The organism is Brevibacterium salitolerans (assembly GCF_039531405.1).
Classification (GTDB): domain Bacteria; phylum Actinomycetota; class Actinomycetes; order Actinomycetales; family Brevibacteriaceae; genus Brevibacterium; species Brevibacterium salitolerans.
Genome location: NZ_BAAAPZ010000004.1, coordinates 129,904 through 187,574, shown reverse-complemented (window position 1 = coordinate 187,574; position 57,671 = coordinate 129,904). Strand labels below are relative to the sequence as shown.

Sequence of the window (57,671 nt, the reverse complement as noted above, 5' to 3'; positions counted from 1 at the left end):
GCCGAGGCCTCGACCGTGGCCGCATCGAAGTGCAGGTACTCCGCCCGCATGAGCATGGGCACCAGCAACTCCAGCTGCCTGCCGATGAGCGGGTTGCCGGAGAGTTCGACCACTGCGTCATGGAACTCCGCATCCGCGCGGATCGCCGCCTCGGCATCGGTGGTGCCGAGGCGGCGATCCGGTTCTGCGCCGCCTCGTCCAGTTTCCGCCGCCCCCTGGGCCGCGGCGCGGAGGTCTCCGTTCGCCGTGCGCAGGCGCATGAGCGAGGCCGCCTCGCTGCCGAGCTCCTGTGCCGCCAGCCGTGCGGCCAGTGCGTGCAGCTCTGCCGCGATGGTGCGTGCATGCGCGAGCGCAACGGGGTCCTCGGGCGCCACCAGCGTGACCTTGCCGGGCTGCGCCTGCACCAGCCCGGCCTCCGCGAGCCGCAGCAGTGCCTCGCGCACGGGTGTGCGGGAGACGCCCAGCCACTCGCCCAGCTCACCGTCGCGCAGCCGCTCCCCCGGCAGCAGCTGGCCGCGGACGATCGCATCGCGGATCGCGGTGTACACGTTGTCCCGCAGCAGAGTGCGGGCAGTGGGTGCGTGACCGGCGGGAACGGGCATGCGGCAAGCCTCCGAGACAGGGGTGGGTGGGCGTGGGCGGGCAGGTGTGGATTCGGCAGATGCTCAGGGGAGCGGCGGTCAGGGCCAGTTCGGGGCCATGGAGCGGGACGGTCTGGACATGCGGACGAATCGTGTGTGATTCTATGATCTGCACCACGCAATATACTGCATATCAATGTGAGCCGGTCGTGTTCGGACGCCGGCCCGCTCCCCGGCGTCCGCGCCGCACGACGAGAGGCATGCCCATGGCGACTGCAGATCTGCCCCGCTACCCGCTCACCTTCGGCCCCAGCCCCATCCACGAACTGCCGCGTCTGGCCGCGCACGTGGGCGGCGAGAACGGCCCGCGCATCTTCGCCAAGCGTGAGGACGTGAACTCCGGTCTGGCATTCGGTGGGAACAAGACCCGCAAGCTCGAGTACATCGTCCCGGACATCCTGGAATCCGGGGCGGACACGCTCGTCTCGATCGGCGGCTACCAGTCCAACCACACCCGCCAGATCGCTGCGGTCGCGGCGCACCTGGGCCTCAAGGCGCGTCTGGTGCAGGAGCGCTGGGTCGACTGGAACGACCCGGTCAACGACAAGGTCGGCAACATCGAGCTCTCCCGGATCATGGGTGCGGACGTGCGTCTCGACTCGGCAGGCTTCGACATCGGCATCCGCGACTCCTGGAAGCAGGCGCTCGAGGACGTCGAGGCCTCCGGCGGCAAGCCCTATCCGATCCCCGCCGGTGCCTCCGAACACCCGCTGGGCGGGGTGGGCTTCGCCAACTGGGCGCACGAGGTCGTCGCACAGGAGGAGGAGATGGGCGTCTTCTTCGACACCGTCATCGTCTGCGTCGTCACCGGCTCCACCCAGGCCGGGATGATCGCGGGCTTCGCGGAGATCGAGGACGCGGGAGGCCGCACGCGCCGCGTGATCGGCATCGACGCCTCCGCGACGCTGGAGAAGACCGTCGACCAGGTGACCCGGATCGCCAACACCACGGCGGACAAGATCGGCCTGGGGCGGGAGATCCGCCCGGACGAGGTCGTCATCCGCTCCGGCTGGGAGGGCCCGGCCTACGGCATCCCGGACGAGTCCACCGTGGAGGCCATCCGCACCACGGGCGAGCAGGAGGGCGTCATCCTCGACCCCGTCTACGAGGGCAAGTCGATGGCCGGCCTCCTCGGCCTCATCCGCTCCGGTGAGCTCACGAGCGAGAACACCGTCCTCTATGCGCACCTGGGCGGTCAGCTCGCCCTCAACGCCTACAGCGCGATCTTCGAGGACTGAGCGGGCATGACGCAGTTCGAGGACGCACCCGCGGTGCGGGACGCAGGCGAGGCCGCACGCCCGGAGCACGACGCACACGAGGAGCACGTCCAGTTCGAGACGAGCACGCAGCTGGACCCGCCCAGCGCCAACGACCGGCCGCTGCGGGCCTCTGCGGATGCAGAGGTGCTGGACGAGATCGCCCAGCGGGTCCTGTGGCTCGCCACCTCGATCATCGACGCCGCCAATCGCGGCCGGGAGAACCCGGACGGCGTGAAGGTGGGCGGGCACCAGTCGTCCTCGGCCTCGATGGCCGGCATCATGACCGCGCTGTGGCTCACCCGGCTGCGCGCCGAGGACCGGGTCTCCGTCAAGCCGCACGCCTCCCCGGTGCTGCACGCGCTCAACTACCTGCTGGGCGATCTGGGCGAGGAGTACCTCACCCGTCTGCGCGCCCAGGGCGGTCTGCAGCCCTACCCCTCACGCACCAAGGACCCGGACACCGTCGACTTCTCCACGGGCTCCGTGGGGATCGGCGCGACCGCTCCGGTGTGGGCCGCGCTCTCGCACCGCTACCTCTCCGACCGGTTCCCGGAGACCACGCCGCCCGCCGGCCGCTTCTACTCGCTGCTGGGCGATGCGGAGCTGGACGAGGGCGCGGTGTGGGAGGCGATCATCGACCCCGAGGTGCGAGGTCTGGGCGAGGTCGTGTGGATCGTCGACCTCAATCGGCAGTCGCTGGACCGGGTCATCCCGGACGTGCAGATCCAGCGCCTCCAGGGCATGTTCGCCGCCGCGGACTGGCAGGTCCTCACGCTCACGTGGGGGCGGCGGCTCTCCGCGCTCTTCGCCGCCGAGGGCGGTGCGGTGTTCGAGCGTCGCATGCGCGAGATGCCCAACGAGGAGTACCAGCGCCTCCTGCGCTCCCACCCGGATGAGGTGCGCGAGCGCCTGCTCGCCGGCATGGGCGCGGAGGATCGTGAGGCGCTCGCCGCCCTGCTGGAGCCCTACACTCCGGTGGAGCTCGCGGAGCTCGTCCGCGACCTCGCCGGTCACGACCTCTCCTGCCTCGTGGACGCGTTCGGCCGGATCGACGACACCCGCCCCACCGTCGTCTTCGCCTACACGATCAAGGGCCGCGGGCTCGCGACGGAGGGCCACCCCGGCAACCACGCCGCCCAGCTCACAGGCGAGCAGATGGAGGATCTGGCCCGGGCCTCGGGCATGGAGGTCTCCGATCCGTGGCAGCGGTTCGCCCCGGACACGCCGGCCGGCAGAGCGCTCGCCGAGGCCGCGGCACGGCTGCGACGTGAGCCGATCCCGCAGGAGTCCGGCCCGCGGATCCCGGCGGAGCTGGGCTACTCGCCCAAGGCCACGACCTCCACGCAGGCCGCGCTGGGCCGCTTCCTCTCCGATCTGCACCGCGCGCAGCCGGAGGTCGCCGCGCACGTGGTGACCCTGAGCCCGGACGTGGCGACCTCGACCAATCTGGGCGGGTGGATCAACAAGACCGGCGTGTGGTCGATCGCCGGCCGCGCGGACTGGTTCGCGGACGACCGCGAGCGGGTCATGCGGTGGCGGGAGACGGAGAAGGGCCAGCACATCGAGCTGGGCATCGCCGAGGTCAACCTCGTCTCCCTCGCCGGCGAGCTGGGCTCCACCGGCTCGCGCTGGGGACGGACGCTGCTGCCCATCGCCGCGCTCTACGACCCCTTCATCAACCGCGCGCTGGAGCCGTGGACGTTCAGCCTCTACGCCGGGGGCCGCTCGATCGTGATCGGCACGCCCTCGGGGGTGACGCTGGCGCCCGAGGGCGGGGCGCACCAGTCGTTCAACACGCCCTCCGTCACCCTGGAGATCCCCGGGCTCACCAGCTGGGAGCCCGCGTTCGCGCAGGATCTGGAGTGGGCCATGCTGGATGCGATGCGCCGGCTGGGTCTGCCCGAGGCCGAGGGAGGCGAGGCCGCGTACTTCCGGCTCTCGACCCGGCCCGTGGATCAGGCGCTGGCCCGGGTGCCGAACGACCCCGTGCTGCGTGAGCGGCGCCGGGAGCAGGTGCTGGCCGGCGGCTACCGGCTCAGCGCGCACCCCGCCGCCGAGGACGTCGTCACCCTCGTGGGAGCCGGTGCGATCATGACGGAGGTGCTGGCCGCCGCCGAGCGGCTGGAAGCACTGGGCGTGCGTGCCGGAGTGGTGTGCGTGACGAGCCCGGCGCGGCTGTTCCGCTCGCTGCAGGCACGTTCGCAGGTGGGCGAGTCCCGCCGCAGCGCGATCGTCGACCAGCTCTTCCCCGCCGCCAGCCCGGCACCGCTCGTCACGGTCATGGACGGGCACCCGCACACGCTCGCGTTCCTCGCCGGTGTGCGCGGGGACCGGACGCGGAACCTGGGCGTCACGCAGTTCGGCCAGGCCTCCGGGGTGAGCGAGGCGTACCGCATCCACGGCATCGACACGGACTCGATCGTCCGCGCGGGGCTGGACCTCACCGGCCGGTGAGGGGATCCGGCGCTGAGTCGCCCTGCCCGTTCGCCGGGCGCTCCACTTCGTCGCCGAGGCAGAGCGTCACTCCTTCCGGGCGAAGGCGAGTTCCACCGTGGGGCTCTCCCGCAGTGTGCGCGCGAGCCTGCGCTCGAGCGGGAAGAGCGCCCGGCCGGCCAGCTCACCGGTGAACTCGGTGAGCGTCGCGGCCCGCAGCGCGCCTCCCCAGAGCTTCCGCCACAGCCAGGGAGAGTCCACCTGCGCGTTCATGAGCACCATGTGGGGCGAGCGATGCTCCAGGCGGAGGCCGGCCTCGGCGAGCGCCCCTTCGATCCACTCCAGGCTCCGGTTCGTCTGGTGCGCGCGGCGCTCATGGGCGGCACCCGGCTCGGTCGTGTCGCCGGACCCGCCTGGGGTGCCCGCGGCCTCGGCCCCGTTCTGCCCGCCGGAGGAGACCCCGCTGCCAGCCGTCCTGTGCACGAAGTTCTCCGTGAGGACGAAGGTCCCGCCGGGCTTCAGCAGTGTCGCGATGTTGCGCAGCGCGGCACGGTAGGCGGCGTCATCCGTGATGTGGAAGAGCACGTCCATGCAGGACACGACGTCGAAGGACCCCGGCTCGAACGGACCCGTGCCGCGCGTGATGTCGAGCTGTTCGAAGCGGTGCCCGGGGAAGTGCTCGCGGAGATTGCGCACGGCGGAGGCGGTGAGGTCGCTGCCGGTCACCTCGGCGGGGTGCATGCGCGACCACCAGCGCACATAGAGGCCCGTGCCGGAGCCGACGTCGAGGATGCGCGTGCCCCTGCCCACCCCGGCCCGGCCGGCGGTGCGGAGGAAGATTTCCTCACGCACCCGGTACATCCACGAGTTGAAGGCCAGGCCGAGTGCCTGGTAGCCGACGCCGCGCTCCGTCCAGTCGGAGTCGAGGCTCTCCTCCCAGAACTCGCTGTGGTCGTGCGCCTGTGCGTCGCTGGGGTCGTGGGCGGGTGCGCTGCCGGCCTCGTGCGTCATCGTGTTCCTCTCCCTCCGGAGCGGCTCGGACCACACGGCGCATCCTCCGCCGGGCGCCTGTGGCACCGACCTCTGACTCGTGCCCACCCATCCTAGGGGCTTGCGCTCGGGAGGCGGGGAGACTGTCCTGTGCGGAGGGTGAGCCCCTGGTGGGAACACCGGCACACGCCGGGGCGCGCCCGCCCAGCGAGGACTCCCGCCTGCGCCGCGAGGGCGCCCGCTGGAACAGCGTGGGTGCATCCTGCGTTGAGACGACGGGCGCGGCCCGCGGGGCCGCCCTTCCGCACATGGTCCGAGGACCTCTCGCCCACGACACGAGGAGCACGATGACTCAGAGCCAGACCGTCCCGACGGAAGCCGCAGCCGCGCAGACCGCTGCAGTGGACCCGCGCCTCCACCGCCCCGCACTGCCCTTGGTGCTGGGCGGCAATACGTTCGGCTGGACCAGTGATCGCGCGCAGTCGTTCGCCGTCATCGAGGCGTTCCTCGCCGCGGGTGGCCAGCACATCGACACCGCGGACGGCTACTCCCAGTGGGTGTCCGGCAACTCGGGCGGCGAGTCGGAGACGATCCTGGGCGAGTGGTTCGCAGCCACCGGCCGCCGGGGCGAGGTCTTCCTCGCCACCAAGGTGGGCTCCTGGAGCGAGCGCCCCGGTCTGAGCGCGGAGAACGTCACCGCAGCCGTCGAGGACTCCCTCCGCCGCCTGCAGACGGACGTCATCGACCTCTACTACGCGCACTTCGACGACGACTCGCAGTCCCCGGAGCAGCTCGCCCGCACCTTCGACGGGTTGGTCAAGGCGGGGAAGATCCGCCACATCGGCATCTCCAACCTCTCGCCGGCGCGCCAGCGCGCGTGGATTGCGGCCGCCGAGGCCGAGGGGCTCACCGTCCCGGTCGCCATCCAGCCTCAGTACTCGCTCGTGCACCGCGGCGACGTGGAGGGCGGGGCGGACGGCACCGGCGGGTACGGCGCGGTCGCCCGCGAGCACGGGCTTGCAGTCTTCCCGTACTACACGCTGGGCTCCGGTCTGCTGACCGGCAAGTACCGCACGGCAGAGGACTTCTCCGGTGCTGCCCGCGAGGGATTCCTCAGCGGCTTCTCCGACGGCCGCGCCGTGGAGCTGGTCGAGACCCTCGTCGCGGTCGCCGAGGACGCCTCGGCGCAGCCGGCCTCCGTCGCCCTGGCGTGGCTGCTGGCGAAGGGAGTGACGGCCCCCATCGCCTCCGCACGCACCCCGGAGCAGCTCGAGGCCCTGGTGGCGGCACCGGCCGTTGCCCTCACGAATGCGCAGATCGCACGCCTGGACGCGGCCTCGGCCCGCTTCGCCTGAGCGCGTTCCCGTGACGGGACGGCCAGTCGCAGGCACACGCGGATGGAGCGGGTGCGCGCACGCGGATGGAAGGTGTGCGCCGGCGGCCGTATGCTCGGCGGCATGGCGAAGACGCATCCGCACATCACCGCCCCCACCCCTGCCCAGCTGGCCCGGCTCGTCGAGGACCGCCCCGAGCCGATCGCTCAGACGTATCTGGCCCTGCACGCCCTCGTCCTCGAGACGCTGCCGGACGTCGAGCACTCCGTGGACGAGGTCGATGCGAGCATCGGCTACGCCGCTCACCAGTACGGATACAACGGGTGGGGGATGGCGGCGGTCACGCCTCACAGCAGGTGGGTGTCGCTGACCCTGCTGCAGGGCTCCCGGCTGCCGGATCCCTCCGGGCTGCTCGAGGGCACCGCGGTCATGCGGCACGTGAAGCCGCGGGCCCCGGAGGAGGTGGAGGAACACCGCGTGGACCTCACCGCGCTGCTCCTCGCCGCCGCCCGCCTCTGCGAGGAGCGGGACTGAACCGAGGCTCCGGCGGCGTCCGGCAGGCCGCTGCGGCCGGGCCACTGAGGTTGCGGCCGGGCCGCTGAGGTTGCCGGCAGGCCGCTGAGGCCGGGCCGCCGGAGCCGCGCGGCGACGGCGTGGTCAGGCCGGACTGAGGCCGGGCCCGGTGTCGAATCGCTCGGCCAGCTGATTCCGGAGCGAGCGGGCCTGGACCTGCCTGCGGTGCTCGGCCAGGGCCTCGGCGGCGGGTCTCTCCGGTCCGTCCGCCTCCCCGGTAGGGACCGCGCGCGCGAGTTCGCGGAAGCAGTCCCGCAGGAGCCCGGGCGGGATATCCGGACCCGAGGCGAACGCCGGCGGCTCGTCCGCGCGGGCGACGGTCTCGGCATAGGCCGAGGTGGCACGGGCCCTCCCGATGAGTACTGAGGACGGCGCCGCAGTCCGCAGGCCCGCAGCCTCTCCCAGCCCCCAGCGGATCACGGCGTCCACCTCCAGCGTGAGCATCACCTCCGCGTCCTCGTCCCCGCGCTTCAGCCGCTGCGGAAAGGTGGAGCTGAACTCCGCGTGCGCCTGCGGGTCCGTGGGGCCGTACTCCCACGCCTCGAAGCGGCTGTCCACCACGGGCGCCTCGTGCCAGGCCTCCAGCCAGCCGGAGACGAAGTAGAGGAGCATGAGCGCGCTCGTCTTGTCGATGCCGGGCTGGACGAAGCGGATGTGCGCGACGATCTGCGCGGCCGTGAGCGGAGGAGCCGGGGTGGGTGACGGGGCCGGCTGATCTGGCGAGGCCGGGTGCTGGGGTGCGGTCATGCTCACCATTCTCCCGCGCCGCCTCAGCGATCGCAGCCGGCTGACCGTGCGCGCGGCGTCGAGGGGCGGCTCCGCGGCGCTGAGCATGCGGTCGGGCGCGGCGGAGCTCGTCACGTGCAGCGGCACCTGCCGGTCGTGGAGGACGTCGACGAGCGTGGCGAACCGCTGGAGCGGATCACGTTCCGCCCGCGCCAGGTCCGGGACCTCGACGACGCGTACGGCGGCGAGCCGCTCCGCGAGCGCGAGGTACTGATGCGGGCCCACCGGACGCTCGCAGAGCTCGTGGAAGGTGAAGGTGTCCGGAGGGAAGGGCCCCGAGGCCGCCGCGGGCTCCTCCGGGTCGATCACCCTCCAGGATCCGGAACTGAATGAGGGCACCGGGGGTGCGTGCTCTCCCCCGTGCAGTCCGCTGTGCGGCTGTGCGTGCCGCTCTTCGCGCAGGTCCCGGTGCAGATCCTCGCGATGATCCGGTCCCGCGGGAACCTCGACGATTCGCAGGCCCCGAGTGAGGAGTGCGATCGCGGGCAGCGCGTGCTCGTGGAAGAGGGGGTTGGTCAGCAGCGCCTCCGGAGCGTAGTTGGAGGTGGCGATGAGCAGGGTGCCGTTCTCCTCGAGCACGCGCAGCGTGGAGGTGAGGAACGAGGCATCGGCGACGTCGTGGACGTGGAACTCGTCGAACATCACGGCCCGGGCGGAGCGCAGGGTGCGGGCGATCGCCTCGCGCACCGGCTGCCGTGTCCGTGTGATCTCCGCGTGCAGGTCCCGGAAGAAGTCGTGGAAGTGGAAGCGGACTCTGCGGTCGGTGGGCAGGGTGTCGAAGAGCAGCTGCGCCAGGTGGGTCTTGCCCCGCCCCACCGGCCCCCACAGGTACCAGCCGTGCAGGTGGGGCGGGAGACGTTCTTCCAGCACTGCTCTCGCCTGCCGCTGTCCCGGATCGTAGGCGAACCCCGTCTGCGCTGCAGCGGCGCGGAATCCCGGGCGCCCCCGCGCTGCGAGGCGTCCTGCCGCCTTCGCGCGGCGGAGGGCACGACCGGAGGCGGGGCGGGGTGCGGAGCGGGCGGCTGCGCCGGCCTCGAGAGCGTGCATGATTCCTCCTCGCATTCCCGCTACAGGTGTAGAGGAAATATCTTCACTCTACACCTGTAGAGTGGAGGTGTCGGTGGGCCGGATGATGCCGGCAGATCCGAGATCCGGCAGCGGCGGTGAGTCCGACGATGCCGGTGGGGCGCGAAGGCGGCCGGGCATGACGGCAGTGAGGTATGAGGGGTGGAGGGGGCCATGTCACGAGGGGATGTGCGACGCGCGCTCATCGCGGACAGTGCGATCGCGGTGCTCGCCGCCGGTGGGGCGCGGGCCCTCACGCACAAGGCCGTCGATGCGCGGGCGGGTCTTTCCGCAGGCTCGGCCTCCTATCACTTCCGCACCCGGAAGGCGCTCATCACGGCGGCGGTCGAGCGGATCCGTGTGCTCTCCCGTGAGGCCTTCGACGCCGCTGCGCGCGGGGCCGGCGCTGCCGCGGCGGTGCCTCCGGCTTCCGCCGCCGATGAGGCGGCCGCGCTCGCCGCGGACCAGCTGCTCCGGCTGGCGGGCGAGAGGCGGGAGCAGGCGCTCGCCGTCTTCGCCCTCCTTCCCGAGGCGGCCGAGGACTGCGAGCTGAGGTCCGCGCTCCTGCGCTGCCTGTTCTCCCGGGAGCTCGCCGGGGACCTCATGGCGAGACTGGGCAGCAGGGCGCCGGAAGCCGATGCCGCAGGCTTCATTGATTTCCTCACCGGGATGCTTGTCCGCCTTCTCTATGCGCCCGCGCCGGGGGGCCTTCTCTCATGCGGCTCCGAGGCGGGGACCTCCGCCTCGGGGACAAGGGGCTCTGCTGCGGAACCGGGGAGCTCTGCCGCGGAGGGCGTGACCCCGGCCTCCGGTGCGCACCCCGAGATCGAGGGAGCCCTCGTCCGCTTCCTGACGACCTTTCCCCGGCAGCCGTCTCCTTGAGCGTGTCCCGCTATCCGGAACCGCGAGTGCGCCGATTGCGCCGGCCTGGTGCTGCTGCCGGTGGCGGACGGACGCCCCAGGACCGCCTCTGGCAGGCGGTCGAGCACCAGCTCCTCGCCCGGACCTCGGCCGTCATCACTCTCAACTCCGACGACGAGGCGTGGTTCCGGCAGCGGATGCCCCCGCACGCGGTGGAGCGGATCCGTGCGGGGGTGGGTCTGGGCCTGAGCCGGTACCCGCGGACGACGCCGCCGGACGGGCCCCTGCGCCTTGCCTGGATCGGTGAGCACACCGCGCGCACGTGCCCGCACTTCGCCGTCGCGGCAGCGGCGGAGCTGCACCGTGCGGGTCTCGGCTTCTCACTGACGATGATCGGTGTGGGTGAGCGGCTGGAGCGGACGCGGAGGGAGGCGGCACGGCGCGGGCTGGAAGGCGTGGTGCACGTGGCGGGCTGGGGCGACGCCCGGCAGGCGCTGGCGGGTGCGCACGCCCTCGTGCACACCGCACAGTGGGAGGGGCTGCCGCGGGTCATGCTGGAGGCGTTCGCCGTGGGCCAGCGCTCCTATGCCTTCGATGTCCAGGGCGTGCGCGATGCGCCGGGCGCCGTGCTGGCGGCCGATGGGGACGTGCCCGCTCTGGTGCGTGTGGTCCGCACCGGCTGGGAGTCGGGCGGATGCACCGTCCGCTCACGGAGGATCCGCAGTTCCTCTACAGCACGGAGGCGGTCCGGCGGATCCTCGTGTTCCTGCTCGGCACGGTCCTGCCGACAGGAGCGGGGGTGGGAGCCTCGGACAGGGGGCCAGCCGCAGGACGCTGGCGGAGCGGGAGCGCCGGGACGGGCGGCAGACAGGTCTACGGCCGTGAGCGACGACGCCCTGCTGCCGGGGGCGAAGCGGGTGATGGCATGAGTGGCGGGCGGGGCGGTGAGCGGGCCCTCAGGACTCCTCGGTCTCGCGGGCCTCTCGCGCGGAGGCGACGTCGTCGACGATCCGCACGATCTGCTGGGCGCTGGTGAGGAGCGAGCCGTACAGCGGCCAGGTGGAGCGGGGCAGCGAGCTGTCGGCGGACATCGCCTCGGCGAGGTCCGCCAGGCGTGCGCCCACAGGCTCCACCTCCGCCTCGGGATCGGCGATCGCACGGCCGGCGTCCCGGAGGATCGCCGTCCACTCGCGCCGGAAGCGGGCGTCCCAGTCACCGTCCGCGACGCTGGCCTCGCGCAGGGTCCGTGCGAGATGGCGCAGGTGGGAGACGCTCTCGTCCGCGCGCATGAGGATCTCCTCGTACCCCACCTCACGGCCGCCGGACCCGGAGCGGCGGAGGAGGAGGTGGCGCGGGTTCGCCCACCTGCTCTCACGGGCGCTGTGCACGGCCTGCCAGGCGGCGTCGAGATCGGAGCTCATGGTCTCCGTCTCCGCCATCCAGGCCTCGGCCCGGTCCGTGTCCCATGAACTCTCGAACTCCTCGGCCATGTTCGTGAGGATCCCGCCCATGCGGCGGTTGATGCTGTCCACGTAGCGGGCGGCCTCCCGGTCCCGCAGCGGCGGGATGAGGAGGAGATTCGCGACGATGCCGACCCCGGCACCCACCGCGACCTCGAGGAGCCGGTCGTCCAGCAGCGGCGCCTGCTCGTCGAAGCCCGCTCCCAGCACGAAGATCGCAGTGGTCGCGACGGCGACGCCCTCCGAGCGCAGGCCCGGCACCCGGGCCAGCACCAGTCCCGCCAGCAGCGCCAGCGCGAACGTCCACAGGCTCACGCCCAGGCAGCTGCCGATCACGAAGGAGAGGCCCACGCCGATCCAGGAGGCCACGGTGGACTGCAGCCCGTGGCGGACGGACTGGTACAGCGTGGGGAAGACCGTGAGGAGGGCGACCCACGGGGCCAGGAACGGCACCGGGGACTCCAGCACATTCACCGCCAGCCACCACGCTGCGGTGGCCGCGACCACGGACTTGAGGATCTGCAGGAGGTCCGTGACGGCCTCGGGCCGGGAGGGGAGGGAGCGGACGGCCGCGAGCGTGCGCCGGGGGAGGCCGCGCAGCCGGGCGAGGGGATGCGAGAGCACCCCGCCGGAATCCGGCGGGGTGCTCTGTGCGGGTGGCTTCATGCTCTCCGAGCGTAGCGGGTTCTCAGCCCATCGCGTCCGGATCGTCCGTGCCCTTGGCGAGGCCGTGCTCCGCGCGCCACTCGATCCAGGCGGGCAGCATCTCCTCGTCCGAGTAGTCGCCGGCGGTCTCCATGAACGCCGCCCACTCCTCGTCGAGCTTCTCGCCGCGCTCCACGAGCTCGTCCTGCTTCGCCTGCGCCTCCTCGGTCCAGCGGTCGTGCTCCTTGAGCCAGCGGATGAGGCCCGGGTGGTAGGGGACCTCGCGCGGGGTGTCCTCCACCGTCTCCGGATCCCAGCGCGGCATGTTGATCGTCGCGTTCTCGTACTTGGGGTAGGTCCGGGCGATCGAGTCGACGAGCGCGTAGACCTCGTCCTCGGAGACGTCCGCGTAGGCGGAGATCGGCAGGGAGTAGACGAAGCCGTTGGTGGACTCGCCCTCCTCCTGCGCCGGCGCGCCCTCGAAGGGGAGGACGTTGACGGACGGCGCGAGCTCGTGCAGCCGGTCCACGGCCTCCGTGTCGTCCGGATCCAGATCGATCCAGGAGATGTCCATCTGCGACTCGAGTTCGTAGATGACGGAGCCGTACACCTGCTGGTACTGCGTGTCGATCTTGCCCTGCTTGAGGGCCTCGGTCTGCTCGCCGTAGGCCACGTTCACCGACTGCACGTCCTCGCGGGTGAGCCCGCCGTAGGCCAGGTAGGCGTCGATCTTCTGGTTCACGGACGGGTTCGCCGTGATGTAGGGGACCTTCTTGCCCTTGAGGTCCGCCGGCGTCTCGATGCCGTCCGCCGTGCGGGTGAGCAGCGAGTGCGCGGAGTGCGGGGCCCAGACGACGCGGGTGTCCTGCGGTCCCCAGTCCTCGTTGGCGAACTCGTTGACGCCCTCGAAGCCGAAGATGTACTCGTCGCCCAGGCGTCCCATCGCCGCAGCGCCCGCTCTCACGGCCGCGAGACGTCCGATGGCGGTGTCCGAGGCGATGATGCGCACACGCGCGCCGGTGTCGTTGGAGACCTGGTTGGAGACGGCCGCGAGGTCCGCGTAGGTGGCCGTGCCGGTGCCGTAGGTGGCGAAGACGAGCGGGTCGCGCAGGCCGCTCTCGGTCGTCTCGGTCGAGGTCTGGCAGCCGGTCAGCAGGAGCGCGGCCGTGGCCAGCCCGGCGAGGAGTGCCTTGGTGCGTCTCATGACTGGGCCTTTCCGTTCGTGGTGGTGGCTGTCGCCGTGACGGCGGCCTCGGGCTTGGTCCCGAGGACATAGGCGAGGAGGACGCCCGCGATCCCCACGCCCAGGCCGATGAACGCGGACGCGGTGGTGGGCCAGAACATGAGCAGTCCGCCCGCTGCCAGCACGAGCCGGACGACGATGCCGATCCGGCGGCCGTTGAGCGTGAGGAAGCCCTCGAACGACGAGGCGAGGAAGTACACGCCGACCATGGCGGTGAGCAGCGCGAGGACGATCTGCACGAACGTGGAGTCCTGGGCCACCAGCGCCGGGTTGAGCACGAACGCGAACGGCACGATGTACTTCACCGCGCCCAGGCGCATGGCGGTGATCGAGGTGGCCATCGCGGGGGTGCCTGCGATGTTGGCCGCCGCGAAGGAGGCCAGCGCGACGGGCGGGGTGATGTAGGAGACCGTCGCCCAGTAGATGACGAAGAGGTGCGCGGCGATGGGGTTCACCGCGATGGTCTCGCCGAACACCACGAAGGGCTCGGTGGTGAGCGCCGGCGCCAGCACGATCGCCAGCAGCACGTAGACGGCGGAGACCGTCATGCCCATGCCGAGGACGAACGAGGTGACCGCGCCGGCGAGCAGCATGAGCCAGAGGTTGTCCCCCACGAGGCGGATGAGCTCGGTGGCCAGCGAGAGGCTCACGCCCGTCATGGATAGACCGCCCACGATCAGGCCCACGCCGGCGATGATGCCGACGATCTCCGCGACCGTCTTGCCGCTCGCGTAGACGAAGTCCAGGAACGCGCGCGGGGTGAGCCGGTGCTTCTTCATGAACAGCATGCAGATGAGCAGGAAGGCGATCACCCAGAACGGCGCCTGAGTCTCGTTCTTCGTCACGACCATGAGGAGGACGAGACCCACGAGGGCGGCCACGTAGGGCAGTCCCTTCATGAGGGTGGGCAGTGCCCTGGGCAGCTCCGCCTTGGGCATGCCGCGCAGCAGGCTCTTGGCGGAGTACGCGTCGACCTGCAGGAAGATGCCCCAGTAGTAGAGGAACGCGGGGATGGCGGCGGCGAGGGCGACCTCGCCGTAGGGCACGCCCACGAAGCTCACCATGAGGAAGGCCGCGGTGCCCATGATGGGCGGGGTGATGGTGCCGCCGGTGGCGGCCGTGGCCTCGATGCCGGCGGCGTAGCGGCCGGGGAAGCCGGAGCGCTTCATCGCCGGGATGGTCATGGGGCCGGTCGTGAGCACGTTGGAGACGGCGGAGCCGGACATCATGCCCATCGCCGCGGAGGAGACGACGGAGACCTTGGCGGAGCCGCCGCGGTAGCGGCCGAACACGCTCATGGCGAGGTCGTAGAAGAAGGTGGCGCCGCCGGAGAACTGCAGTGCCACACCGAAGATGAGGAAGCCCACGAGGATCGTCGCGGCCGTCTGCAGGGGCAGACCCAGGATGGAGTCGACGCCCATCGCGTGGATCTGGGCCGTGAGCGGCAGGGAGAACGGGATGCCCTCGAGGAAGGTGATGGGGATGCCCGCCGCGAAGACCGGGTAGAGGGAGAACACGAACGCGATGCACGTGACCACGAGGCCGGCGGTGCGGCGCAGCCCCTCCAGGACGATGATCCAGAGCACGAAGGACGCCACCGTGGCGAGAGTGGGGGCGATGTAGTCCCAGCCGCGCTCGGCGATGCGCTGGCCGTTGGCGCCCAGGTAGATCGTCACGACGAGCGTGAGCGCCGCCAGTGCGATGTCGTACCAGGGGACCGAGGTGCGCGGTGCGGTCGGCTTCTTCCGCAGCGGGAAGACGATGAAGACGATGGGGAGGAACGCCGCCAGCAGGAAGTAGAGGAAGCTGTTGGTGAGCATCGAGAAGCCGCCCAGATCCCACAGGAACGCCTGGTTGAGCACCAGGAGGACGCCCGCGAGGGTGAGGACCATGACGACGATGCGCCACGCCAGCGGCAGGCCGGGACCGGACCCCTCCGCGGGGTCGTCGAGGCTGTCGAGATTCGCGGCGGGGACGTCGGCGGAGGCGGGTGACTGTGCGGTCACCTCTGCCTCGGGCACGGGGGCGGTCTCTCCCGGGGGAGAGGCCGCGGCGTCATTGCGTGGCGTGCTCATGTGCACCTCATCGTGGATGGTGGGCTGACGGCTGTTCTGCGGGAGCGGCCGGAGTCGTTCCCCGTTCCCGGTTCCGGATGCCGGGCGGCAGCGCTGCGAAGGCCTCGCACGCTGCCGGGGACGGCTTCCGGGCAGGGGTGTGGGGCCGACGAGACGCGGAGCCGCGCATTGCCGGTGGTCTATATCACACCCGTAACCGGGACCACAATAATGTACAGCCTGCTGCGCAGACCGCGCGACAATCTCCACACTATGAGCGTGAAATACCTGAATCGGCGCTTATTATTGCCCCACTGGTCAATAATATGGAAAATATTATTGTATTTCCAGTCTCGTTCTTGCGCAGTGTGCGCCGTCATACGCAGGACGCGGAGGGCAGGCGCCGCCGGTCGTACCCGTCGTCCCACCGATCCGCCTGCGGTGAGCAGGGTGCGGCGGACAGGAGCGCGCGGGCGGCCCGCTCCCGTCCGCCGCGGTCAGCGCCGCAGCTGGCAGCGCAGAGACTCTCCGCGCAGCGCGCGCTCCATCTCCTCGGCCGCGAACCGCTGCAGGTTCGTAAGCGAGCGCTCCGAGTAGAACGCCGCGTGAGGGGTGAGCAGGGTGCGCGGTGCGGTCCTGAGCGGGTGGCCCTCCTCGAGGGGCTCGGACTCGAGGACGTCGAGGCCGAGGCCGCCCAGCCTTCCTGCGGAGACGGCCTCGGCGGCGGCACGCGTGTCCACCAGGGCTCCCCGCGCGGTGTTGACGAGTATCGCCGAGTCCTTCATGGCGGCCATCGCCCGCGCGTCGATGAGGTGCCGGGTCTCGGGGGTGAGCGGGGCGTGGACGGAGACGATGTCCGCGCACTCGAGGAGCGTGTCGAAGTCCGTGAGCGTGATCCCCTCCGCGGCCACGGCCTCGGCGTCCGCATAGGGGTCGTAGGCGATGACCTCGGCGCCGAAGGCCCGGACGCGGGCGGCCACCTTCCGCCCGATCTGCCCGGTCCCCACGAGCCCGTAGGTGACGTCGGAGACCGCCGCGATGGGACCGAGGTCCGTGGCGGAGACCCAGCCGCTCTCCGAGGCGGTGATCCGGGCGTGGTAGTCGGCGACGCGGCGGAGGACCGCGAGCGCGAGCATGACCGTGTGGTCCGCGACGGTGTCGGCGCCGTAGTCCGGCACGTTGCACACGCGCACGCCGTGCCGCGCGGCCGCTTCCACGTCGATCGTCTCGTAGCCGATCCCGTAGCGGATCACGGTGGCGCCCTCCGCCAGCCCTGCGAGGACGCGATCGGTGATCTCCGCGTACGCGAGCATGACGACGTCTGCGCCGGCGGTGAGCTCCGCGACCTCCGCCTCCGCCGTGACGTCGCTGCGGACGACGAGTTCGGCTCCCGCGCGGGCCGCGGCGCGCTCCTCGTGCGCCAGGCCGGGGAAGCTCTGGTCCGTGATAACGACGCGGCGCGCCCTCACTCCGCGCCCCTGCCGGCCGCGAGATCGGCGGCGAAGGCGGCGCGGGCGGCACCGGTGTCCGAGGAGGTGGTGATGAAGGTGAAGCCCTGCTCGCGGCGCATGCGGGCCTGCTCGCCGTTGCCGGTGTGCACGGCCGGGATCTTGCCGTGCTCCTGCGTCACCGCGAGGACGCGGGCGATGGCCTCGGTCGTGGCCTGCTCCTCCGGGCCGGGCCGCGAGCCCACCGCGAAGGAGAGGTCGGAGGGGCCGATGTAGAGGCCGTCGACCCCGTCGAGGGCCGCGATCTCCTCCACCGCGGCGAGCCCGCCTGCCGTCTCGATCATGGGCAGCAGGAGCGGCCTGCTCGCGCAACCGGGCTCGTCGCCGGTCATGAAGGCGTTGTTGGGTCCCCAGGAGCGCGTTCCCCCGGCATCTGGGTAGCGGAGCGCGGCGACTGCCCGTCGAGCGTCCTCGACGGAGTCGATGAGCGGCACGATGACGGCCTCGGCGCCCGCGTCCGCGGCCATGCCGATGAGGGTGAAGTCGTTCTCCGGCACGCGGACCACGACCATCGCGTCGCCGCCGGAGCGGATCGCGTCCGAGAGGCGCACCACGTCTCCGGCCCGTGCGAAGCCGTGCTGCATGTCGATGCAGACGTAGTCGTAGCCCACGGAGGAGGAGAGGCGGGCGAGATCGGCGCTGTCGGAGCCCAGCCACATTCCGTGGTAGACGCTGCCGCCGCGCAGTGCCTCGAGGTGGGAGGTGCGGAAGTGTGCCATTGCGATTCCTTTCGGTGTAGGGGAGATGTGCGGGTGCGCCGAGCCGTGCTCAGGATCCGACCAGGAACATGGACAGCGCGGGGACAAAGCTCACGATGAGCCCCACCGCCACCAGCAGGACGAACCCGGGGGCCACCGCGACGATGGCCTCGCCGGTCCTCACCTTCGCCACGCCCGCGGCGATGAACAGGTTCACGCCCAGGGGCGGGGTGATGAAGCCGAAGGAGAGCACGACGATGATGAGCACGCCGATGTGCACCGGGTCGAGGCCCGCCAGACTGAGGACGGGGACGAGGATGGGCGCGGTGATCGTCACCGCCGCGATCGTCTCCATGAAGGTGCCCAGCAGGAGGAGCAGGAGGTTGACCAGCAGGATGATGACGACGGGGTTGTCCGAGATCGCCGTGAGTACAGCGACGATCGTCTCCGGGGCGTTCTCGATCGTGAGGATCCGGCCGAAGATCGCCGCCGCGGCCACGATGAACATCAGCGCACTCGTGGTCAGCGTCGCGTTGACGAAGGTCTCGAGCAGATCGCGCAGGCGCATCTCCCGGTAGACCAGGAGCGCGAGGACGACGCCGTAGACGACTGCGATGACGGCGGCCTCGGTGGGCGTGAAGATGCCGCCGTAGATCCCGCCGAGGATGATGACGGGCAGGAGGAGGCCGCCCTTGGCGCGGTTGAGGGCGGAGAGGCGCTCTTTCCAAGTGGACCGGCCGGTGCCGCCCACGCCGTGGGTCCGTGCGTGCCAGATCGCCCAGGCGATGAGGACGAGGCCCATGAGGATGCCGGGGAGCACCGCCGCGAGGAAGAGATCGCCGATGCTGGTGCCGGTGACCACGCCGAACACCACGAGCGGGATCGACGGCGGGATGACGACGCCGATCGTGCCGGCCGCGGCGATGAGCGCGGCGGAGAACTTCCGCGAGTAGCCCACCCGGACCATCTCGGGGATCATGATGCCGCCCACGGCGGCGACGGTGGCCGGGCCGGAGCCGGAGATGGCGGAGAAGAACATCGCGGTGAGGACGGCTGCGACCCCGACGCCTCCGGGGATGTGGCCGACGAAGGCGTTCGCGGTGTCGAACAGCCGCTTGGAGATCCCGCCGCGGCCCATGATGAGGCCGGCGAGGATGAAGAATGGCACAGCCATGATGGGGAAGGAGTCGTTCGCGGTGGTGAGCGTCTGCGTGAGCATGCCCAGTGAGACGCCGGGGGCGAAGAGGACGATGACGAGGAGGCTGGAGGCGAGCAGGCCATAGGCGATCGGCAGGCCGAAGGTGAGTGAGGCCAGCAGGGACAGGAGAAGTACGGTGAGCGTCATGATGGGTCCTCAGCTGTCCGTCGCGCCGGTGGGGGCAGGGTGGGGGCCGGAGTCGTCCGCGGCGCGCCGCCAGAGCGCGATGCTCGCCTGGACGCCGCGGGCCGCGGTGAGCGTCATGCCCACCGGCAGTGCCGCGTAGACGATCCACATGGGCAGGGAGAGGGCGGCCGAGGTCTGCCCCAGGTCGGCGATCACGTAGGCGATCTGGAAGCCCTTGGCCAGCAGGGCGCAGTTGATGGCGACGGCGAGTGAGAGGCAGATCTGCGCCAGGACCCGCTGTGCGCCGGCGGGCAGCCTCTCGGTGAGGATGTCGATCGCGATGTGCTCGCCCCGGACCGTCACGGCCCCCAGGCAAAGGAAGATGAGCCAGATGAAGAGGTAGCGTGCGAGCTCCTCGCTCCAGGACAGGGAACTGCCGAGGGCGAAGCGCGAAACGACCTGGATGAAGAGGACCGCGACCATCGCGGCCATGAGGAAGGCGCCGAGGACCTCCTCGATCCGGAATCTGCGCGGTCCTGCGTGAGTGTCCGTTCCCCAGCTCATCGTGCCTCCTCGATTTCCGCTCTGAGTCCGTCGACGAGAGCGTCGCCGAGCATCCGGCGGATGTATGGCTCCGCCGCCTGAGTCATGACCTCGCCGAACTCCGCACGCTGGTCCGCGGAGAGCTCGGTGATCGCGAGGCCGGCTTCTTCGATGACGCCGAGTGCGGCCTCGTCGTCGACGACGGACTGCTCGCGGCAGTACCGCACCGATTCGGCGCCCGCCTCGTCGACCATGCGCTGCAGCTCGTCCGGTAGGGAGTCGTAGAACGTCCCGCTGATGATGAGGGGGGAAGGCGCATACACGTGCTGGGAGAGGACGAGTGCTGTCTGCACCTCGTAGAACTTCTGCGTGACGATGAGGGGCAGGGGGTTCTCCTGCGCGTCGATGGTGCCCTGCTGGAGGCCGGTGTAGACCTCGGTGAACGCCATGGGCGTGGCGCTGGCGCCGGTGGCGTTCCAGGCGCGGATCTGCGTGGGGTTCTCCAGGGTGCGCAGCTTGATGCCCCGCATGTCCTCAGGCCCCGTGATGTCCGTGCGGTCGGCGGTGAGGTTGCGGAAGCCGTTCTCCCAGTAGCCGAGGCCCTTGAGGCGGACCTCGCGCAGATCGTCGAGGACGGCGGAGCCGAACGGGCCGTCGAGCACGGCGTACGCCTGCTCGCGCGTCTCGAAGAGGTAGGGGAGGTCCCAGATGTTCATCGAGGGGGAGAAGGCCGCCAGGGGCGAGGAGGAGGGCGCGGTGAGCTGGAGGTTGTCCAGCTGGATGGCCTCGGTGAGTTCGCGGTCCCCGCCGAAGACGCCGTTGGGGAACAGCTTCACCTCGATCCGGCCCTCGCTGATCTTCTCCAGGTGCTCCTTGAAGCGCACGAAGGAGCGGTGCATGAAGTGGTCGGTGGACGAGGCGTGGGCGGCGACGATCGTGTATTCGGCTGTGCTGTCGGCCGCGACTCCGCATCCTGCGAGCGCCAGTCCCGAGGCTCCCAGCAGTCCCAGCATCGAGCGGCGGGAGAGCGAGGCGCGGCGGGTGGAGCGGGCAGGCAGGGGGAGTCGCGCGCGGTGGGGTGCAGACATCGTTATCTCCTTAGCGCGCAGTTAACGGTTAACCGTTAGCCGTGTGGAATGATTGGACCACGAACGAGATGTGAGGTCAAGCACAAGCGGCCGTGCGGCGCGGGCCGGGGTGTGCGGCACGTGCCGGTGCGGGCGGGAGGAGTGCGATGAAGATCAGGAACGAGCTGCTGGGCGATCAGCTCGCACGTGTGCTGCGGCGGCAGATCCTCTCCGGCGAGCGCCCGGGCGGAGATCTGCTGATCGAGAAGGCCCTCGCGGAGGACTTCGGCACCAGCCGCGGCCCGGTGCGGGACGCGCTCGCCCAGCTGGACGAGGACGGGCTCATCGCGGCCTCGGGGCGCAGCTACCGGGTGCTGGAGGTGACGGCGCACGACATCGAGGAGATCTACGACCTCCGGTATCTGCTGGAGCGCCATGCGATGGGGAGGGCCGCGCGGACGGGCGCGGAGCTGGCTGCGGCCCACGAGGCCGTCCGCCGGATGCGTGCCGCCGCCGAGGCATCCGACGGGATCGCGTTCGGCAGGGCGGACCTGGCGTTCCACCGTGCGTTCCAGGAGGCGGCCGAGCAGCGCCGGATCCTGTCCATGTGGAGGAAGTTCGAGCGCAGCCTCAGCACGCTGCTCGAGGTGAATCCGCACCCGGGCGATGACCTGCTCCGCGCCGTCGAGGTGCATGCCGACCTCCTGCGCGCGGTGGAGAGCGGTGACCCGGCGTGGGAGGAGCAGCTGCAGACGCACCTGGGCGAGGCGCGCGACCGCTTCGCGCTGGGCTATGCCGCGGAGCCGGGGCTGGAGCCGGGGTCGGGGTCGTGACGGACGGGAGCCTGGGGCGATCTCGTTCCCGTCTGCGAGCTCGCTGAGGTCAGAAGCGCAGCACCGGGCCGAGGCGACCGTCCCCCTCTGCCCCTTCCCGCTCCCGCAGCAGGGTGAGGCGGGGGCCGAGGTCCGAGTCCTCGAGGGTGAGGAGGAAGGTGCCGTCCACGCCGGGCTCGGGGGCGGCATGCCCCGGGCCGCTCTCCACCATGAGGTTGACGGCGTGGCAGGGGTGCGGAAGCTCGACGAGCACGGTGCGAGCGGCCCCGTCGAAGATGCACGGAGCGCCGGCGGCGACCTCGTGCCGCTCGCCGTCGATCTCCAGCACCACGTTCCCTCCCACGGGCCGGAACGTGCGGTGCATCCCCGGCAGCGGCGAGAAGTCGGCCGGCCGCTCCAGCGCGGCGATGCTGAGCCGCCACCGAGGCCGCCCCGGGGTGAGCTGTGCCGACCTCTCCAGCGAGACGAGTTCCACGGTGGAGCCGGCGCCGTTGGCCCACGGCACGGCTGCGCTCTCCGCGTAGGAGGCGATGACCTGCAGGGAGGCGGGAGGGGGAGTGCGCATGTTCGGCACTGTAGGCGATGGCATCCGCGGATGTGAGATTCTGTATGCGCTTCTGCGGCGTCCGCACACCGCCGGCGCACCCCGCCTCCGTGCACCCGCCTGCCGGCGGTGCGCGTGCACTGTGCGCAGGCGCCGCCCACAACCGAGTCTCCAGGGGATCGAATGACGCAGCCCTCGGTCTACGACCGCATCCGCGAGAAGATCATCCGCAATGAGATCGCCTCGGGGGAGAAGGTCAGCATCGACGCACTGGTGCGGGAGCTGGGCGTCTCCCAGACCCCGGTGCGCGAGGCACTGCACCACCTCGAGGGTGACGGGCTGGTCATGCGCGCCCGCGGCCGCGGCTACTCCACGACCCCGCTGCTGGACGAGGCGCAGCTGCGCAGCATGTTCGAGGTGCGGCTGCTCATAGAGCCCTGGGCGGCACGGGTCGTCTCCGCCGACAGGACCACGAATCCCGGCCGGGACCTGCTCGGGCTCGTCTCCTCGTTCGCGGATGCGCACCCGGATGTGTGCTCGCGCAGCGATCTGGCCGCGCACGACCTCGAGTTCCACCGCGCCATCCACCGGGCGACGGGCAACGGCTTCCTCATGAACGCCTACGAGGGCCTCCACGCGCAGCTGCACCTGTTCCGCCTCTACGCGGAGGACATCGCGAGCGCGAGCACCCTGCAGGAGCACCGCGAGGTCGCCGAGGCGATCTCCGCCTGCGCAGGCGAGCGCGCCGAGGCTCTCATGCGGGAGCATCTGGAGCAGGCGATGCACCGGTTCCTGCCGTCCGTGGGCGGCAGGCCCGATGGACGTGAGCTTCCGCCGACCGGGCGCATCCTTCCCAAGGCCTGACCGCGCTGCGGGCGGACGCCGGCAGGCGGCGTGCGCACTCTGCAGCGCTGAGCGTGCGGTGGTGGTGGGGTGACATGCGGCGCCCCGCGAATGCGCCCTGCCGCCCACGCGAATGCGCTTTCCCGCCCATGCATAGGTGGGTGGCAGGGCACTTAGGCGGTGCCTCGAAAGCCGCGAGACCGCGAATGCGCTTTCCCGCCCGCATATATGTGGGTGGCTGAGCGGACAAGCGGTGTGCGGCTGTCGCGCTGCCCCGCCCTGCGTCCGGCGCACCGCTTCACACCCGGCTACGCCGCCCTCGCGCGCACCGCCTCACCCCGGCTCCGTCGCCCCACCCCGTGCCCGGCGCACCGCCTCGCGCCGCACCCCTCCCTCAGCGTCCGCGGACACCCATTGCGCTCCGTGTCCCACGCCCCTATCCTTGGCTGAACTATCTGAAATGTGATTTTGCTATATGTTTGGCGGGGCAGTGATGCCGGCCGCACCGCAGGGAGAGGACAGCGCAGTCATGACCGAGCGACTCGGACGGGAGACGCTGCCCCGCCATGCCCTCATCGGAGCCTCCGCGCCGGAGCGGACCGGCATCGTCCATCTGGGTCTGGGCAACTTCCACCGCGCGCACGCCGCCGTGCACACCGCGCAGGCGATGGCCGCTGCAGGGGGCGAGTGGGGCATCCGCGGCTTCGCCTTCTCCTCCGGTCGCGTGGCGGAGCCCATGCGGGCACAGGACAACGTGTACTCGATCCTCCAGCTCACCGAGGACGGTGTGCAGGCGGGCGTGGTCGACGTCCACCGCGACACCGCGATCGCCGCGCAGGACCCTTCCGCCGTCGTCTCCGCGATCGCGGATCCCGCACACCGCGTCCTCACCCTCACCATCTCCGAGCTGGGCTACAGCCGGGACGGGGCCACCGGCCGCCTCGCCGTCTCAGACCCTCGCGTCGCCGCGGACCTCCGGCAGCCGGCCGCGCCGTCCACAGGCGTGGGGATGATCGCCCGAGGCCTGGAGGCCCGCGCCGCGAGCGGCGAGCCCTTCGCCGTCGCCTCCTGCGACAACCTGCAGTCCAACGGTGCCGCCACGCGCGGCGTCGTCCTCGAGTTCCTGCAGGCGGCGGATGCGTCCCAGGACGTGCTGGACTACGTCGCCTCCGCCGTCTCCTTCCCCAACACCATGGTCGACCGGATCGTCCCCGGCACCACGGCAGAGCACTCCCGGCAGGTGGCGGAGCTCCTCGGCCTCGAGGACGCCTGCCCGGTGCCGGCCGAGGACTTCTCCATGTGGGTCATGGAGGACGACTTCGCCGGCGGCCGTCCGGCATGGGAGCAGGCCGGCGCCGTCTTCTCCGACGAGGTCGACGCCTATGAGATGGTCAAGCTGCGCCTGCTCAACGGCCCGCACTCGCTCATCGCCTATCTGGGTGTGCTCTCCGGCCGCGAGACCATCGCCGAATCCTGGAGCCAGGACTTCGTGCGCACGGCGGTGGACGCAGCGATCCGGAACGACTTCCTGCCCTCCTTCACGCTGCCCGCCGGGTTCGATCTGGAAGCGCACCTGGCTCTGCTCTCCCGGCGCTGGGGCAACCCCCTCATCCGCCACGCCACCACGCAGGTGGGCTCGGACGGCTCCTCCAAGCTGGTCCAGCGGCTCACCGGCGCCGCGCTGCACTCCCTGGACCGCGGCGCGATGCCGCACCATCTGGCGCTGAGCATGGCCGCCTGGATCGCATGCACGGCGCCCCCGGCCGGATTCGCTCCCGGCCCGCTCGCGGAGCGGATCGTCGAGCCCGCCGGGGAGCGTCTCGCAGAAGCCGTACGGGGCGCCGCCGGGGTCGAGGACCACGTGCGCCGCATCCTCGACGCGGGGCTCTTCCCGCCGGCGCTCGCCGGACACGAGGGCTTCGCCGCCCGCACGGCGGAGCTGCTGAGCACCCTGGTGCGGCACGGAGCCCGTGCCGCGGTCGCGGAGGCGGGAGCCGCCCGTGCGGACTGAGAGCCGCGGCGTCATGCCGCACCAGACACACGACCCCCTGAACACCCGGAAGAGAGACACGATGCGAGCACTGCGGATCCAGGCTGCGGCTCAGATGGACTGGGAGGACGCGCCGGTGCCGGAGCCCGGCCCGGACCAGGTGCGCCTGCGCGTGCGCTACGTGGGCATCTGCGGCTCCGACCTGCACTACTACTTCAACGGTGCGAACGGCGAGAACGTCATCCGGGAGCCCCTGATCCCCGGTCATGAGCTCTCCGCGGAGGTCGACCTCGACCCCTCCGGACAGCTGGCCCCCGGCACCGCCGTGACCGTGCATCCGGCGCGCTACGGCCAGTCCCAGCCGGGGCTGGAGGACCACCCGCACCTGTGGCCCCAGGGCCAGTACCTCGGCAGCGCCTCGAGCACCCCGCACTGCCAGGGCGCGCTCGCAGACCTCCTCGTGGTGGAGCGGAGCATGGTCCGCGTCCTGCCCGCGGGCCTCGGCCTGCGCGATGCCGCACTCGCCGAGCCCCTCGCCGTGGCGCTCCACGCGCTCACCGTCGCCGGTGACGTGTCCGGCAAGCGCGTGCTGGTGCTGGGCGCAGGCCCGGTGGGCCTGCTGGCGCTCACGGCCCTTCGGAGCCGTGGTGCCGCGCACGTGGCGGTGGGCGACATCCAGGAGACGGCACTGGAGCGGGCCCGTGCCCTCGGCGCGGACGCCGCACTTCTCGTGGGCACCGACGAGGTGCCGGCGGACGCCTACGACCTGGTTTTCGAGTGCTCCGCCGCTCCGGCCTCGCTGAGCCAGGCAGTGCTCTCGGCGCGCCCGGCGAGCACCATCGTGCAGGTGGGCATCCTCCCGGACGTGCCGCTGGGCGCCAACCTCTCCCGGCTGGTCTCCAAGGAGCTGCAGCTGCGCGGCACCTTCCGCTTCGACACGGAGATCGACGACGCCGTGGAGATGCTCGCCGCGCACCCCGGGCTGAGCGAGGTGATCGTCACGCACGTGCTCCCCGCGGCCGAGGCCGTGGCCGCCTTCGACGTGGCCCGGGACTCCGCGGTCTCCGGCAAGGTCCTCATCGAGCTCTGATCCTCATCGAGCTCTGATCCTCGTCGAGCTCTGAGCCGCACTGAGCCGCACCCAGACCACCCACCCGCAGACAGGACGCGAACAATGCCTCCCACGTACATCCTCCCCACCCCCGAGGACAATGTCGCCATCGTGCCGGAGAGGCTCGAGGCCGGTCAGCGCCTCGACATCGAGGGCGCTCCGGTCGTCCTGCGGCACGCCGTGCTGCAGGGACACCGGATCTGCGTGCGTCCGGTGCGTGCGGGCGAGCCGCTGCTGTCCTGGGGTCTGCCCTTCGGCACGGCGCTTGCGGACCTCGCACCGGGTGACTACGTCTGCAATGAGAAGATGCGCGAGGTGCTGCTGCAGCGGAACCCGCAGGACTTCCCGCAGGAGTCCCCGCCGGTCGTGAACTTCAGCGATCGGGACACCGTCGCCGAGCGCACGCTGCCGCAGGCGCCGGTGTTCGGCCACAATGCGCCGGCGCACACGGGCGAGCGGACCTTCCCCGGATACCGCCGCGGGCCGTCACGGGGCTGGGGCACGCGCAACCACCTCGCGGTGATCGGCACGACCTCCCGCTCCCGCGCGGCGGTGCTCGCGGCGGCCGACGAGCTGGCGCGCAGGCACCCTGCGACGGAGGGCTTCGACGGCGTCGTCCCGGTGGTCCACACGGAGGGCGGCGGCGATGATGCCCCGCTCAACGCACCCCTGCTCGTGCGGACCCTGGCCGGATTCGCGGTGAACCCCAATGTGGGTGCGGCGATCGTCGTGGGGGACCCCGAGGCCGCCGTGAGCAACCGTGACGTGCTCGCGGCGCTGGGTGAGCTGCCCCATTCGCCCCACGAGTACACGGTGCGGTTCTGCCTGGCCGCGGACGCCTCGGAGGAGGCCGTGGCGGGGATCGTCGCGGCCGCGGAGTCCGTGGTGGAGCGGGTGAAGAGCTGTGTGCGTGAGCCGGCCCCGCTGAGCGCGCTCAAGGTGGGGATGCAGTGCGGCGGTTCCGACGCGTTCTCCGGCGTCTCCGCCAACCAGGTCCTCGGCCGGGCGATGCACACGCTCATCGATCACGGCGGCGCGGTGGGCCTCGCGGAGACGGACGAGCTGATCGGCTCCGAGGTCTTCACACTCGCCCGCGTGGCGGATGCCTCCGTCACGGACCGGTTCCTGGAGATCCAGCAGCGCTTCAAGGACTACGCGCAGGCGCACGGCCACACCGCGGAGGGCAACGTGTCCGGCGGGAACATCTACCGCGGGCTCTACAACATCACGCTGAAGTCGCTGGGCGCAGCACGTAAGAAGGACCCGCGCACCGCCATCGACCACGTCATCGACTACGCGGAGCCCATGGACCGGCCCGGCTTCTACTTCATGGACAGCCCGGGCAACGACCTCGAATCCGTGGCGGGCCAGGTGGCGAGCGGCGCCAACCTCATCATCTTCACCACCGGCAACGGGTCCATCACGAACTTCCCCTTCGTGCCCACGCTCAAGGTCGTCACGACCACCGCGCGGTTCCGGCATCTGGAAAGCGACATGGACTTCAACGCCGGCCGCATCCTCGACGGCCACTCGATGGACGCGGAGGGGCAGGAGCTGTTCGAGCTGGCGGTGGCGACCGCCGGCGGACAGCCCGCCAAGGGCGAGGCGAGCCGGCAGTCGCAGACGCAGATCTGGCGCAGCTGGCACTTCCGCAGCACCGCGGACGGGACGGCCGGAGCCGCCGGCAGGGACCGCAGCTCCTTCACGGGGGAGCCCCTGCTGCCGCTGGGTGGATCCGGCGCGGACGCGCGCACCGGTGCAGGGGAGGTGCCCGAGGCCAGCTCCGGTGCCGCTCCGACGGCACCGGCCGGTGCGGCTGCGGAGTTGGCCGGCGTGGCTGCGGCACCGGAGATCGTCGTGGCCGGCAACCGCTTCGACCTCGTGCTGCCCACCAGCCTGTGCTCCGGCCAGGTGGCGGAGCAGATCGCCGCGCGCGTGACCGGTGAGCAGGCCGGCGCCTCCGGTGACGCGGTCGGCTCGCCCGGTGCGGGTGCCGGCGCCTCCGGTGACGCGGCCGGTTCCTCCCGTGGGCAGGCCGGCGTCTCGGGCGCTCTGCCCGTCGTGGCGCTCTCCCACACGGAGGGCTGCGGCGTGTCCTCCGGCAGCGCCGAGGAGATCTTCCGGGACACGCTGCTGGGTTACGCCACGCATCCCCTCACCGCGCACGCCGTGTTCCTGGAGCACGGCTGCGAGAAGACCCACAACGACTTCTTCCGCGACTCCCTCGCCGCGCGCGGGGTGGACGCCGGTGACTTCGACTGGGCGAGCATCCAGGCCGAGGGCGGGATCGCCCGCGTCACGGAGCACGTCGTCTCCGCGCTCGCAGGCGCGCAGGCCGCGAGGACGGGGCGCGCCGCAGGCACCGGCGCACCTGCGAAGGAGGAAGCTCACAGCGCGGCGCGCGTCCGCGGGGCGGAGGGCGAGGCCGCGAGCGCCCTCGCCGCCGAGGGCGCCCCGAACACCGAGGGCGGGCCCGCGCCCCTCGTGGGCATCTCCACCTCCGCGAGGAACGCCGCGAGCACCGCGCCCCTGGTCGCCGCGCTGGTCCGCAGGCTCCTGGCGGGAGGCACCGGGGTGCTCCTCGCCGCGAGTGATCCCGTGCTGGAGCAGGAGTCGTTCCTCCTACCCCTGGGCCTCGGCCCGCACCCGGAGCCCACGCTCCCGCATGCCGCCCAGGTCCGGATCCCCGGCCTGCACCTCATGGACGACTCCTCCTCGGACTGGTTGGAGACGGCCACGGGGCTGGGCGCCTCGGGCGCGAGCGTGCTCGTGGTGTTCGCGGACTTACACCCCCGCCAGCCGCACCGCTTCCTGCCGACCGTCCAGGTGGGCACGGCGGGCCGGGCACAGGGCATGGACCTCGTGCTGGACCTCCCGCGGGAGGACGGTGCGGAGGGCGAGCCGGACTCGGGCGGGGTGGCCGCCGGCGGCACGGGCAGAGCCTCAGACGCCGCGCTCGAGGCGATCCTGACCGCGGTCGCCCAGGCCGCCGCGGGCGCGTTCGTCCAGGCGACGCGACCGCGGGCCAATGTGGGCTTCCAGGTGTCGCGCGGGCGCTTCGGAGTCTCACTGTGAACGCCCCCGCACGGCACTGAACGCGGTCGGCGCACAGCTGCGCCGGACCGCCCGGGCGCGCGGAGGAGCAGCGGCCGGCCCCGCACACAGACAGCCCTTTGCACACTGACACCTTTTCGCACACAGACGGAACACCACGTCACGGATTCACTGAGGAATCGGAGGAACAGCAATGACGCAGGACGAGAGGGACCGCCTCTTCGCGGTCGACGAGCTGGTGGGCTTCGCCCGCGCAGCCCTCGTCTCCCAGGGGGTGCCGGAGCCGGACGCCGCGCTCGTCGCCCGCTCGCTCGTGGAGGCGGACCAGCGGGGCATCGGCTCGCACGGCCTCCTGCGCCTGCCGCTCTACGTGAGCGCGCTGCGGCACGGCGGCATCTCCGCACGCCCGCAGCTGCGCTTCGAGAACGCGGACGGCGCCACCGGCAGGCTCGACGGCGACGCGGGCCTCGGCCAGGTCGTGATGCAGGCGGCGGTGGACTGGAGCCTGGACCGCGCCGCCGCGCACGGTGTGAGCGCCCTCGCGGTGCACAACTCCAGCCACTACGGTGCGGGGCAGTTCTGGACGGACCAGCTCGCGGCACAGGGCATGATCGGCATCCTCACCTCGACCACGGGACCCGTCACCGCCCCCTACGGCGGCGTGCGCACCGTGCTGGGCACCAACCCGCTCACGGTCGCGATGCCGAGCACCGGCGACCCCCTGACGGTCGACATGGCGACTTCGGCGGGTGCGCTCGGCAAGGTGATGGCGGCCAAGCAGGCAGGTCGTGAGATCCCCGCGGGCTGGGCGGTGGACGCCCAGGGCGAGCCCACCACGGACCCGGACGCCGCGATCGGCGGTGCGCTGCTGCCGTTCGGGGGCCACAAGGGCTCAGGGCTCTCCGTCCTGCTCGAAGGGCTGTCCGCCGCACTCACCCCGGCCACGTTCGCGTTCGACACGCAGGACATCTGGGAGAGCCCGGACGCGCGGATGAACAACGGCCACCTGCTCCTCGTCCTCGACACCGGCGCCTTCGCGGGAAGGAGTACGGTCGAGGCCCGCGTGGACGACCTCGCGGGTGCGGTGCACGGGGCCGGCACGGACGTGCTCGTGCCGGGGGAGAAGGAGTACGCGCTGCACCGGCGGCACGCGGAGCGCCTCACGCTGGGCGCCGGGCTCGTCGCGGACCTGCGGGTGCTCGCCCGCGACCTCGGCATGGAGCTGCCCGCCCCGGCGGAGACGGACGGAACGGAGACGACTGCGATGGAGGAGTCATGAGAAGGAAGACGCTCACCGCGCTCGCGGCAGGCGCGAGCGCCCTGGCACTGAGCGGCTGCAGCCTCATGCAGCCGGTCGACATCAGCGGCTTCGCCGCCGAGGCGCCGGACCCGGATGCCACGGTCGTGCGCCTGGCGAACGTCTACGAGCCCGGCCACCCCGCCAACACGTGCGGGACTGCGACGATGAAGGAGGAGCTCGCCCAGGACGGCATCGACCTCAAGGTGTATCCGGCCGGACAGCTGGGCGGCGAGCCGGAGATCATCGAGCAGGTCGCGACGGGCGCACTCGACATCGGCATCTCCGGCGGCTCCTTCTTCGGCGCCTGGTATCCGGCCGCCGAGGTGGTGGACGGAGCGTTCCTCTTCGAGAACAGCCGCGAATACGACCGCGCCACCCGCAGCCCCCTGCTCACGCACCTGTACGACGACATGGCCGAGGAGACCGGCCTGCGCGTCTTCAGCTCCTGGTACTACGGTGCCCGCAACATCACGGCGAACAAGCCGGTGCGTTCGCCCGAGGACCTCCGCGGGCTCAAGATCCGCACGCCCGATGCCGCGCTCTACCTCGAGACGCTCCGGGCGCTCGGGGGCACGGCCACACCGATGGCGCTCTCCGAGGTCTACCTGGGCCTGCAGCAGGGCGCGATCGATGCGGAGGAGAACCCCATCCCGACCATCGCCTCGAACAAGTTCGAGGAGGTGCAGTCCACCGTGAGCCTCACCCGCCACATGGTGCAGGGCGTGCAGCTGGTCGCGAGCGAGAAGTTCATGGAGGGGCTCAGCGAGGACGAGCGGACGGCCGTGCTCGAGGCCGCGGACTCCGCCCGCCTGGCCAACCTCAAGTGCATCGAGGACGAGGAGCGGGAGATCCTCGAGCAGTGGCGCGCCGAGGGCACCATCGAGATCGTCGAGGACATCGACTCGGAGGCCTTCCAGCAGGGTGTGAAGGAGAACCTGCTGCCCGCCAAGGAATGGGGCGATCTGTACCTGGAGGTGCAGGAGGAGCTCGCCGCGGACACGCCCACCGTGGTGGGCACCGACCCGGAGGACTCCCCGGTGTTCGCTGACGAGAAGACGGAGGAGCAGTCATGAGCGCGCAGACACCCGGCCCCGCGCAGCCGGCAGAGCCCGAGGGCGCGGCAGGCGCCGCGGCCTCGGCAGACCTCCCGGACGACGCGGCGGAGGACCTCAGCTTCCGGCAGGACAGGCTCGAGCAGAGTTCAGGGATCTACCGGTGGATCATCCGCCTGGAGCGCTCCGTCGCGAGCGTGTTCCTCCTGGGCGTCTTCGTCCTCGTACTCACCCAGGTGGTGTCGCGCTACGTGTTCAGCTCGCCGCTCTCCTGGACGGAGGAGCTGGCCCGCATCGTGATGGTCTGGCTGACCTTCCTCGCGGCCATGTTCGTCTCCAGCCGCCGGGCGCACATCACGGTCGACCTGCTCGCGTCCGCGGTGCCGCCGCGCGTGAGCCGGGCCGTGGGCATGTTCGCCGAGCTCGTGGTGATCCTCACCGCGGCCGTCATGAGCATCGCCGGCATCGCCATGGTGGTGCTCGTCAGCGGCGTCTCGCTGCCGGCGACGAGCCTGCCCACCACGCTCCTCTACGGTGCCGCCGTCGTGGGCTTCATCGGCATCTTCATCCACTCGATCCTCGCCCTGTACCTGCAGATCAGGCACCCCGAGGACGAACTCGACCCGGTCATGAAGGCCGCGGAGCTGGAGGGCATCTGACATGACTCTTCTCATCATGGTCCTCGCCCTGCTGGTGCTGCTGGCCCTGCGGGTGCCCGTCGGGGTGGCGCTCATCGTCCCCTCGCTCGTCTACATCCTCCTCGACCCCACGGCGACGCTGGCGCTCGCCGCCCAGCAGGCCACCTCGGGCGTGTTCGACTTCGCGATCCTCGCGGTCCCGATGTTCATCCTGCTGGGCAACCTCGCGAACATCTCCGGGGTCACCGATCGGCTCTACGACGCCGCCGTCGCGGCGATCGGGCACGTGCGCGGCTCGCTGGGCTACGTCAACATCCTCACGAGCTTCGGCTTCTCCTGGATCTCCGGCGCGGCGATCTCCGATGCCGCCGCGATGGGCCGCATCCAGGTGCCGGCGATGGTGCGCCGCGGCTACTCACCCGGCTTCTCCCTGGGCATCACCGGTGCGTCCTCGCTCATCGCGCCCATGATGCCGCCGTCCATTCCGGCGATCATCTACGCCGTCACCGCGGGCGTCTCCGTGGGCGCGCTGTTCATGGCCGGGATCGTGCCGGCGCTCGTGCTCGTCGCCGCGCTCTCCGCCATGGTCTGGTTCCTCACCCGGGGGCGCGAGGACCTGCGCATGGAGAAGGCGAGCCGGCGCGAACGCGTGCGCCTGGGGGTGAGGGCGCTGCCGCCGGTGGGCGCTGCGGTCGTCATCCTCGGCGGCATCCTCTCCGGCATCTTCACCCCCACGGAGGCCTCGGCCGTGGGCGTGGCCTACATCGCGATCCTGGCGGCCTGCTACGGCAACCTGGGCTGGGACAAGGTCAGGTACGCCCTGTCCACGAGCGTGGAGACGGTGGGCGGAGTGCTCATCATCGTCGCCGGCGCCGCCCTGTTCGGCTGGGTGCTCGCACGCGAGCAGGCACCGCAGCTCGCCGCCGAGCTCATCCTCCACATCACGGACCGCCCGCTGGTGTTCCTCATCCTCGCGAACATCCTGCTGCTCATCGTCGGTGCTGTCCTCGAACCCACGAGTGCGATCCTCATCCTCGCGCCCGTCCTCGTGCCGGTGGCCGAGGCGTTCGGACTGAGCCCCATCCACTTCGGCACCATGATGATCTTCAACCTCATGATCGGACTGCTCACCCCGCCGGTGGGCCTCGTGCTGTTCGTGCTCTCCTCGGTGACGAAGTATCCGGTCACCACGGTGATCAGGGGCGCGCTGCCGTTCTTCGTCCCGATGCTGGTGACGCTGCTGCTCATCGCCTTCATCCCCGTGCTCAGCCTGTGGCTGCCGGGACTGCTGGGGATGGTGTGAGCATGACCGGACGTCGATCGCCAATAGTGTGGAATCCTCAGCCGTCGAATGGAAGGAAGAATCCATGACACCCGCACACGCTCAGGCTCGTACCGGCGCGGACGGGGCGGACCAGGCGGTCCGCGCCGCGCACGCCGCGTTCCTCACGGCCCGCACGCACTCCCGTGAGGAGCGTGCGGCGTGGCTGGACGCGATCGCGGACGCGCTCGAGTCCCACCGGACGGAGCTCGTGGAGATCGCCGGCCGTGAATCGCATCTGCCGGACGGCCGCCTGGGCGGCGAGCTCACCCGCACCGCCTTCCAGCTCCGGCTGCTGGGCGAGGAGGCCCGCCGCGGCGAGTTCCTCGGCGCGACGGTCGACCACGCGGATGCGGACTGGGGGATGGGCCCCCGCCCGGACCTCCGCCGGATGAATGTGCCGCTGGGGGTCGTGGGCGTCTTCGGCGCCTCGAACTTCCCGTTCGCGTTCTCCGTGATCGGCGGCGACTCCGCCTCCGCGCTCGCCGCCGGCTGCGCCGTGGTGCACAAGCTCCACGAGGCGCACGCGGAGCTGGCCGCGCGGACCGCGCAGATCGTCGCGGACGCGCTCACCGCCGCGGGCGCGCCGGCCGGCCTGTTCGGCGCGGTCACCGGCCGCGAGGCCGCCGAGGCGCTCGTCGACCACCCGCTGGTGAAGGCCGTGGGCTTCACCGGGTCCGAGGCCGGAGGCCGTGCGCTGTTCGACCGCGCGGTCTCCCGCCCGGAGCCCATTCCGTTCTACGGCGAGCTGGGCTCGCTCAACCCCGTGGTCGTCACGGAGGCCGCCTGGGCCGAGCGCGGCGAGGAGATCCTCGCCGGCTGGATGGGCTCGCTGACGATGGGCGTGGGCCAGTTCTGCACCAAGCCCGGTCTGCTGCTGCTCCCGGAGGCCGGCGCCGAGGCCGCTGCCCGTGTGCTGCCCGGCCTCGCCGCGGAGGCGGACCTGGGTGCGGGCATGCTCACGGAGGCCATCCGGGACGGCTTCGTGGTCAACCGCGAGGCCGTCGCGGCCTCGGACGGGGTGAGCGTGCTCGTGGAGGGGAACGAGGAGAACCCGCCCGCGCCCGGTGTGCTCAGCGTGCGGGCGGCGGAGCTGGGTGAGGACTCCGAGGTCGTCCGCCGGGAGATGTTCGGCCCGGCGGCGGTGCTCATCACCTATGCGGATGCCGAGGAGCTCGAACGCGTGCTCGGCCTGCTGGGCGGACAGCTCACCGGCACGCTCCACTCCGCGGACGGCGAGGACACGGCCCGCGTGGTGCAGCTCCTCCAGGACCGGTGCGGCCGCGTGCTGCGCGGCGGCTGGCCCACCGGCGTGACCGTGTCCTACGCGCAGCAGCACGGCGGCCCCTACCCCGCGGCCACTCAGCACGCCACGAGCGTGGGCACGGCGGCGATCGGGCGCTGGCTGCGGCCGGTGGCGTTCCAGGACATGGAGGACGCACAGCTGCCGCCGGAGCTGCAGGAGGCCAATCCGCTGGGCATCGCCCGCCGGGTGGACGGCGAATGGGTGGCGGCGCAGTGACGGCGGGTGACGCCTCGGCTGCTGCGGCGGCGGCTGCGGCGGCGGCCAGCGTGGCCGGGACGGGTGCTCCCGCGGGCGAGTCCGTGGGTGCGGGTGCCTCCCGCGGCAGCGCGTTCCCCGCACCGAGCCTCCGCGACGTCCTCCCCGTCGACCAGACCTCTGGCACCTTCGTGGGCAGGGTCTGGGATCCGGCGCGCGGCGTGCCCGTGCCCGTGGCCTATCGGGGCACCGGGCTGTGGGACGTCTCGCACCTGGCGGGCACCTCGGCGACGCTGATGGAGCGGTCCGCGCTGGCTGAGGACCTGGCGCAGGTCTATGCGACCGCCCCCACCTGGAGCATCGACGAGGTGCGCCTGCCCGCGCAGCTGGCCGCCGGCGAGGATCCGGCCCGGCCCACCGCCCCCACCCTGCTGGCGCCGGTGGACCTGCAGGTGCTCAAGGCGTGCGGCGTGACGTTCGCCGGCTCCATGATCGAACGCCTCATTGAGGAGCGTGCGCAGGGCGACCCGGCCCGTGCGCAGCGGATCCGTGAGGAGATGCAGGCCGCCGTGGGCGTGGACCTGGGCGCGGTGGTGCCGGGTTCCGCCGAGGCCGCCGCCGTCAAGGAGCAGCTGCTGGCCCTCGGCTGGTGGTCGCAGTACCTCGAGGTGGGGCTGGGGCCGGACCCGGAGGTGTTCACGAAGGGACCGGTGCTCTCCGCCGTGGGGACGGGCGACGCGATCGGCATCCCCGCGTTCTCCGCGTGGAACAACCCGGAGCCGGAGCTCACCCTCGTGGTGACGGCGGAGGGCCGGATCGCCGGGGTGACGCTGGGCAACGACGTCAACCTGCGCGACGTGGAGGGCCGCTCCGCGCTGCTGCTGGGCATGGCGAAGGACAACAACCGCTCGACGGCGCTGGGGCCCGTCATCCGCGTGTTCGACGAGGGCTTCACGCTCGAGGACGCGCGGACCGTCTCCATCGAGCTCACGGTGGAGGGCGCGCCCGAGGCCGCCGGCGGCGACGGCTACGTCCTCACCGGGCTCAACACGTGCGGTTCGCTCAGCCGCACGTTCGAGAGCCTCGTGGAGGCCGCACTGGGCCGTCACCACCAGTATCCGGACGGCTGCGTCATCCTCACGGGCACGCTGTTCGCCCCCACGGAGGATCGCGGCGTTCCCGGCGAGGGCTTCACCCATGCGCCGGGCGACCGTGTGACGATCGAGAACCCGCTGCTGGGCAGGCTCGTCAACGCCGTGGGGCGCACGGAGGAGCTCGCGCCGTGGACGTACGGCACGCGCGCGCTGTTCGCGGACCTCACACGGGTGGGCCTGCGGGCGTAGCGGCGTGAGCCGTGGCCGTGAGTGCGCTCTGCCGCCCGCGGATGGGTGGGTGGCAGAGTGGCTGCACGGTGGCGGAGAATCCACACCTGAGAACCCACACCTGTCCGACCGGTCCGAACCGGACCCGAACGAGGAGACGCCTCATGTCACATCCCTCCACGCCCGCCTCTGCCGGTGCGAGCGAGCGCCCGGACCTCCCCGCACGCACGCTGCAGTCCCGCCTCATCGCGGTGATGCGGGCGCAGCGGGCGGAGGACTACGCGCCCGTCATCGAGGTGCTCGCCGCCGCGGGCGTCCGCAGCTTCGAGCTCACCCTCACCACGCCGGGCACGTTCGAGGCGCTGCCGGTCCTGGTCGAGAGGTTCGGTGCGGAGGCGGACATGGGCGTGGGCACGGTGACGACGCCGGAGCAGGTGGACCTCGCCGCGGACGCCGGTGCGCACTACCTCGTCACGCCGGTCTCGGTGCTGCCGGTGGTGGACCGTGCGGTGGAACGCGGTCTGCCCGTCATCCCCGGCGGGCTCACCCCCACGGAGCTGCACTCGACGTGGAGCCGCGGCGCCGCCGCCGTCAAGGTCTTCCCTGCCAGCGCCGTGGGCGCCGGCTACGTCAAGGACTTGCGCGGTCCGTTCCCGGACATGCGCGTGGTGCCCTCCGGCGGTGTGGACCTCGAGGCCGCCCAGGCCTGGCTGGCCGCCGGCGCCGAGGCCGTGAGCGTGGGCGGCCCGCTCCTGGGCGACGCCTTCAAGGGCGGTGACCTGGACGCTCTCGCAGAGCGCGCACGGACGTTCGTCGCCGCATGTGCGCGGGACGCGGGCGCGGCGGGAGCGCAGGCATGACCGGCGCCCGCGGAGACGCGGACCCGCAGGCCGCCGGGGCCTCGGGCGCGGATGCCGGCGGCAGTGCGAGCGCTCCTGTCTCGCCCGCTCCCGTCGTCACGCTGGGGGAGACGATGGCCCTCATGACCGGGGCGCGGATGGGGTCGCTCGCGCACGTGGACCAGATGCACGTGAGCATCGGCGGCGCGGAGTCGAACGTCGCGGTGGGGCTGAGCCGGCTGGGGACCCCGGTGCGGTGGATCGGCCGCGTGGGCGACGATTCCCTGGGCCGCCGGGTGGTCCGCGAGCTGCGCGGCGAGCACGTCGAGGTGCGCGGAATCGTGGACCCGGATGCGCCCACCGGCCTCATGCTCAAGGAGCTCACCGGTCCCGGCACCGCGCGCGTCCTCTACTACCGCAGCGGGTCGGCGGGTTCCCGGCTGAGCCCGGACGATCTGGTGCCCGGAGCCGTCGAGGAGGCGGCGCTGCTGCACCTCACCGGCATCACCCCGCTGCTCTCAGACTCCGCGCGCGAGGCCTGCCGGACCGCCGTGCGCCGGGCCCGGGCCGCAGGCGTGCCGGTGAGCTTCGACGTGAACTACCGCAGGGCGCTCGCCCCGGAGAGCGTCGCGGCGGAGGTGCTGAGTGAGTTCGCGGAGTCCGCGGACATCCTCTTCGGCGCCGTGGACGAACTCGCTCTGGTGCTGGGCACGGAGCCGAACCATGCCGCAGTGCGGGAGTCTCTGAAGGAGCGGGCTGACTCTGCGGGTGGCTCCTGCGCGCCGCGTCTCGCCGCCGAGGTCGTGGCGAAGCTCGGTGAGGACGGCGCCGCCGTCTTCGTCACCGGTGAGGTTGCGGGTGCGGAGTCGCTTGCACACAGCGCAGCTCTGCGGGAGGTGCAGGTGGACGGCCACCGCATCAGCGTCGTCGACACGGTGGGTGCGGGGGACTCCTTCGTCGCCGGCTATCTCAGCGGACGTCTCGGGGGCCTGGGCGTGGAGGAGCGTCTGATCCGTGCGAATGCCTGCGGCGCGTACATGTGCACCGCGCCGGGCGACTGGGAGGGCGCGCCCACTCCGCGTGACCTCGCCTCCTTCGGCGCCGTGGGAGCGGACCCCGTCCAGCGCTGAGCGGCGGCCGGGCGAGTGCGGTCCCGCCGCAGAGTGGACGCGGCGGGAGAGACTCGTGCGCGGGGGCGCATAATTGCCTCAGCAGATGTGTTCCCCGTCTCCCTCTGAGAGGACTCCCACCGTGCCCGCTCCCACCGCAGGTGCATCTCCCGCCACCGGCTCAGGCGACCCGGCCGCCACTCGCCTCGTCACCGAGGCCTCCGCACTCCTCCCCGAGCTCCAGGAGCTCCGCCGCGAGCTCCACCGGAACCCGGAGCTGGGCAATGACCTGCCGGAGACCCAGGCGCGCGTTCTCGCGGCGCTGGAGGGCCTTCCGCTCGAGGTGACGCAGGGGGTCGGTGCGACCTCGGTCGTGGCGGTCCTGCGCGGCACGCACCCCTCCCGTCCGGCCGAAGGTGCTCCCGCAGTGCTGCTCCGCGGGGACATGGACGCCCTGCCCGTCACGGAGCTCACGGATCTGCCCTACCGCTCGGAGAACGGCCGCATGCATGCCTGCGGCCACGACCTCCACACGGCGGGACTGGTGGGTGCCGTACGGCTGCTCGCGGCGCACCGGCACGCACTCGCCGGTGACGTCGTGTTCATGTTCCAGCCGGGCGAGGAGGGCCACCACGGCGCGGAGGTGATGCTGGAGGAGGGCGTGCTCGAGGCCTCGGGCGTGCGGGTGAGCGCCGCATTCGGCGCGCACGTGACGAGTACGCGCGAGCGCGGCCTCTTCGCCACGAAGCCCGGACCGCTGCAGGCCGGCTCCAACGTCCTCGAGGTGACGGTCCACGGTGCGGGAGGACACGGCTCGCAGCCGCAGAACGCGGCGGATCCCGTTCCGGCGCTCGCGGAGACGATCCTCGCGCTGCAGAACATGGTCACGCGCCGGTTCGACGTGTTCGATCCCGTCGTCATGTCGATCACGCAGCTGAGCGCCGGCGACGCCGTCAACGTCATCCCGGCCAGCGCCTCCCTGGGCGCCACGGTGCGCACCCTCTCCGCGGAGTCGACGGAGCGCTTCCGCACCGAGTCCGCGCGCCTGGCCGAGGGCATCGCCGCCGCCCACGGCTGCACGGCGGAGGTCCGCTTCTCCGTGGAATACCCCGTCACGGTCAACGACGAGGCGGAGACGGAGTGGGCGGTCGCGCAGCTGCGCGGTCTGCTGGGCGAGGAACGGGTCGAGGTGGTCCCCCACCCCATCATGCCCAGCGAGGACTTCTCGTTCGTGCTGAACGAGGTGCCCGGCACCTACATCATGCTCGGCGCCAGGCCCGCGGAGGTCGCGCCCGAGGACGCCGTGGACAACCACTCGCCGTTCGTCCTGTTCGACGACTCCGTGCTGGGCGACCAGGCCGCGGCGCTGGCCCATCTGGCGCTCGCCCGGCTCAGTGCTGAGTGAGCGGCTCAGGGCTGTTCGAGCCGCCTGGTCCCTCCCCATCCCTCCTGACCCCTCCGGAGTGAGCACGCACTGACGGTTTCCGCCCGCGGGAAGCGCCCGTGCGGGTTCGTTCCGGGAAGAACCATCCACCCTCATCCACGAGCAGAGGAGCTCCACATGGCAGAGAAGCTGATCGTCGCCGGCGCGAAGGTCTTCGACGGCACGGAATTCATCGGCAAGCGCGACGTCGTCGCGGTCGACGGCGTCATCACGGAGATCACGGCGGCCTGGACGCACACGCAGAAGTCCGCCGAGGCCGAGGGCGCGGAGTTCGTCGACGGCACCGGCAAGACGCTCACCCCCGGCTTCATCGACTGCCACGTCCACGTCACCACCAACGGCGCAGGCAGCCTGGACGCGTTCACGGAGCCCTTCTCGCTGAAGTTCTTCCATGCGGTGGAGAACCTGCGCAAGACCCTCCACGCGGGTGTGACGACGGCGCGCGACGCCGGCGGTGCCGACGCGGGCGTCAAGGCGGCGCTCGCGAAGGGCATCATCGACGGCCCCCGTCTGCGCGCGGCGATCTCGATCATGAGCCAGACGGGCGGTCACGGCGACGGCTGCATGGCCTCGGGCGCGCAGATGCCCATGCTCTCCGGCCACCCCGGTGCGCCCAACGGCGTGGCGGACGGCATCGAGGGAGTCACCCGGAAGGCGCGTGAGATCCTGCGTGCGGGTGCCGACCAGATCAAGATCTGCTCCACCGGCGGCGTGCTCTCTCCCACGGACGACCCCCGTCACAGCCAGTTCACGGTCGCGGAGATCGAGGCGATCGTCGCCGAGGCCGAGACCCAGGGCGCCTACGTCATGTCCCACGCGCAGGGCACGCAGGGCATCCGCAATGCACTCAACGCCGGGGTCCGCTCGATCGAGCACGGCATCTTCCTCGACGAGGAGACCATCCAGCTCTTCCTCGAGAAGGACGCGTTCCTCGTCCCCACGCTCCAGGCCCCGGTCGCCGTCATCACGTCCGCCGAGGCCGGGGCCGCGCTGCCGCCTGCCGTCGTGGAGAAGGCGCGCATGGTCGCGGAGACCCACCGCGAGGCGTTCAAGGCCGCCTACGCCGCGGGCGTGAAGATCGCGATGGGCACAGACGCCGGTGTGGGTCCGCATGGCGAGAACCTCGAGGAGATCGAGCTCATGTTCTCCGCGGGCATGACCGCGCAGGACGCGCTGCGTGCGGCGACCGTGAACGCCGCGGAGCTCATGGGCATCGAGACCGTGGGCCGCGTCGCGGAGGGCATGGCGGCGGACCTCGTCGTCTTCGACGGCGATCTCGCGGCGACGGGGCTGGCGGACCTCCGGAACCAGGTCGAGTCCGTGTTCTTTGGCGGCGCGCGCAAGCGCTGAGCCGGGAGGCGCACACGCGCTGCGCGAGGGGCGCCTGCTGGGCGCCGCTCTCAGGGTCGTCAGACGGGAAGCACCGCCGCGGTGCTTCCCGTCTGCTGATTCGCCGCATTTCCGCGGGCGAGGCGTCCGATCAGCAGACGGGAGCAGGCCGGCGATCTGCTCCCGTCTGCCGTGTCCGCGAAGCAGGCCCCGTGGCGGCCTCGTGCCAGGTTGCCGCTATCGTTCCCTGTGCCGCTGCGGTGCGGCGGGCAGCCGAGGAGAGGGACGACGTGAACGTGGGGAAGCCGAATGCCGGGAACTCGCCGGTGGGGAACGCAGACATGAGCGCAGCAGGACCCTCGTCGCGGAGCGCGGCACACCGGCCGGCCGGTTCTCACGGTTCGGAGGGGCCCGCCCTCACCCGGAGCCTCGGCGTCGCCGGCATCGTCCTCATGGTGGTCGCGGCTGCGGCTCCCATCACGGTCGTCGCGGCGAACTTCCCGATCATCCTCCTCGAGTCCGGCTCCGTGGGCGCGCCGCTCATGATCCTCGCGGCCACGCTCATCCTCCTGCTGTTCTCTGCGGGATACGCGTGGATGACCCCGCACGTGCCGGACGCCGGTGCCTTCTACTCCTATGTGCACCGCGGGCTCGGGCGCAGGATGGGGCTGGGCACCGCGGCGATCGCCCTGTTCTCCTATGTCCTGCTCACCGTCTCGATGACCTGCTACCTGGGTGTGCAGGCGGGCAATCTGCTCGCGCTGTGGACCGGTCTGGAGCTGCCGTGGTGGCTGATCTCCGGGATCATGCTCCTCATCGTGGGACTGCTGGGCTACCGGCAGATCGACCTCTCCGCCAGGGTGCTGGGCGTGGTCCTGGTGCTGGAGGTCGTGGCCGTCGTCGCCGTCGACGTGGGCGTGCTGCTCACCGGCCGGGAGCTCGCCGCCGCGCCCTTCAGTCCCGCCGAGGCCCTGTCCGGCGCTCCGGGCCTCGGCCTCCTGTTCGCGTTCCTGGGCTTCTTCGGGTTCGAGGCGACGGCGGTGTTCCGCGGCGAGGCGAAGGATCCGCTGCGCACCGTTCCCCGTGCCACCTACATCGCGGTGATCCTCATCGGGGTGCTGTACACGGTCTCGGCCTGGCTGGTGATCTCCGGCCTGGGCGCCGGTGACGCGCTCGCCGCCGCGGAGGAGAATCCGGACGGCGTGGTGGTGGGTCTGGCCGGCGAGGTCGTCGCCCCGATCATGCGCGACATCGTCCAGGTGCTGGTGGTGACCAGCATGTTCGCGTGCATGCTCGCCTTCCACAACATCGTCACCCGCTACCTGTTCACCCTGGGCGGCCGCGGCGTGCTGCCGGAGAGGCTGGGCCGCGCCCACCCGGTGCACCGCGCTCCCTCGCACGCCTCCCTGTGGGTGAGCGGGGTGACGACGGCGGTGGTCGTGGTCTCCGCGCTCGCACAGCTGCATCCGGTCACCCAGATCTACACCTGGTACTCCGGTGCCGGCGCCGTGGGCGTCATCCTCATGATGGCGCTCACCAGTGCGGCCGTGCTCCGGTTCGGCGCCTCAGGGCGAAGTGCCGCACCCGAGGCGCACGCGCGTGAGCGCGCGGGTGCAGCCAGGACGGCCTCGGGCGCGGTGATGTGCGCGGCGGCGCTGGGCGGCCTGGGCCTGCTGGGAGTGCTCGCGCTCTCCGTGTGGAACCTGCCGCTGCTGGTGGGCGGCGGCGCTGCCGCGGCGGTGTGGGGTGCGGCCTTGGCGGCGGTGTTCCTGGCCGGTGTCCTCCTGCCGGAGCGGAGGCGCTGAACGAGCAGACGGGAAGCGCCGCCGCGCCGCTTCCCGTCTGCTGATTCGCCGCTTGGCCAGCGGAAACGCGGCGAATCAGCAGACCGGAACAGGACGACGGACCGCTCCGGTCTGCAGCGCCCTCCCGGTGGTACTCTGCAACGCACGTGCGCAACGGAGCGCACCCTGCGAGAGAAGAGGCTCACGTGGCAGAGATCAGCGGTGATGTCGGCGGACGGTTCGAATCCGTCAGCGCAGTGCTCAGCGAGCTCATCGACTCCGGTGAGGACGTGGGCGCCTCGGTCGCGGTACTCCTCGAGGGCAGACCGGTGCTCGACATCTGGGGCGGCTGGGCGGACGAGCAGCGGACGCGGCCCTGGACCAGGGACACGCTCACCAATGTGTGGTCGACGACCAAGACGATGACGGCGCTCTGCGCGCTCATGCTGATCGACCGCGGCCAGCTCGACCCGGACGAGAGGGTCGCCGCGTACTGGCCGGAGTTCGCGCAGAACGGCAAGGAGAACGTCCTCGTGCGGCACCTGCTCTCCCACACCTCGGGAGTCTCCGGCTGGGCGCAGCCCGTGGAGGTCGCGGACCTCTACGACTGGGAGACGTCCACGAGCATGCTCGCCGCGCAGGCTCCCTGGTGGGAGCCGGGCACGGCCTCCGGCTACCACTCGCTCAACTACGGGCACCTGATCGGCGAGGTCGTCCGGCGGATCACCGGCAGGAAGCTGGGCCGGTTCTTCGCGGAGGAGGTCGCGCAGCCTCTCGGTGCTGACTTCCACATCGGGCTGCCGGCCTCGGAGTTCGGGCGGGTGGCGAATGTGATCCCGCCGCCGCCCCTCCCGCTGCCCGAGGACGCGGACATGGAGAGCATCGCGATGCGGACGTTCACCGGACCGGGGCCGGACGCCGCGGAATCGTGGACGCCGGAGTGGCGCGGCGCGGACATCGGTGCGGCGAACGGGCATGGGAACGCCCGTTCCGTGGCACGCGCGCAGGCCGTGATCGCCAACGGCGGGGCGGTGGACGGCGTGCGGCTGCTCTCGCAGGACACGATCGACCTGATCTTCGAGGAGCAGTCCAACGGCACGGACCTGGTGCTGGGTTCGCCGATCCGCTTCGGGCTCGGCTACGGGCTCGAGGTGTCCGCGCAGCCGTACGTCCCCACGGGGCGCGTCTGCTTCTGGGGCGGATGGGGCGGATCCATCATCATCAACGACCTCGACCGCGGCGCGACCATCAGCTACATGATGAACAGGATGTCGCCCGGGCTCCTGGGCAGCGACTCCGGCAGGGCGATCGTGGAGGCGGTCTACGCCGCGCTGGACGGCTGAGCGGCTCGCAGGCCCCAGGCTCGCAGGCCCCAGGCCCGCAGGCCCCAGGCCCGCAGGTCCCAGGTCCGCTGGTCTCAGCTCCGCTGGTCTGAGACCGCGCACCTCCCTGAGCCCTCGTTGGTTACGTCTGCGTAGCGGCCGCCCACCACGGCCGCTACGCAGACGTCACTTGGGGATTGGAGAGCGGGCGGGAGCCCGAGGCCCGCGTGGGCGGGGCTGGAGCCCGAGGCCTGCGTGGGCCGGGCGGGAGCCCGAGGCGCATGTGGGCCGGGTGGGGTGCGGCTCAGATCTCCTCGAGCTCCTCTGCGTCGTGGAGGACACGGAGGGTGGCCTCCCGCGGGGTGAGGCCGTCGGCCACGAAACCGGGCCAGGCACGCCAGAGGCTCACGTCGAAGGGCAGGCTCTCCGGCAGATGCGGGAACACGAGCGCCAGGTTGCGCGGATGCGCCGGGTGCTCGCTGGGCGAGAGGTCCGCGAGGCTGGAGCGCAGGATCTTCAGCGTGAGCGGGGTGAAGCCGGCCGCGCGCGCCTCGCGGGCGGTGTGCGCCCAGGCCAGCACCTGCGGCACCTCGCCCGCGCACCACTGCCCGTAGGCGCGGTCCAGGGCTGCGCTGCCCACCGGGTGCGGGTTCACCCGGAACAGGGCTCCGGCCCAGCTGTGGGCCTCGTCCGCGGAGAACCCCTCCCATTCGCGGGCGGCCTCCGGGGAGGCGAAGCGAGCACCGGGGAGGTAGGTGCGGTCCGCCGTGGGCGTGTGATCGGCGGTGCGTGAGTGAGCTGTGGCGGCGCTGCTGTCGACGGACATGGTGTCCTGCCTTTCCGGGGCATTGCGCAGATGCCCCGATCGATTCTTGCCCGCGGCGGCGTGCGGCGGGCCCGTTCTGCTGTCTGGGGGCACCCGGTCGGACTCGGGTTGCCGTGCGGCCGGCCAGACCTTTGACCGCATCTCTGGAACGTGGGAGCGACGCTAGCAGGCCGCGCCCGAGGCCGCCGGGACACGGTGCCGGAAACCGTCAGGAGCCGTCACACGGCGTCACACGGTGTGGGTTCGACGGAGCCGCCAGCACGGAGCCGTCAGCGAGGAATGCGGGTGATGAGCCTGCCGTGCGCGGCGCACACTCCTGCTTCCGCGTTCGGCTCTGCGTCCCTCCCCTTTGATAGCGTGCAGAAACCACTGATGAGGGGATCGGCGATGTCAGAGACGACACCGGAACGCGCAGACGGTACCGCGAAGGAAGCGGAGGCCGCACAGGACGGCGGCGGAGGCCTCGCGGGAGTGACGGAGTACAGCTCGCACAGCACCATGGGCTACAACCCGGAGGGATACGCGGGAGCGGTCGCGGACAGGGCCGCGGGACCGCGCGGGGACGTGCCCCCAGCCGCATCCGCTGATCAGCCCGCGGAGCCCGCAGCAGACGCCGCCACCGGCCAGGCAACCGAACCGGCCGTCACGGAGTCGGCCGCCGGCGAATACGTGCCGCTGCGCTGGCGCTCGCAGGAGTGGTTCGACAACCCCAGTGAGCCTGACTCCACGATCCTCATCCTCGAGCGGTACCTCAACTACGGACTCACGCGGGAGGAGTTGCAGTCCGGGAAGCCGATCATCGGCATCGCCCAGTCCGGCAGCGACCTCACCCCGTGCAACCGCCACCACATCGAGCTCGCCAAGCGCGTGCGCGAGGGCATCCGCGACGCCGGCGGCATCTGCTTCGAGTTCCCCGTCCACCCCATCCAGGAGACGGGCCGGCGCCCCACTGCCGCACTGGATCGCAACCTCCAGTACCTGGGCCTGGTGGAGACGCTGCACGGCTACCCGATCGACGCCGTGGTGCTCACGACCGGCTGTGACAAGACCACCCCGGCCCAGCTCATGGCCGCCGCCACCGTGAACGTCCCCGCGATCGTGCTTTCCGGCGGACCCATGCTCAACGGCTGGTACAGGGGTGAGCGCGTGGGCACCGGGACCATCGCCTGGCAGGCACGGGACGACTACGCCGCCGGCCGCATCGACAAGGACGAGTACTGGGCGATCGTCAAGCAGTCCTCGCCCTCGGCCGGCCACTGCAACACGATGGGCACGGCCTCGACCATGAACGCCGTCGCCGAGGCTCTGGGCATGAGCCTGCCCGGCTGCTCCGCCATCCCCGCCCCGTACCAGGAGCGGCCCTCCATCGCCTACCAGACGGGCCGGCAGATCGTGGAGATGGCGTACGCGGATCGCAAGCCCTCGGACGTCATGACCCGGGAGGCGTTCCTCAACGCCATCCGCGTGTGCTCCGCGATCGGCGGCTCCTCCAACGCTCCCTGGCACCTCACCGCGATCGCGAAGCACATGGGCGTGGACGTGGGGCTGGACGAGTGGCAGGAGTACGGCCACGAGGTGCCCCTGCTCCTGGACATGCAGCCGGCGGGCCGCTTCCTGGGCGAGGAGTTCTTCCGTGCCGGGGGCGTGCCCGCGATCGTCCGGGAGCTCATGGACGCGGGTCTCATCGAGGAGGACGCGCTCACCGTCAACGGGCGGAGCATCGGTGAGAACTGCCGGCATGCGCGCACCACGGACCGGGAGGTCATCCGGCCCGTCGCGGAGCCCCTCGTGGAACAGGCCGGCTTCCGCGTCATGACGGGCACCCTGTTCGACAACGCCGTGCTCAAGACCTCCGTCATCGGCGAGGAGTTCCGCGCCCGCTACCTCTCCGACCCGCAGGATCCGGAGGCCTTCGAGGGCAGCGCAGTGGTCTTCGACGGGCCGGAGGACTACCACCGCCGCATCGACGACCCGGAGCTGGAGATCGACGAGCACTCGATCCTCGTGATGCGCGGGACGGGCCCCATCGGCTATCCGGGGGCTGCGGAGGTCGTGAACATGCACCCGCCGGCGCGGCTCATCCGGGCGGGCATCGAGAGCCTGCCCTGCCTGGGGGACGGACGCCAGTCCGGCACCTCCGCCTCGCCCTCCATCCTCAACTGCTCTCCCGAGGCCGCGGCGCCGGCCGCGCCCCTGGCACTCCTGCGCACGGGGGACCGGCTGAGGGTGGACGTGGGGAAGGGGCGCGTGGATCTCCTCGTGGATGCCGCGGAGCTGGAGGACAGGCGCGCCGCGCTCGAGGCCGCCGGAGGCTACCGCTTCCCGCCCAGTCAGACGCCGTGGCAGGAGATCAGCAGGTCGATGACGCTGCAGCTGGGTGACGGCATGGTGCTGGAGCCGGCCGTGAAGTATCAGCGGGTGGCGCAGACGCAGCCCGTGCCCCGCCTCAACCACTGAGCGCAGCTCAACCACTGAGCGCCGCGCGCACTGTGGGGCGATGATGCCCCGCAGTGCGCGCACCAGGAAACAGCCCTGACGAGAAGGGACGACGATGTCCGAAGAGATCACCTTCCTGTGGGAGATGTCCACAGGCTCCCTGCTGATGCTGGCCGCCGGCGCGATCGCCCTGCTGCTGTTCCTCATCATGGCGCTCAAACTGCACGCGTTCATCGCGCTCATCGTGGTGAGCCTGCTGACGTCCGCAGCCGCGGGCATCGCTCCGGCGGACGTGGTGCCCACCATGCTCGACGGGTTCGGCAGCACGCTGGCGAGCGTGGCACTGCTCGTGGGTCTGGGGGCCATGCTGGGGCGCATGCTGGAGGCGAGCGGCGGAGCGGAGAGGTTGACGCAGAAGCTGCTGGGGGTGTTCGGAGAGAAGCGCGCCCCGCTAGCGGTGTCGATCGCCAGTCTGCTCATGGGCTTCCCCATCTTCTTCGACGCCGGCCTCGTCCTCATGCTGCCCATCATCTATGCGGTGGCCCGGAGGCTGGAGATGTCCTTCCTGGCGATCGCGTTCCCCGCGGCCATCGCCTTCAGCGCCATGCACGCGTTCGTGCCGCCGCATCCCGGTCCCGTCACCGCGGTCGACCTCTACGGGGCGGACCAGGGGCTCATGGTGATCCTGGGCCTGCTGTTCGTGCTGCCCACCTGGTACGTGTGCGGCTATCTGCTGGGCAAGCCGATGGCCAGGCGGTTCGATCTGCCCGTGCCGGAGATCTTCGACTCCCCGCAGGAGGAGGACATCGCCCGGAGGTTCAGGTCCGAGCCGAGCACGTGGACCGTGGTGCTGCTGCTCCTGCTGCCCCTGGCCCTCATCGGCATGAACACCGTGCTGAGCACGCTCGTGACCTCGGGTGCGGTGGACGAGGGCAACACCGCGGTGCAGATCCTCTCCCTCATCGGGGAGACTCCGGTGGCGCTGCTCATCACCGTACTCCTGGGCTTCATCGTCCTGGGCGCGGTGCGGGGCAAGCCCGGGAAGCTCACGGAGGCCATCGCGGACACCGCGCTCGGACCGGTCTGCTCCGTCATCCTCATCACGGGCGCGGGCGGGATGTTCGGCGGGGTGCTGCGGGCCTCCGGGATCGGCGACGCCATCGCGGACTCGATGACGAGCCTCGGCCTGCCGCTCATCGTGGCGGTCTTCCTCGTGGCCCTGCTGGTGCGCATCGCCCAGGGGTCTGCGACGGTCGCGCTCACGACCTCGGCGGCGCTCATGCAGCCGGCGGTGCAGGGCATGGACCTCAACTCCGTGCAGCTCGTGGCCGTCGTGGGGGCGACTGCGGCCGGATCCATCGCGGTGAGCCACGTGAACGACTCCGGGTTCTGGCTGGTGAGCCGCTTCTTCGGCATGTCCACCTCGCAGACCCTGCGCACGTGGACGGTGGGCAGCACGGGTGTGGGTCTCGTGGGCTTCGTGATCGCGCTCGTGATGTACGCGGCGGCGTCAGCGGGGTGAGTGCGGCGGTGCGGGGCAAGAATCTGCTCTGGAGGGGACGCACTGCTGCGGGGTGATCCGCTCTCCCTCATGTGTCGCAGGGACGGTGATGCGGCGCACCAAGGAGCACCGCCTGAGTCCTGCCGTGCTGAGAATGACGCGACCCGGTTCGCGGAGCCCGGCGGGCTCGCGCAAACGCGATGAGACTCGCCTCGTGGGGCCGGGGCGGGCGAGTGTGCGGGCGCGGGCAGTGGTGGTCTGCGCCGTAGCGGAAAAACCAGGGCCCCTGGTTTTTCCGCCAGCGTGCGACGGGGAGGCATCAGAGTCCGGTAGGAGGCCTCAGGGCTGCTGCCTGAGCTGCTGCCTGAGCTGCGCTGTCTGAGCGCCTGATCCCCTCGTACCGTGAGCGTCCTCACATTCTCCGCGCAGACGTGGTACGGTCGTGTACCAATGCGGCGGTACGCGAGCGTACCGCCGTGACGGACCGCTGTGACGGACACCTGCGGCGGCCTCTGCTGAGTCGCCGTCTACCTGGAGTGAATGCCGATGCCCACGCTGAACTGCCCCTGCGGCCATGTGGTCTCCGCGCAGGACGAGGACGCACTGGTGGAGACGAGTCGCGCGCACCTGCGGGAAGCGCACCCGGAGCGCAGCTACACCCGTGAGCAGATCCTCTTCTTCGCCGATCCCTGACCGGCAGGCATGGTGCGCCGGCGGCCGCGCACACACTCACGATCCCACCCGCAGACGAATCGATCCGCAGACCGAGAGACCGGAGACGACGATGACGACGATCACTTTCCAGATCCACGACGGCTCGGAGCAGCCGATCGACGCAGAGACCGGCATCCCGCTCATGGAGGCGGCGGTGGAGAACGACGTTCCCGGCATCGACGGCGACTGCGGCGGCATGGCCGCCTGCGCCACCTGTCACGTCTACGTCGACGAGGCCTGGCGCCAGAAGCTGGGGGAGCGCACTCCTGCTGAGCGCGCCATGCTGGACAACTCCTTCGACGTGAAGGAGAACAGCAGGCTCGCGTGCCAGATCCCCGTCACGGAGGAGCTCGACGGCCTCCGCGTGGAAGTGGCCCCCAGCTGACCCGCACAGCAGCTGCACTGCGCAGCGCAGGCCCCGCCCAGCAGCCGCGCATGCCCACCCCTGCATTCCCGGCAGCGAACACAACGAGGTGACGACATTGCCCACGACAGATCCCATCGCAGACCCCACTGCCTCCACCCCCGCCTCCCCCGCAGACACGCCCACCACTTCGGACCCCATCACTCCCACGGACACGGCCACCCTCGAGGTCGCCCGCGGCAGCCGGGTGGCGGCCTCGGCGGAGCGGCTCGAGGACATCCGCACCCGCCCGCTCGAGCGGATGGACCCCGGCTCTCCCAGCGCGTTCAGGGACGAGAGCGTCTTCGCGAAGTTCGAGCGCCTCCGCAGGGAGGACCCCGTCCACTACACCCCGGCGGAGCACACCCGGATGGGCGCCTACTGGTCGCTGACCACGTGGGAGCACATCATGGCGGCGGACACGGACCCAGAGACGTTCTCCGCGGACGCCGGGATCGTGATGCGGCCCGTGGACGACGGTAGCGGTGCGAGCCTCGCCGAGGCCTATGAGGATCCCTCCGAGCGCGCAGCGGCTCAGTCCCAGCAGAGCGCACAGCCTCAGCAGAACGCGCAGCCGTTCCAGATCCAGTCCCTCCTCTCGATGGACCCGCCGGAGCATGACCTGCACCGCCAGATCGTCGCTCCGGGCGTGGCGCCCACCCGGCTGACCGACCTCGAGCCCCTCATCCGCAGGCGCGCGCAGAAGATCCTCGACGGCCTGCCCGTCGGCGAGGAGTTCGACTGGGTGGACCTGGTGTCGAAAGAGCTCACCGCGATGACGCTGGCCACCCTGCTGAACTTCCCGCAGGAGCACCGCCGCCGGCTCACCGACTGGTCCGATGCCGTCACCGCGATCGGCGGGCCGGGGCAGGCCATCGAGACGCCCGAGGAGCGCGTGGCCGCGATGGGTGAGTTCTTCGCGACCCTCATGGGAGTCCTGGAGAGCCGCCGCGGTGAGGAGCCCGCCCTGGACTTCGCCTCGCTCCTGGCGCACAGCCCGCACACCGGGGAGTTCACGAAGGCGCAGCTGTTCGGCGACCTGGTCGTGCTGCTGGTGGGCGGCAACGACACCACCCGCAACACCATCACCGGTTCCCTCTACGCGCTCAGCCGCTGGCCGGAGCAGTTCGCAAAGCTGCGCAGCGGGGAGGCGAAGATCCCCTCGATGGTCTCGGAGACGATCCGCTGGCAGACCCCGCTCACGCACATGATGCGCGTGGCGACGAAGGACACGGAGCTGGGCGGGAAGACCATCCGCAGGGGCGACCGCGTCGCGCTCTGGTACGTGTCCGGCAACCGCGACACGGCTGTCATCGAGGACCCGGACGAGTTCATCATCGACAGGAAGAACCCGCGACGGCACATCTCGTTCGGGTTCGGCATCCACCGCTGCCTGGGCAACCGCCTGGCAGAGCTCCAGCTGCGCATCATCTGGGAGGAGATCCTCGTGCGCTTCCCGGAGATCCACGTCGTGGAGGAGCCGGTGCGCACCTTCGACAACTTCGTGCGCGGCTACGAGTCCATGCGGGTGCTCATCCCGCGCAGGAACGCACCGGCGGGGAAGCGGACGGCAGAGCGGTCCGCGCCCGAGGCCGGCTCTCCTGCCGCTGCCGCCACCTCGGGCGCGGGGGCGCGATGAGTGCGCCCGACTCCATCGTGGTGGTCGGCGGCGGGCAGGCCGGTCAGCAGGCGGTCGCCTCCCTGCGCAGGCAGGGCTACGGGGGAAGGCTCACGCTGGTCTGTGCGGAGGCGCACCTGCCCTACCAGCGGCCGCCGCTGTCCAAGGCCTATCTCACCGGAGAGCTCCCGGAGCGCAGGCTCACGCTGAGGACCGAGGACTGGTACGCGAAGCAGGGCATCGAGGTCGTCCACGAGGAGGCGGTGGGCATCGACCGGGAGGCCGGCGTCGTGACGCTCGCGGGTGGTGCCCGGCTGCCGTACGGACACCTGGTGCTTGCGACGGGGGCTGCCAACCGGCGGCTGGAGGTTCCCGGCGCGGAGCTGAGCACCGTGCTGGACCTGCGCACCAAGGACGACGCGGATGCGCTCGCCGCAGCACTCGCCACGGCGCGGGACGCGGTGATCGTGGGTGCCGGGTTCATCGGCCTCGAGGTCGCAGCCTCCGCACGGAAACAGGGCGTCAACGTACGCGTCCTCGAACTCGCGGACAGGGTGATGGAGCGCGTGCTCTCGCCCGAGGCCTCGGCCCACTTCGCCCATGCCCATGCGGAGGCGGGGATCGAGGTGCGCGCCGGGACGGGGATCGCGCGGATCGAAGGGAGCGGCGGCCGCGTCACCGGGGTGGTGACGAGTGCGGGTGAGCATCTGCCCGCTGACCTCGTGCTGAGCGGGATCGGCGCGGTGCCGCGCACGCACCTGGCGGAAGACGCGGGACTGGAGGTGGATCGCGGCATCGTGGTCGACGGGGCGCTGCGCACCAGCGATCCTGCGATCTCCGCCATCGGCGACGTCGCGGTGTTCCTCGATGAGTTTGGCTGCCGGGCGCGGCTGGAATCGGTGCAGAACGCCAACGATCAGGCGCGCTTCCTCGCGGAGTCGCTGCTGGCGGGCCCGGAGGCGGCGGGTTCGGCGGCGCGGACCTCCTATGCGGCGCTGCCGTGGTTCTGGTCCGACCAGGGCGTGCACAAGCTGCAGATCGCGGGGGTGCGCACCGGCTGCGAGGAGACGGTGCTGCTCTCCGTGGACGGCCCGGAGGAGTTCGTCGCCGCGCACTTCGCGGAGGGTCGGCTGCGCTGTGTGGAGACCGTCAACCGGGCGGGTGAGCACATGGCCGCGCGCCGGGCACTGGGCTCCGGCATCGTTCCGAGCCTCGAGGAGGCGCGTGAGGCGGGCTTCGACCTGAGCCGGTGGGTCAGGGAGTTCGTGCAGGCAGCCTGAGTGCGCAGGCAGTCGTGAGTGCGCGGGTGCGGAACACACGAGTCCTGAGCCCGGGCCGCCGGGCGCGGGCCGCCTCGGGCACGGCAGTCACGTATCCGTTGGCCGGAGCGCGGCCGTCATGAAGCTGCGGGCGGAGGCGACGACCTCCTCCATGGGCACGCCCTGCTCCACGGCGTACCGGTAGAGCTCCCTGATCCCGCCCATGAGGATGATCGCCTCGTGCCGGTGGACGGGCCGCACGCCGCCCGCGACCATGCCCTTGTTCTCGGAGATCGAGATCAGCAGCTGCACGTACTCCTCGAGGACGAGCTTCTGCAGCCGTGCGCCCGCCTGGCCGCTGCTGGGCGGCAGACGGATCTCCAGTGCCGCGCTCGCCGCCGTGCCCCAGGCGGTGAGCGCCTGGTCGATCTGCTCCGTCCAAGCGGCGTGCGGGTCGATGGCCGCTCGGACAGCCGTGAGGACGCGGGTGTTCTCCCGCCGGACGAGCTGGAGGAAGCAGTCCTCGAGGTTGTCGAACGCGGCGTAGAAGGTCCGCCGCGAGGCGCGCGCCTGCCGGACGACGGCGGCGACGGTGGCGCTCTGGGAGCCCTCGGTGCGGATCACCTCCGCCAGGCTGTCGAGGAACCGCTGGTGATCGTCACCGGTCCTGGTGTGATCCGTCGTGGCGTGAGCGGCCGGCCGGGAAGGATCAGCTGCGGCGGAAGTCGGTTCTGCTGACACGCCTCCATCCTAGGGGGATGGATCGACCTTGCCGGTGCGAGGCGGGTCCCCGCTTGGTCAGCCCGCGGAGCTGCCCAGCCGCCCGCATATACGTGGGCGGCTGAGCAACTCTCCGGGTCCTGCGGTGCTGAGGAACCGTCCCAGCCGCACGGAAGCGCCCGAGGCCGCACCCGGGTGGGTGCGGCCTCGGGCGCGGTGTCTGTGCTCACCTTCCCGGTGTCATGCCTCCCGGTGTCAGAGGAAGCTCACGAGCACGGAGGCGATCACCACGGAACCGGCGCTCACGGAGGTGAACCCGCCCACCAGCATCGCCGGGAGCATGGCGTCCGTGAGCTGCTTGCGCTCCTCCGGGTTGCGGCCCACGGAGCGGGCGACCTCGTTGGTGAGGAGGTAGTCGGCCGGGAAGCCGTACATGGCGGTCAGCGCCACGGACATGCCCAGCGTGGACTTCCAGCGCAGCAGCTTGGTGGCGATGAAGCCGCCGATCATGATGCCCGCTCCGCCGATGAGGAGGATCGAGACCATGGGGACGAGGGCCTTGAGGACGTCGTCGAGGGAGGCGGCGAGCAGCGGGGCCATGACGACGGCGACCACGCCGGCCATCGCGATGCCGAACGAGCTCGCCTTCTCCATGGCGCGTTCGGGGGTGAGCCCGAGCGCGGTCGACGCGATGCCCAGGATGAGCGCGATGATGGAGGAGGGGATGTGCGTGGGCACGGAGATGAGGGTGGCGACGGAACCGCCCACCAGGATCATGAAGAGGACGAAGAGCTCGTTGTTGGCGAGGAAGTCCGGCAGCGTGATGGGCTTCTTCTTGGCGCTCTCCTCCGTCTTCTGCGCGGCGGCGGCGAGGTGCTCGAGGTCGCCGCTGTCGCGGAGGCCGATGGCGTACCTGCGGAGCAGGAAGTTGGTCATCGGCATGGCGGGCAGCGACTGCATCATGAGGACCAGCGCGGGGAGCACGATGATGGAGGAGGCGACGCCGGCCGCCGTCAGGCCCTCCGTGGTGAGACCGGTCGCGACGATGCCGCCGGCCAGCGGTCCTGCACCCGCGACGAAGGTCTCGAAGCCGAACAGCGGTGCGATCGTCACGGACATGATGAGCACGGCGACGAGCATGCCGGCGCAGGCGATGACGACGGAGCGCCACTGCTGGGCCATGGTCCGCAGCGGGATGAGCGAGCCCATGTGGAAGAGCAGGGGCGCGACGAGGATCGCGTAGATCTGCACGAGCATCGAGTCGTCCACCGTGGTGGTGGGGATGATGCCCAGCTGGGAGGCGATGAACGCGCCCAGCATCGCCACGAGGAGGCCGGGCACGCGTGCCTTGGACCAGATCGAGACGAGCTCGCCCAGGGCGATGAACGCCAGGATGATGGCGGCTGCGTAGATGGGTTCCATGAGGAGAGCCTTTCTGCTGTCTCCATCCGCCGGCCTCCTGTGAGGCCGGCGGTTCCAGGATGCGCCGGAGCGCGCTGCGGGTGAAGAGGGGACCGCCCGCGGTCCTGTGAATCAGTGTGAGGGCGGTGCGTCAGCCCTGAGGTGCCGACGCGCGGGTGTTGTGCGCGAATGCCAGGGCGGCCAGAGAAGCGGCCTGGTCCGCGAGCACGGCGTCGTCGAACTGGACGAGCGGGGAGTGGTTCATGGCGGCGGTGTCCGGATCGATCTCCGGCGGGGACGCGTGGAGGAAGTAGAACGCTCCTGGCACCTCCTGGAGAACGAAGGAGAAGTCCTCGGAGCCCATGAAGGGGTCCTCGGCGTCGTTGACGCGCTCCGCGCCGAACACCTGCGCGAGCGTGTCCAGCGTGAAGCCGGCCTGCTCCGGGTCGTTGAGGGTGGGTGGGTAGAGGACCTCCCAGGAGAACTCCGCCGTGCAGCCGTGCGCTGCGGCGATGGAGTCCGCGAGCTCCTTGGCGTGCTGCGGGAAGGCGGTGGTGGTCTCCTGCGAGAGGGTGCGGACGGAACCGCCCATGGACGCCGAGGCCGGGATGACGTTGACGGCCTCGCCTGCGGAGAGGTTGGTGACGGCGAGGACGACCGGGTCGAAGACGCTGAAGCGGCGGGTCACCATGACCTGGAGGGCCTGGCAGTACTCCACGAGCGGCGGGACCGGATCCAGTGCGTTGTGCGGCTGGGAGCCGTGGCCGCCGGCGCCGTGGAAGGTGACGCGGAGGATGTTGGAGCCGGCCATGAGGGGGCCGCGGCGGGTGGTGAAGGTGCCGGGCTCACCGGGCAGCACGTGCACACCGAACGCGGCGTCCGCACGGGTGCCGGCGGCATCGAGCACGCCCTCCTCGATCATGGGAGCGGCGCCGCCGGGGCCCTCCTCGCCGGGCTGGAACATGAAGACGACGTTGCCGGACAGCTCGTCACTGTGCGCGGAGAGCAGGCGGGCTGCGCCCACGAGGCCTGCGGTGTGGAGGTCGTGCCCGCAGGCGTGCATGTTGCCGTTGGCGGAGGCGAAGTCCAGGCCGGTCTGTTCGTCGACCGGCAGGCCGTCCATGTCACCGCGGAGGAGGACGGTGGGGCCGGGCTTGGCGCCGCGCAGCACCGCGGTGACGGAGGTGAGCGAGGTGCCGGTGGTGATCTCCAGGGGGAGGCCCTCCAGCGCGGCGAGGACGCGCGCCTGGGTCTCCGGGAGGTCGTTGCCCAGCTCCGGGTTCCGATGGAGCTCGCGGCGCAGGGCGATGAGGTCATCGGCGAGGGCGCGGGCCTCGGCGGGGAAGTCCGGGGCGGCCGTGGCTGCTGATGCGGCGGGTGCGGCTGCTGATGCGGGTGATTCGGCTGGGGTGCTGGACATGAGGTGACTCCTGAGGGCCTGCAGATTCATGAGGCACGGGGGCACGCGTGTATGCGCACGTATGCGCGCACGGCCATCTGTGCTGCGGGTCATACTGCCATCGTCTCATTACGCGGATGTTACGCCCGACGGATGGTGAGACGAGCCGGTTTTCGGCGGGTGCGGGTGGGGGCGTAAGCGGCGGTGGTCCAGGTCGAAAGGCAGCCTGCCCTGCACGCAGCAGGGCAGGCTGCCTCACCCTCACTGCCGCAGCGCGTGCCGGCGGATCTTGCCCACACTCGTTCGGGGGAGCGCCTCCAGCCACTTCCAGCGGTGCGGCCGAGCGGCCTTGGGCAGATGCTGTGCTGCGTACTGCATGAGTTCCGCCTCCAGCGGCGGATGCGCAGGATCCTGCGCCACCACATGGGCGACCGGCACCGCATCACGGATGGGATCAGCTTCAGAGACGACTGCCACCTCGAGCACCCCCGGTGCCTCCGCCAGCACCGCTTCCACCTCAGCGAGGCTGATGTTCTCCCCGGCGACCTTGATGATGTCGTCGGATCGGCCTGCGAAGCGCAGCACCCCTGAAGCATCGCTCGTCACCAGATCTCCCGTGGTGAAGAGAACTTCCGGAAGGTCATCGTCGTGGGCTTCCTCTCCTGCACTGCTCGCGAATGCGCGCCGTGTGACCTCCGGTGCGTCGAGGTATTCGCGGAACAGCTCAACCCCGCGGCGTCCGTATACCTGCAGAAGACCAGGACGATCCTCATCGCTGCGAGTGGCAGCTGCCAGGGCTTCTGCAGACTCAGGGCGGGCTTCAGCGCCAGCCGCGTCCGTCTCGGCGAGCCGATGGATCCGGATGCGCCGGCCGGGGATGACCGGGCCGATGGAGTCAGGCCCCTCCCTGCCCGGCGGCTGGCACGCAACGACTGCTGTGGTCTCCGTCATGCCGTAGAGCTGCCGGGGGAGGACGCCGCAGAGGCGCGCAAAAGCTTCATAGTGGGCATGCGAGAGGTTCTGGGCGAACCATACATGTGTGAGGGAGAGCTGCGGGCCCTCCGCAGTCGCGGGGCGATCCGCCTGCTTGGACAGGATCATGCGAATGGGTGCGGCGAAGAGGCTGGCGTGCGTGGCACGGAGTGCGGACGCGTCGTCCACCCAGCCGCTGGCGCTGAACGAGGAGGTCAGCGCTACTGACGCGCCCGTTGCGATCGCACTGGCGAAGCAGTAGAACTGCGCATTTGCGTGGAACAGCGGAAGCGTGACCAGCCATCTGTGGTGCGGGCGGAGGCCTGAGAGCTCCGCCATCGTGCGGCCGGTGTATCCGTAGTTCGCCTGGGTGAGGACGACGCCTTTGGGCTGGGACGTGGTGCCTGACGTGAACATCACTGCGAGACGCTCCAAGGGGGCAGGAGCCTGTCTCGCCCCTGGCTCTCCACCGTGCTCGGGGACCAGGGGTCCGCCGTGGCGGAGATCATCAGCGGTCTGTTCGAGCGCGACGACGGGATTGCTGAGCGCGGCGGCTGCGTCTGCGTGCTCGGCTGCGATGAAGGTGACGGCTGGTGAGGTCC

At 71.3% G+C, this 57,671-nt stretch carries 46 protein-coding genes and 1 riboswitch (2 of these 47 only partly in view); of the genes, 29 read left to right on the top strand and 17 right to left on the bottom strand.

Annotated elements, in window-relative coordinates:
• On the bottom strand, window positions 1–602 hold the 5' portion of the coding sequence (locus ABD240_RS06480; RefSeq protein WP_291791675.1) for a GntR family transcriptional regulator. Its footprint begins 94 nt before the window's first position; the window shows 602 of its 696 coding nt (coding positions 1–602); it begins with the start codon at window positions 600–602; its stop codon lies beyond the left edge, outside the window.
• A 245-nt stretch (window positions 603–847) separates the two neighbouring features.
• Here ABD240_RS06480 and ABD240_RS06475 point away from each other — a divergent pair, with 245 nt between their 5' ends.
• Complete coding sequence (locus tag ABD240_RS06475) at window positions 848–1,879, top strand: 1-aminocyclopropane-1-carboxylate deaminase (RefSeq protein ID WP_344336380.1); 1,032 nt, start codon at window positions 848–850, stop codon at window positions 1,877–1,879.
• A 6-nt stretch (window positions 1,880–1,885) separates the two neighbouring features.
• On the top strand, window positions 1,886–4,354 hold the full coding sequence (locus tag ABD240_RS06470; RefSeq protein ID WP_344336378.1) for a transketolase-like TK C-terminal-containing protein: 2,469 nt from the start codon (window positions 1,886–1,888) through the stop codon (window positions 4,352–4,354).
• Window positions 4,355–4,420: 66 nt separating this feature from the next.
• Here ABD240_RS06470 and ABD240_RS06465 read toward each other — a convergent pair whose 3' ends face one another.
• Complete coding sequence (locus ABD240_RS06465; protein WP_344336376.1) at window positions 4,421–5,344, bottom strand: class I SAM-dependent methyltransferase; 924 nt, start codon at window positions 5,342–5,344, stop codon at window positions 4,421–4,423.
• Window positions 5,345–5,670: 326 nt separating this feature from the next.
• Here ABD240_RS06465 and ABD240_RS06460 point away from each other — a divergent pair, with 326 nt between their 5' ends.
• Complete coding sequence (locus tag ABD240_RS06460; protein ID WP_344336373.1) at window positions 5,671–6,678, top strand: aldo/keto reductase; 1,008 nt, start codon at window positions 5,671–5,673, stop codon at window positions 6,676–6,678.
• A gap of 102 nt (window positions 6,679–6,780) precedes the next feature.
• On the top strand, window positions 6,781–7,191 hold the full coding sequence (locus ABD240_RS06455; RefSeq protein ID WP_344336371.1) for a DUF1801 domain-containing protein: 411 nt from the start codon (window positions 6,781–6,783) through the stop codon (window positions 7,189–7,191).
• Between the two features lie 123 nt (window positions 7,192–7,314).
• Here ABD240_RS06455 and zapE read toward each other — a convergent pair whose 3' ends face one another.
• Window positions 7,315–9,063: a cell division protein ZapE gene (zapE, locus tag ABD240_RS06450; protein ID WP_344336368.1), complete on the bottom strand. Its 1,749-nt coding sequence runs from the start codon at window positions 9,061–9,063 to the stop codon at window positions 7,315–7,317.
• 192 nt (window positions 9,064–9,255) lie between these two features.
• Between zapE and ABD240_RS06445 the strand changes: the two genes are divergently transcribed.
• Both ABD240_RS06445 and ABD240_RS06440 read left to right on the top strand, forming a co-directional pair.
• Window positions 9,256–9,963 carry a TetR/AcrR family transcriptional regulator gene (locus ABD240_RS06445; RefSeq protein ID WP_344336366.1) on the top strand — a complete coding sequence of 236 codons (708 nt, stop codon included), beginning with the start codon at window positions 9,256–9,258 and terminating at the stop codon, window positions 9,961–9,963.
• A gap of 26 nt (window positions 9,964–9,989) precedes the next feature.
• Complete coding sequence (locus ABD240_RS06440) at window positions 9,990–10,871, top strand: glycosyltransferase (protein WP_344336364.1); 882 nt, start codon at window positions 9,990–9,992, stop codon at window positions 10,869–10,871.
• Between the two features lie 27 nt (window positions 10,872–10,898).
• Here ABD240_RS06440 and ABD240_RS06435 read toward each other — a convergent pair whose 3' ends face one another.
• The 8 genes from ABD240_RS06435 to ABD240_RS06400 all read right to left on the bottom strand — a co-directional run bounded on the left by ABD240_RS06435 (window position 10,899) and on the right by ABD240_RS06400 (window position 20,505).
• On the bottom strand, window positions 10,899–12,068 hold the full coding sequence (locus ABD240_RS06435) for an FUSC family protein (protein ID WP_291794807.1): 1,170 nt from the start codon (window positions 12,066–12,068) through the stop codon (window positions 10,899–10,901).
• Between the two features lie 22 nt (window positions 12,069–12,090).
• Complete coding sequence (locus tag ABD240_RS06430; protein WP_291794806.1) at window positions 12,091–13,251, bottom strand: TAXI family TRAP transporter solute-binding subunit; 1,161 nt, start codon at window positions 13,249–13,251, stop codon at window positions 12,091–12,093.
• Window positions 13,248–15,365, bottom strand: a complete 2,118-nt coding sequence (locus tag ABD240_RS06425) for a TRAP transporter permease (protein WP_291794805.1) — start codon at window positions 15,363–15,365, stop codon at window positions 13,248–13,250. The genes ABD240_RS06430 and ABD240_RS06425 overlap by 4 nt, the downstream gene beginning before the upstream one ends.
• Window positions 15,366–15,841: 476 nt before the next feature.
• Window positions 15,842–16,813 (bottom strand): C-terminal binding protein, encoded by a 972-nt coding sequence (locus ABD240_RS06420; protein WP_344336360.1) that lies wholly within the window; start codon window positions 16,811–16,813, stop codon window positions 15,842–15,844.
• Complete coding sequence (locus ABD240_RS06415; RefSeq protein ID WP_291794803.1) at window positions 16,810–17,571, bottom strand: HpcH/HpaI aldolase family protein; 762 nt, start codon at window positions 17,569–17,571, stop codon at window positions 16,810–16,812. Before ABD240_RS06415 ends, ABD240_RS06420 begins: the two co-directional genes overlap by 4 nt.
• A 49-nt stretch (window positions 17,572–17,620) precedes the next feature.
• Window positions 17,621–18,895, bottom strand: a complete 1,275-nt coding sequence (locus ABD240_RS06410; RefSeq protein ID WP_344336356.1) for a TRAP transporter large permease — start codon at window positions 18,893–18,895, stop codon at window positions 17,621–17,623.
• A 9-nt stretch (window positions 18,896–18,904) separates the two neighbouring features.
• Window positions 18,905–19,438: a TRAP transporter small permease gene (locus tag ABD240_RS06405; protein WP_344336354.1), complete on the bottom strand. Its 534-nt coding sequence runs from the start codon at window positions 19,436–19,438 to the stop codon at window positions 18,905–18,907.
• Window positions 19,435–20,505, bottom strand: a complete 1,071-nt coding sequence (locus tag ABD240_RS06400) for a TRAP transporter substrate-binding protein (RefSeq protein ID WP_344336351.1) — start codon at window positions 20,503–20,505, stop codon at window positions 19,435–19,437. Before ABD240_RS06400 ends, ABD240_RS06405 begins: the two co-directional genes overlap by 4 nt.
• 146 nt (window positions 20,506–20,651) lie before the next feature.
• On the opposite strand from ABD240_RS06400, the gene ABD240_RS06395 reads away from it, so the two are divergent.
• Complete coding sequence (locus tag ABD240_RS06395) at window positions 20,652–21,317, top strand: GntR family transcriptional regulator (RefSeq protein ID WP_344336350.1); 666 nt, start codon at window positions 20,652–20,654, stop codon at window positions 21,315–21,317.
• Between the two features lie 49 nt (window positions 21,318–21,366).
• Here the strand turns inward: ABD240_RS06395 and ABD240_RS06390 are convergent, their stop codons facing one another.
• Window positions 21,367–21,882: a HutD family protein gene (locus ABD240_RS06390; protein ID WP_344336349.1), complete on the bottom strand. Its 516-nt coding sequence runs from the start codon at window positions 21,880–21,882 to the stop codon at window positions 21,367–21,369.
• Window positions 21,883–22,044: 162 nt separating this feature from the next.
• On the opposite strand from ABD240_RS06390, the gene ABD240_RS06385 reads away from it, so the two are divergent.
• The 16 genes from ABD240_RS06385 to ABD240_RS06310 all read left to right on the top strand — a co-directional run bounded on the left by ABD240_RS06385 (window position 22,045) and on the right by ABD240_RS06310 (window position 43,841).
• Entirely contained in the window at window positions 22,045–22,725 is a 681-nt protein-coding gene (locus tag ABD240_RS06385) for a GntR family transcriptional regulator (RefSeq protein ID WP_291798563.1), read from the top strand.
• A 508-nt stretch (window positions 22,726–23,233) separates the two neighbouring features.
• Entirely contained in the window at window positions 23,234–24,715 is a 1,482-nt protein-coding gene (locus ABD240_RS06380) for a mannitol dehydrogenase family protein (protein ID WP_344336346.1), read from the top strand.
• Between the two features lie 61 nt (window positions 24,716–24,776).
• Window positions 24,777–25,784: an L-idonate 5-dehydrogenase gene (locus tag ABD240_RS06375; RefSeq protein ID WP_344336344.1), complete on the top strand. Its 1,008-nt coding sequence runs from the start codon at window positions 24,777–24,779 to the stop codon at window positions 25,782–25,784.
• 84 nt (window positions 25,785–25,868) lie between these two features.
• Window positions 25,869–28,880: a UxaA family hydrolase gene (locus ABD240_RS06370; RefSeq protein ID WP_344336342.1), complete on the top strand. Its 3,012-nt coding sequence runs from the start codon at window positions 25,869–25,871 to the stop codon at window positions 28,878–28,880.
• Between the two features lie 172 nt (window positions 28,881–29,052).
• Window positions 29,053–30,138, top strand: a complete 1,086-nt coding sequence (locus tag ABD240_RS06365; protein ID WP_344336339.1) for an Ldh family oxidoreductase — start codon at window positions 29,053–29,055, stop codon at window positions 30,136–30,138.
• Complete coding sequence (locus ABD240_RS06360; protein WP_291796922.1) at window positions 30,135–31,232, top strand: DctP family TRAP transporter solute-binding subunit; 1,098 nt, start codon at window positions 30,135–30,137, stop codon at window positions 31,230–31,232. Before ABD240_RS06365 ends, ABD240_RS06360 begins: the two co-directional genes overlap by 4 nt.
• Window positions 31,229–31,870, top strand: coding sequence for a TRAP transporter small permease (locus ABD240_RS06355; protein ID WP_344336335.1), 642 nt, complete (start codon window positions 31,229–31,231; stop codon window positions 31,868–31,870). Before ABD240_RS06360 ends, ABD240_RS06355 begins: the two co-directional genes overlap by 4 nt.
• 1 nt (window position 31,871) lies before the next feature.
• Complete coding sequence (locus ABD240_RS06350; RefSeq protein ID WP_344336333.1) at window positions 31,872–33,152, top strand: TRAP transporter large permease; 1,281 nt, start codon at window positions 31,872–31,874, stop codon at window positions 33,150–33,152.
• A gap of 64 nt (window positions 33,153–33,216) precedes the next feature.
• Window positions 33,217–34,692: an aldehyde dehydrogenase (NADP(+)) gene (locus ABD240_RS06345; RefSeq protein ID WP_344336331.1), complete on the top strand. Its 1,476-nt coding sequence runs from the start codon at window positions 33,217–33,219 to the stop codon at window positions 34,690–34,692.
• Window positions 34,674–36,014, top strand: a complete 1,341-nt coding sequence (locus tag ABD240_RS06340; protein WP_344336329.1) for a fumarylacetoacetate hydrolase family protein — start codon at window positions 34,674–34,676, stop codon at window positions 36,012–36,014. The genes ABD240_RS06345 and ABD240_RS06340 overlap by 19 nt, the downstream gene beginning before the upstream one ends.
• Window positions 36,015–36,157: 143 nt before the next feature.
• Complete coding sequence (locus tag ABD240_RS06335) at window positions 36,158–36,853, top strand: bifunctional 4-hydroxy-2-oxoglutarate aldolase/2-dehydro-3-deoxy-phosphogluconate aldolase (protein WP_344336326.1); 696 nt, start codon at window positions 36,158–36,160, stop codon at window positions 36,851–36,853.
• Window positions 36,850–37,962: a sugar kinase gene (locus ABD240_RS06330; RefSeq protein WP_344336324.1), complete on the top strand. Its 1,113-nt coding sequence runs from the start codon at window positions 36,850–36,852 to the stop codon at window positions 37,960–37,962. The genes ABD240_RS06335 and ABD240_RS06330 overlap by 4 nt, the downstream gene beginning before the upstream one ends.
• Before the next feature lie 121 nt (window positions 37,963–38,083).
• Window positions 38,084–39,346: a M20 metallopeptidase family protein gene (locus ABD240_RS06325; protein WP_344336321.1), complete on the top strand. Its 1,263-nt coding sequence runs from the start codon at window positions 38,084–38,086 to the stop codon at window positions 39,344–39,346.
• Window positions 39,347–39,502: 156 nt separating this feature from the next.
• On the top strand, window positions 39,503–40,735 hold the full coding sequence (locus ABD240_RS06320; protein WP_344336319.1) for a metal-dependent hydrolase family protein: 1,233 nt from the start codon (window positions 39,503–39,505) through the stop codon (window positions 40,733–40,735).
• 320 nt (window positions 40,736–41,055) lie between these two features.
• Window positions 41,056–42,519, top strand: a complete 1,464-nt coding sequence (locus ABD240_RS06315; RefSeq protein WP_344336317.1) for an APC family permease — start codon at window positions 41,056–41,058, stop codon at window positions 42,517–42,519.
• Window positions 42,520–42,704: 185 nt separating this feature from the next.
• Window positions 42,705–43,841, top strand: a complete 1,137-nt coding sequence (locus ABD240_RS06310) for a serine hydrolase domain-containing protein (RefSeq protein ID WP_344336315.1) — start codon at window positions 42,705–42,707, stop codon at window positions 43,839–43,841.
• A 283-nt stretch (window positions 43,842–44,124) separates the two neighbouring features.
• Here ABD240_RS06310 and ABD240_RS06305 read toward each other — a convergent pair whose 3' ends face one another.
• Window positions 44,125–44,646 (bottom strand): hypothetical protein, encoded by a 522-nt coding sequence (locus ABD240_RS06305; RefSeq protein ID WP_344336312.1) that lies wholly within the window; start codon window positions 44,644–44,646, stop codon window positions 44,125–44,127.
• Window positions 44,647–44,683: 37 nt separating this feature from the next.
• Window positions 44,684–44,796, bottom strand: a riboswitch (SAM riboswitch).
• Between the two features lie 237 nt (window positions 44,797–45,033).
• Between ABD240_RS06305 and ABD240_RS06300 the strand changes: the two genes are divergently transcribed.
• The 6 genes from ABD240_RS06300 (at window position 45,034) to ABD240_RS06275 (ending at window position 52,598) form a co-directional block, all read left to right on the top strand.
• Window positions 45,034–47,103, top strand: coding sequence for an IlvD/Edd family dehydratase (locus ABD240_RS06300; protein ID WP_291795029.1), 2,070 nt, complete (start codon window positions 45,034–45,036; stop codon window positions 47,101–47,103).
• 94 nt (window positions 47,104–47,197) lie between these two features.
• Window positions 47,198–48,604, top strand: a complete 1,407-nt coding sequence (locus tag ABD240_RS06295) for a GntP family permease (protein ID WP_344336311.1) — start codon at window positions 47,198–47,200, stop codon at window positions 48,602–48,604.
• Between the two features lie 525 nt (window positions 48,605–49,129).
• On the top strand, window positions 49,130–49,276 hold the full coding sequence (locus ABD240_RS06290) for a hypothetical protein (protein ID WP_344336309.1): 147 nt from the start codon (window positions 49,130–49,132) through the stop codon (window positions 49,274–49,276).
• 91 nt (window positions 49,277–49,367) lie between these two features.
• A complete protein-coding gene (locus ABD240_RS06285) occupies window positions 49,368–49,682 on the top strand; it encodes a 2Fe-2S iron-sulfur cluster-binding protein (RefSeq protein WP_344336306.1) in 315 nt (104 codons plus the stop codon).
• Between the two features lie 97 nt (window positions 49,683–49,779).
• On the top strand, window positions 49,780–51,339 hold the full coding sequence (locus ABD240_RS06280) for a cytochrome P450 (RefSeq protein WP_344336304.1): 1,560 nt from the start codon (window positions 49,780–49,782) through the stop codon (window positions 51,337–51,339).
• Window positions 51,336–52,598: an NAD(P)/FAD-dependent oxidoreductase gene (locus tag ABD240_RS06275; protein ID WP_344336302.1), complete on the top strand. Its 1,263-nt coding sequence runs from the start codon at window positions 51,336–51,338 to the stop codon at window positions 52,596–52,598. The genes ABD240_RS06280 and ABD240_RS06275 overlap by 4 nt, the downstream gene beginning before the upstream one ends.
• 87 nt (window positions 52,599–52,685) lie before the next feature.
• Here the strand turns inward: ABD240_RS06275 and ABD240_RS06270 are convergent, their stop codons facing one another.
• The 4 genes from ABD240_RS06270 to ABD240_RS06255 form a co-directional block, all read right to left on the bottom strand.
• Complete coding sequence (locus tag ABD240_RS06270) at window positions 52,686–53,318, bottom strand: hypothetical protein (protein ID WP_344336299.1); 633 nt, start codon at window positions 53,316–53,318, stop codon at window positions 52,686–52,688.
• A gap of 234 nt (window positions 53,319–53,552) precedes the next feature.
• On the bottom strand, window positions 53,553–54,719 hold the full coding sequence (locus ABD240_RS06265; protein ID WP_291798075.1) for a hypothetical protein: 1,167 nt from the start codon (window positions 54,717–54,719) through the stop codon (window positions 53,553–53,555).
• A gap of 130 nt (window positions 54,720–54,849) precedes the next feature.
• A complete protein-coding gene (locus ABD240_RS06260; protein ID WP_344336297.1) occupies window positions 54,850–56,118 on the bottom strand; it encodes a M20 metallopeptidase family protein in 1,269 nt (422 codons plus the stop codon).
• A gap of 240 nt (window positions 56,119–56,358) precedes the next feature.
• Window positions 56,359–57,671, bottom strand: partial view of a class I adenylate-forming enzyme family protein gene (locus ABD240_RS06255; RefSeq protein ID WP_344336294.1) — the 3' portion only. Its footprint extends 310 nt past the window's final position; only the last 1,313 of its 1,623 coding nucleotides appear in the window; its start codon lies off the right edge, out of view; it ends in the stop codon at window positions 56,359–56,361.

Coding starts and splice junctions, on each gene's coding strand:
- ABD240_RS06475 (WP_344336380.1), top strand. CDS start 848: ATGGCGACTGCAGATCTGCCCCGCTACCCGCTCACCTTCGGCCCCAGC.
- ABD240_RS06470 (WP_344336378.1), top strand. CDS start 1,886: ATGACGCAGTTCGAGGACGCACCCGCGGTGCGGGACGCAGGCGAGGCC.
- ABD240_RS06465 (WP_344336376.1), bottom strand. CDS start 5,344: ATGACGCACGAGGCCGGCAGCGCACCCGCCCACGACCCCAGCGACGCA.
- ABD240_RS06460 (WP_344336373.1), top strand. CDS start 5,671: ATGACTCAGAGCCAGACCGTCCCGACGGAAGCCGCAGCCGCGCAGACC.
- ABD240_RS06455 (WP_344336371.1), top strand. CDS start 6,781: ATGGCGAAGACGCATCCGCACATCACCGCCCCCACCCCTGCCCAGCTG.
- zapE (WP_344336368.1), bottom strand. CDS start 9,063: ATGCACGCTCTCGAGGCCGGCGCAGCCGCCCGCTCCGCACCCCGCCCC.
- ABD240_RS06445 (WP_344336366.1), top strand. CDS start 9,256: ATGTCACGAGGGGATGTGCGACGCGCGCTCATCGCGGACAGTGCGATC.
- ABD240_RS06435 (WP_291794807.1), bottom strand. CDS start 12,068: ATGAAGCCACCCGCACAGAGCACCCCGCCGGATTCCGGCGGGGTGCTC.
- ABD240_RS06430 (WP_291794806.1), bottom strand. CDS start 13,251: ATGAGACGCACCAAGGCACTCCTCGCCGGGCTGGCCACGGCCGCGCTC.
- ABD240_RS06425 (WP_291794805.1), bottom strand. CDS start 15,365: ATGAGCACGCCACGCAATGACGCCGCGGCCTCTCCCCCGGGAGAGACC.
- ABD240_RS06415 (WP_291794803.1), bottom strand. CDS start 17,571: ATGGCACACTTCCGCACCTCCCACCTCGAGGCACTGCGCGGCGGCAGC.
- ABD240_RS06410 (WP_344336356.1), bottom strand. CDS start 18,895: ATGACGCTCACCGTACTTCTCCTGTCCCTGCTGGCCTCACTCACCTTC.
- ABD240_RS06405 (WP_344336354.1), bottom strand. CDS start 19,438: ATGAGCTGGGGAACGGACACTCACGCAGGACCGCGCAGATTCCGGATC.
- ABD240_RS06400 (WP_344336351.1), bottom strand. CDS start 20,505: ATGTCTGCACCCCACCGCGCGCGACTCCCCCTGCCTGCCCGCTCCACC.
- ABD240_RS06395 (WP_344336350.1), top strand. CDS start 20,652: ATGAAGATCAGGAACGAGCTGCTGGGCGATCAGCTCGCACGTGTGCTG.
- ABD240_RS06390 (WP_344336349.1), bottom strand. CDS start 21,882: ATGCGCACTCCCCCTCCCGCCTCCCTGCAGGTCATCGCCTCCTACGCG.
- ABD240_RS06385 (WP_291798563.1), top strand. CDS start 22,045: ATGACGCAGCCCTCGGTCTACGACCGCATCCGCGAGAAGATCATCCGC.
- ABD240_RS06380 (WP_344336346.1), top strand. CDS start 23,234: ATGACCGAGCGACTCGGACGGGAGACGCTGCCCCGCCATGCCCTCATC.
- ABD240_RS06375 (WP_344336344.1), top strand. CDS start 24,777: ATGCGAGCACTGCGGATCCAGGCTGCGGCTCAGATGGACTGGGAGGAC.
- ABD240_RS06370 (WP_344336342.1), top strand. CDS start 25,869: ATGCCTCCCACGTACATCCTCCCCACCCCCGAGGACAATGTCGCCATC.
- ABD240_RS06365 (WP_344336339.1), top strand. CDS start 29,053: ATGACGCAGGACGAGAGGGACCGCCTCTTCGCGGTCGACGAGCTGGTG.
- ABD240_RS06360 (WP_291796922.1), top strand. CDS start 30,135: ATGAGAAGGAAGACGCTCACCGCGCTCGCGGCAGGCGCGAGCGCCCTG.
- ABD240_RS06355 (WP_344336335.1), top strand. CDS start 31,229: ATGAGCGCGCAGACACCCGGCCCCGCGCAGCCGGCAGAGCCCGAGGGC.
- ABD240_RS06350 (WP_344336333.1), top strand. CDS start 31,872: ATGACTCTTCTCATCATGGTCCTCGCCCTGCTGGTGCTGCTGGCCCTG.
- ABD240_RS06345 (WP_344336331.1), top strand. CDS start 33,217: ATGACACCCGCACACGCTCAGGCTCGTACCGGCGCGGACGGGGCGGAC.
- ABD240_RS06340 (WP_344336329.1), top strand. CDS start 34,674: ATGGGTGGCGGCGCAGTGACGGCGGGTGACGCCTCGGCTGCTGCGGCG.
- ABD240_RS06335 (WP_344336326.1), top strand. CDS start 36,158: ATGTCACATCCCTCCACGCCCGCCTCTGCCGGTGCGAGCGAGCGCCCG.
- ABD240_RS06330 (WP_344336324.1), top strand. CDS start 36,850: ATGACCGGCGCCCGCGGAGACGCGGACCCGCAGGCCGCCGGGGCCTCG.
- ABD240_RS06320 (WP_344336319.1), top strand. CDS start 39,503: ATGGCAGAGAAGCTGATCGTCGCCGGCGCGAAGGTCTTCGACGGCACG.
- ABD240_RS06315 (WP_344336317.1), top strand. CDS start 41,056: ATGAGCGCAGCAGGACCCTCGTCGCGGAGCGCGGCACACCGGCCGGCC.
- ABD240_RS06305 (WP_344336312.1), bottom strand. CDS start 44,646: ATGTCCGTCGACAGCAGCGCCGCCACAGCTCACTCACGCACCGCCGAT.
- ABD240_RS06300 (WP_291795029.1), top strand. CDS start 45,034: ATGTCAGAGACGACACCGGAACGCGCAGACGGTACCGCGAAGGAAGCG.
- ABD240_RS06295 (WP_344336311.1), top strand. CDS start 47,198: ATGTCCGAAGAGATCACCTTCCTGTGGGAGATGTCCACAGGCTCCCTG.
- ABD240_RS06290 (WP_344336309.1), top strand. CDS start 49,130: ATGCCCACGCTGAACTGCCCCTGCGGCCATGTGGTCTCCGCGCAGGAC.
- ABD240_RS06285 (WP_344336306.1), top strand. CDS start 49,368: ATGACGACGATCACTTTCCAGATCCACGACGGCTCGGAGCAGCCGATC.
- ABD240_RS06275 (WP_344336302.1), top strand. CDS start 51,336: ATGAGTGCGCCCGACTCCATCGTGGTGGTCGGCGGCGGGCAGGCCGGT.
- ABD240_RS06265 (WP_291798075.1), bottom strand. CDS start 54,719: ATGGAACCCATCTACGCAGCCGCCATCATCCTGGCGTTCATCGCCCTG.
- ABD240_RS06260 (WP_344336297.1), bottom strand. CDS start 56,118: ATGTCCAGCACCCCAGCCGAATCACCCGCATCAGCAGCCGCACCCGCC.